The 57671-nt window shown below is 60.0% G+C and carries 41 protein-coding genes and 2 riboswitches (1 of these 43 running past the window's edge); of the genes, 16 read left to right on the top strand and 25 right to left on the bottom strand.

The window, feature by feature from the left end:
- The 3 genes in view from ACP7BN_RS20580 to ACP7BN_RS20570 are tightly spaced (at most 51 nt apart) and all read right to left on the bottom strand, a layout consistent with a single transcriptional unit that may run on beyond the window.
- Nucleotides 1-550: the 5' portion of an amino acid ABC transporter permease gene (locus ACP7BN_RS20580; RefSeq protein ID WP_426205850.1), read on the bottom strand. Its footprint begins 113 nt before the window's first position; 550 of the gene's 663 nt are visible here — the first part of the coding sequence; the start codon lies at nucleotides 548-550; its stop codon lies off the left edge, out of view.
- A gap of 9 nt (nucleotides 551-559) precedes the next feature.
- Entirely contained in the window at nucleotides 560-1222 is a 663-nt protein-coding gene (locus ACP7BN_RS20575; protein WP_426205849.1) for an amino acid ABC transporter permease, read from the bottom strand.
- Between the two features lie 51 nt (nucleotides 1223-1273).
- The gene (locus ACP7BN_RS20570) at nucleotides 1274-2122 is read right to left on the bottom strand and encodes a transporter substrate-binding domain-containing protein (RefSeq protein WP_426205848.1); all 849 of its coding nucleotides are present in this window, start codon (nucleotides 2120-2122) and stop codon (nucleotides 1274-1276) included.
- A gap of 409 nt (nucleotides 2123-2531) precedes the next feature.
- Between ACP7BN_RS20570 and ACP7BN_RS20565 the strand changes: the two genes are divergently transcribed.
- Together ACP7BN_RS20565 and ACP7BN_RS20560 are read left to right on the top strand one after the other, a co-directional pair.
- Nucleotides 2532-2930 (top strand): hypothetical protein, encoded by a 399-nt coding sequence (locus tag ACP7BN_RS20565; protein ID WP_426205847.1) that lies wholly within the window; start codon nucleotides 2532-2534, stop codon nucleotides 2928-2930.
- Between the two features lie 96 nt (nucleotides 2931-3026).
- Nucleotides 3027-3458, top strand: coding sequence for a thioredoxin family protein (locus ACP7BN_RS20560; protein ID WP_426205846.1), 432 nt, complete (start codon nucleotides 3027-3029; stop codon nucleotides 3456-3458).
- A 134-nt stretch (nucleotides 3459-3592) separates the two neighbouring features.
- Here the strand turns inward: ACP7BN_RS20560 and ACP7BN_RS20555 are convergent, their stop codons facing one another.
- From ACP7BN_RS20555 to cobW, 6 genes are all read right to left on the bottom strand, one after another.
- Nucleotides 3593-5152 carry a TerC family protein gene (locus ACP7BN_RS20555; protein ID WP_426205845.1) on the bottom strand — a complete coding sequence of 520 codons (1560 nt, stop codon included), beginning with the start codon at nucleotides 5150-5152 and terminating at the stop codon, nucleotides 3593-3595.
- A 290-nt stretch (nucleotides 5153-5442) separates the two neighbouring features.
- Complete coding sequence (locus ACP7BN_RS20550) at nucleotides 5443-7089, bottom strand: phospholipase D-like domain-containing protein (RefSeq protein WP_426205844.1); 1647 nt, start codon at nucleotides 7087-7089, stop codon at nucleotides 5443-5445.
- A gap of 49 nt (nucleotides 7090-7138) precedes the next feature.
- Nucleotides 7139-7813: a vWA domain-containing protein gene (locus ACP7BN_RS20545; protein ID WP_426205931.1), complete on the bottom strand. Its 675-nt coding sequence runs from the start codon at nucleotides 7811-7813 to the stop codon at nucleotides 7139-7141.
- On the bottom strand, nucleotides 7795-8796 hold the full coding sequence (locus tag ACP7BN_RS20540; RefSeq protein ID WP_426205843.1) for an ATP-binding protein: 1002 nt from the start codon (nucleotides 8794-8796) through the stop codon (nucleotides 7795-7797). Before ACP7BN_RS20540 ends, ACP7BN_RS20545 begins: the two co-directional genes overlap by 19 nt.
- A gap of 253 nt (nucleotides 8797-9049) precedes the next feature.
- Nucleotides 9050-12811, bottom strand: a complete 3762-nt coding sequence (cobN, locus tag ACP7BN_RS20535) for a cobaltochelatase subunit CobN (protein ID WP_426205842.1) — start codon at nucleotides 12809-12811, stop codon at nucleotides 9050-9052.
- A 3-nt stretch (nucleotides 12812-12814) separates the two neighbouring features.
- Nucleotides 12815-13888 carry a cobalamin biosynthesis protein CobW gene (gene cobW, locus ACP7BN_RS20530; RefSeq protein WP_420649147.1) on the bottom strand — a complete coding sequence of 358 codons (1074 nt, stop codon included), beginning with the start codon at nucleotides 13886-13888 and terminating at the stop codon, nucleotides 12815-12817.
- A gap of 100 nt (nucleotides 13889-13988) precedes the next feature.
- Nucleotides 13989-14201, bottom strand: a riboswitch (cobalamin riboswitch).
- A gap of 839 nt (nucleotides 14202-15040) precedes the next feature.
- Nucleotides 15041-15261, top strand: a riboswitch (cobalamin riboswitch).
- Nucleotides 15262-15382: 121 nt separating this feature from the next.
- On the opposite strand from cobW, the gene ACP7BN_RS20525 reads away from it, so the two are divergent.
- The 4 genes from ACP7BN_RS20525 to cobM all read left to right on the top strand — a co-directional run bounded on the left by ACP7BN_RS20525 (nucleotide 15383) and on the right by cobM (nucleotide 17541).
- A complete protein-coding gene (locus ACP7BN_RS20525) occupies nucleotides 15383-15580 on the top strand; it encodes a CbtB domain-containing protein (protein ID WP_420649148.1) in 198 nt (65 codons plus the stop codon).
- 11 nt (nucleotides 15581-15591) lie between these two features.
- On the top strand, nucleotides 15592-16293 hold the full coding sequence (locus ACP7BN_RS20520) for a CbtA family protein (RefSeq protein ID WP_426205841.1): 702 nt from the start codon (nucleotides 15592-15594) through the stop codon (nucleotides 16291-16293).
- Nucleotides 16290-16703, top strand: a complete 414-nt coding sequence (locus ACP7BN_RS20515; RefSeq protein WP_420649150.1) for a cobalamin biosynthesis protein — start codon at nucleotides 16290-16292, stop codon at nucleotides 16701-16703. The genes ACP7BN_RS20520 and ACP7BN_RS20515 overlap by 4 nt, the downstream gene beginning before the upstream one ends.
- A gap of 91 nt (nucleotides 16704-16794) precedes the next feature.
- A complete protein-coding gene (cobM, locus tag ACP7BN_RS20510) occupies nucleotides 16795-17541 on the top strand; it encodes a precorrin-4 C(11)-methyltransferase (RefSeq protein ID WP_426205840.1) in 747 nt (248 codons plus the stop codon).
- 170 nt (nucleotides 17542-17711) lie between these two features.
- Here cobM and nfuA read toward each other — a convergent pair whose 3' ends face one another.
- The 3 genes from nfuA to ACP7BN_RS20495 form a co-directional block, all read right to left on the bottom strand.
- Nucleotides 17712-18296: a Fe-S biogenesis protein NfuA gene (gene nfuA / locus ACP7BN_RS20505; protein WP_420649152.1), complete on the bottom strand. Its 585-nt coding sequence runs from the start codon at nucleotides 18294-18296 to the stop codon at nucleotides 17712-17714.
- Nucleotides 18297-18385: 89 nt separating this feature from the next.
- On the bottom strand, nucleotides 18386-19387 hold the full coding sequence (locus ACP7BN_RS20500; RefSeq protein ID WP_426205839.1) for an acyltransferase family protein: 1002 nt from the start codon (nucleotides 19385-19387) through the stop codon (nucleotides 18386-18388).
- A gap of 125 nt (nucleotides 19388-19512) precedes the next feature.
- Nucleotides 19513-21807 carry a fatty acid cis/trans isomerase gene (locus tag ACP7BN_RS20495; RefSeq protein ID WP_426205838.1) on the bottom strand — a complete coding sequence of 765 codons (2295 nt, stop codon included), beginning with the start codon at nucleotides 21805-21807 and terminating at the stop codon, nucleotides 19513-19515.
- Between the two features lie 157 nt (nucleotides 21808-21964).
- On the opposite strand from ACP7BN_RS20495, the gene metH reads away from it, so the two are divergent.
- On the top strand, nucleotides 21965-25675 hold the full coding sequence (metH, locus tag ACP7BN_RS20490; protein WP_426205837.1) for a methionine synthase: 3711 nt from the start codon (nucleotides 21965-21967) through the stop codon (nucleotides 25673-25675).
- A 691-nt stretch (nucleotides 25676-26366) separates the two neighbouring features.
- Complete coding sequence (locus ACP7BN_RS20485; RefSeq protein ID WP_420649156.1) at nucleotides 26367-26585, top strand: DUF2970 domain-containing protein; 219 nt, start codon at nucleotides 26367-26369, stop codon at nucleotides 26583-26585.
- On the opposite strand, the gene ACP7BN_RS20480 is transcribed toward ACP7BN_RS20485, so the two are convergent.
- Complete coding sequence (locus ACP7BN_RS20480; protein ID WP_426205836.1) at nucleotides 26582-27655, bottom strand: ABC transporter substrate-binding protein; 1074 nt, start codon at nucleotides 27653-27655, stop codon at nucleotides 26582-26584. The two genes, ACP7BN_RS20485 and ACP7BN_RS20480, sit on opposite strands and share 4 nt — an antisense overlap.
- Nucleotides 27656-28180: 525 nt before the next feature.
- On the opposite strand from ACP7BN_RS20480, the gene ACP7BN_RS20475 reads away from it, so the two are divergent.
- Both ACP7BN_RS20475 and ACP7BN_RS20470 read left to right on the top strand, forming a co-directional pair.
- Nucleotides 28181-29839, top strand: coding sequence for a nitrite/sulfite reductase (locus tag ACP7BN_RS20475; RefSeq protein ID WP_426205835.1), 1659 nt, complete (start codon nucleotides 28181-28183; stop codon nucleotides 29837-29839).
- The gene (locus ACP7BN_RS20470) at nucleotides 29823-30317 is read left to right on the top strand and encodes a DUF934 domain-containing protein (protein ID WP_420649159.1); all 495 of its coding nucleotides are present in this window, start codon (nucleotides 29823-29825) and stop codon (nucleotides 30315-30317) included. Before ACP7BN_RS20475 ends, ACP7BN_RS20470 begins: the two co-directional genes overlap by 17 nt.
- A gap of 42 nt (nucleotides 30318-30359) precedes the next feature.
- Here ACP7BN_RS20470 and ACP7BN_RS20465 read toward each other — a convergent pair whose 3' ends face one another.
- Both ACP7BN_RS20465 and sohB read right to left on the bottom strand, forming a co-directional pair.
- Nucleotides 30360-35144, bottom strand: coding sequence for a dermonecrotic toxin domain-containing protein (locus tag ACP7BN_RS20465; RefSeq protein WP_426205834.1), 4785 nt, complete (start codon nucleotides 35142-35144; stop codon nucleotides 30360-30362).
- Nucleotides 35145-35432: 288 nt separating this feature from the next.
- Nucleotides 35433-36455 (bottom strand): protease SohB, encoded by a 1023-nt coding sequence (gene sohB, locus ACP7BN_RS20460; RefSeq protein ID WP_426205833.1) that lies wholly within the window; start codon nucleotides 36453-36455, stop codon nucleotides 35433-35435.
- Nucleotides 36456-36661: 206 nt separating this feature from the next.
- On the opposite strand from sohB, the gene ACP7BN_RS20455 reads away from it, so the two are divergent.
- Together ACP7BN_RS20455 and ACP7BN_RS20450 are read left to right on the top strand one after the other, a co-directional pair.
- Nucleotides 36662-37372 (top strand): histidine phosphatase family protein, encoded by a 711-nt coding sequence (locus ACP7BN_RS20455; protein ID WP_420649162.1) that lies wholly within the window; start codon nucleotides 36662-36664, stop codon nucleotides 37370-37372.
- Between the two features lie 64 nt (nucleotides 37373-37436).
- Nucleotides 37437-37751 (top strand): SCP2 sterol-binding domain-containing protein, encoded by a 315-nt coding sequence (locus tag ACP7BN_RS20450; protein ID WP_426205832.1) that lies wholly within the window; start codon nucleotides 37437-37439, stop codon nucleotides 37749-37751.
- 94 nt (nucleotides 37752-37845) lie between these two features.
- On the opposite strand, the gene ACP7BN_RS20445 is transcribed toward ACP7BN_RS20450, so the two are convergent.
- The 10 genes from ACP7BN_RS20445 to ACP7BN_RS20400 form a co-directional block, all read right to left on the bottom strand.
- Nucleotides 37846-39420: an ABC transporter ATP-binding protein gene (locus ACP7BN_RS20445; protein ID WP_426205831.1), complete on the bottom strand. Its 1575-nt coding sequence runs from the start codon at nucleotides 39418-39420 to the stop codon at nucleotides 37846-37848.
- Nucleotides 39421-39434: 14 nt separating this feature from the next.
- Nucleotides 39435-40457, bottom strand: coding sequence for an ABC transporter permease (locus ACP7BN_RS20440; RefSeq protein WP_426205830.1), 1023 nt, complete (start codon nucleotides 40455-40457; stop codon nucleotides 39435-39437).
- Nucleotides 40457-41521, bottom strand: coding sequence for a microcin C ABC transporter permease YejB (locus tag ACP7BN_RS20435; RefSeq protein ID WP_426205829.1), 1065 nt, complete (start codon nucleotides 41519-41521; stop codon nucleotides 40457-40459). Before ACP7BN_RS20435 ends, ACP7BN_RS20440 begins: the two co-directional genes overlap by 1 nt.
- The gene (locus tag ACP7BN_RS20430) at nucleotides 41508-43349 is read right to left on the bottom strand and encodes an extracellular solute-binding protein (RefSeq protein WP_426205828.1); all 1842 of its coding nucleotides are present in this window, start codon (nucleotides 43347-43349) and stop codon (nucleotides 41508-41510) included. The genes ACP7BN_RS20435 and ACP7BN_RS20430 overlap by 14 nt, the downstream gene beginning before the upstream one ends.
- A gap of 224 nt (nucleotides 43350-43573) precedes the next feature.
- Complete coding sequence (locus tag ACP7BN_RS20425; protein WP_426205827.1) at nucleotides 43574-46228, bottom strand: TonB-dependent receptor; 2655 nt, start codon at nucleotides 46226-46228, stop codon at nucleotides 43574-43576.
- Between the two features lie 117 nt (nucleotides 46229-46345).
- Nucleotides 46346-46849, bottom strand: a complete 504-nt coding sequence (locus ACP7BN_RS20420) for an RES family NAD+ phosphorylase (RefSeq protein ID WP_426205826.1) — start codon at nucleotides 46847-46849, stop codon at nucleotides 46346-46348.
- On the bottom strand, nucleotides 46846-47553 hold the full coding sequence (locus tag ACP7BN_RS20415; RefSeq protein ID WP_426205825.1) for an antitoxin Xre/MbcA/ParS toxin-binding domain-containing protein: 708 nt from the start codon (nucleotides 47551-47553) through the stop codon (nucleotides 46846-46848). Before ACP7BN_RS20415 ends, ACP7BN_RS20420 begins: the two co-directional genes overlap by 4 nt.
- 38 nt (nucleotides 47554-47591) lie before the next feature.
- Complete coding sequence (locus ACP7BN_RS20410) at nucleotides 47592-50513, bottom strand: TonB-dependent receptor domain-containing protein (protein WP_426205824.1); 2922 nt, start codon at nucleotides 50511-50513, stop codon at nucleotides 47592-47594.
- Between the two features lie 91 nt (nucleotides 50514-50604).
- A complete protein-coding gene (locus ACP7BN_RS20405; RefSeq protein WP_426205823.1) occupies nucleotides 50605-51552 on the bottom strand; it encodes a FecR domain-containing protein in 948 nt (315 codons plus the stop codon).
- Nucleotides 51549-52058, bottom strand: coding sequence for a sigma-70 family RNA polymerase sigma factor (locus ACP7BN_RS20400; protein ID WP_426205822.1), 510 nt, complete (start codon nucleotides 52056-52058; stop codon nucleotides 51549-51551). Before ACP7BN_RS20400 ends, ACP7BN_RS20405 begins: the two co-directional genes overlap by 4 nt.
- Before the next feature lie 295 nt (nucleotides 52059-52353).
- On the opposite strand from ACP7BN_RS20400, the gene ACP7BN_RS20395 reads away from it, so the two are divergent.
- From ACP7BN_RS20395 to ACP7BN_RS20380, 4 genes are all read left to right on the top strand, one after another.
- Nucleotides 52354-54072 (top strand): hydrogenase maturation protein, encoded by a 1719-nt coding sequence (locus tag ACP7BN_RS20395; RefSeq protein WP_426205821.1) that lies wholly within the window; start codon nucleotides 52354-52356, stop codon nucleotides 54070-54072.
- 254 nt (nucleotides 54073-54326) lie between these two features.
- Nucleotides 54327-55190, top strand: a complete 864-nt coding sequence (locus tag ACP7BN_RS20390) for a LysR family transcriptional regulator (RefSeq protein WP_426205820.1) — start codon at nucleotides 54327-54329, stop codon at nucleotides 55188-55190.
- A 111-nt stretch (nucleotides 55191-55301) separates the two neighbouring features.
- The gene (locus tag ACP7BN_RS20385) at nucleotides 55302-56447 is read left to right on the top strand and encodes a sterol desaturase/SRPBCC family protein (RefSeq protein WP_426205819.1); all 1146 of its coding nucleotides are present in this window, start codon (nucleotides 55302-55304) and stop codon (nucleotides 56445-56447) included.
- Nucleotides 56444-57520, top strand: a complete 1077-nt coding sequence (locus ACP7BN_RS20380) for an SMP-30/gluconolactonase/LRE family protein (protein ID WP_426205818.1) — start codon at nucleotides 56444-56446, stop codon at nucleotides 57518-57520. The genes ACP7BN_RS20385 and ACP7BN_RS20380 overlap by 4 nt, the downstream gene beginning before the upstream one ends.
- Nucleotides 57521-57671: the final 151 nt, after the last annotated feature.

Raw genomic sequence — 57671 nt, 5'->3', positions numbered from 1 at the left:
GGGCGATGATTTGCTGAGTGCTGAGCAGCAACTCGGCCACGCCGATCACCGAGAGCAAGGTCGAAGCCTTGACGATTTCCGTGGAGGAGTTGACCCAGGTCGGCAGGATCTGCCGCAGCGCTTGCGGCAACAGCACGTAACCGAGGGATTGATAAAACGTCAGGCCGATGGCCTTGCCCGCTTCCATCTGCCCGCGCGGCAACGCCTGCAATGCACCGCGCACAATTTCCGCGACGTGCGAGCCGCAGAACAGCGTCAGCCCCAATGCACCCGCCTGAAATGCGCTGATCTGCCATCCGAGTGCCGGCGCCATATAGAAGCAGGCCAGCACCAGTACAAACACCGGCGTGCCGCGAATCAGATCGACGTACAGCCGAAACGGCGCGCGCATCCAGAACTTGCCGTAAGTCAGCACCAGACCGGCGAATACGCCAAGCACGGTGCCGAACAAAATCGCCAGCGCCGACACTTGCACGCTGGTCAAAAAGCCCTGCCACAGGGTTTCGCGGGCAATCCACAACTCGTTTAACCAACTGGGAGATGGGTACATTTCGGCCTCCTATCGGCGGATCGCCAGACGCTGCTCGAGATAGCGCAGCAGCATGGCGATGAGGTAACAGGCCGCGACATACAACGCCGTGGTGACCATCCAGGTTTCAATCACCCGGTAGCTCTCGACGTTGATCTTGCGCGCGTAATAGGTCAGCTCCGGCACCGCAATCGCGGCGGCCAGCGAGGTGTCCTTGAACAGTGAAATGAAGTTGTTCGACAGCGCTGGCAATACGTTGCGCAGCATCACCGGCACGGTCACGTAAGCTTTGACCTGCCATTCGCCGAGGCCGATGGCCAAGCCCGCTTCGCGCTGGCCTCTGGGAATACTCAACAAGCCACCACGGAACACCTCGGTCAGGTACGCCCCGGCATACAGCGAGAGCGTGATGATGAACGAGGGAATCTTGTCCAGGCGGATTCCGAGGCTGGGCAGCGCAAAGTAGATCAACAGAATCAACACCAGAATCGGCGTGTTACGGATCACCGTCACATACACCGAGGCCAGCACCCGCAAGGCGCGATGCTTCGAGAGCAAGGCAAACGCCATCAGCAGGCCGATCACGCAGCCGATGGCGATCGACACCAGTGCCAGTTGCAGGCCCAGACCGAGCCCCGCCAGCAAGGTGTCGAAATCGCGCCACACGGCGGCAAAGTTCAACTGATAGTTCATGGTCGGCAGTACCTTGAGCGGGGCACATCAGAGCGCCCCACTCTCACGGGATCATTTGAATTCGACTGGGAAACCGATGGCGGGCGATGACAGATCCACACCGAACCACTGCTTGAACGAGGCCGCGTAAGTCGGGAATTCCACGCCGGTCATGGCTTCATGCAGCGCCGTGTTGACGAAGTTCAGCCAATCCTGATCGCCGCGTTCGACGGCGCAAGCGTAGGTCTGCGGGCTCCAGGCATACGTCGGGCTGCGATAGCGGCCGGGGTTCTGCACCATCAGGTATTTGACCGAAGACTGATCGGTGGCGGCGGCATCGGCGCGGCCGGAATTCACCGCCTGATACATCAGGTCGACGCTTTCGTACTGATCGACCTTGGCCTTGGGCAGCGCCTGATGCACCAGTTCTTCGGCGTACACGTTTTGCAGCACGGCGACGGTCACGCCGTCACCGCCGGCCTGCAGGTCTTCGATTTCCTTGTACTTGCTGTTGTTCGGCAGCAGCAGGCCGACGCCTTCGCGGTAATACGGCAGCGTGAATGCCACTTGCTGCGCACGGCTGGCGGTGACGGTGATGAACTGGCAGCTCATGTCGACCTTGTCGGTCAGCAGATTGGGAATCCGCGCATCGGACGACTGCACCACGAACTCGACCTTGCTCGGGTCGTTGAACAAACCTTTGGCCACCATCCTGGCGATGTCGATATCAAAACCCTGCAACTTGCCGTCCGCGCCTTGGAAGTGCCAAGGGGCGTTGGTGCTGCCGGTGCCCACAATCAATTTGCCACGGGCCAGCACTGTATCGAGCTTGCCCTCTGCCGCTTGGGCCGCGCCCATGAAAGCGGACGAAGCCGCGAGAACAAACGCACACGTTTTGAACAAGGAAAGTCGGCGATGCATGGCAAGCACTCCAGGATGATGTTTATTCCGCTATACCGGAACACGGTTTGTCACAACGGAATAGACAGCAGAAAGTGTGCCACAGGCTTGCCGGGAAATCTTGCGAAAGGGGAAAAATCAGATAATTCAGTTAGTTGATAGCTGCCGGAATCTGCACTCCGCTGCTTATCGCTGGCGGGCATCGCTACCGAACCCTACGTAGTGGGAAGTAACGCCACGTTCAGGTGCATCGCATCGGAACCAAGCAATCAGTTGATCTGCGGCGGGAGGCAGTGACCGCTCATCGGATTACCTGCTTGACCTGTCAGATCTGACAGTTGTCAATCCAAAGGATTGAATCGCCTAATTGCACTGCCCCCAAAAGGGCTGCACACACCTCTAACCAGCGATTCCAATAAGGATATTTGTAATGGTCAATCTTGTTCAAAACGGCGATTTCGCGCAGCAAGACGAATACTGGAAAACCAGTAATCCACAAGACGTGAGTTATCCAGGCGAGCATTGTGAAATCGCCCCTCCGAGCTCGATCAGTCAGGACGTTTTAATCGATAACGCTACGAATCTCATGCTGTCAGCACGAATGAAAACAGATCAGGGTTTCGCCGGTAGTGTCTCACTTCAGCCGCATCCCACCGGCCCTGTTACAAACCTGGATGTCGGTGGCAGTCAGGCGTGGACTATTAAGTTCGCAGCCATCACAGTCCCGGCCGGGACGATCAAGGTCACCGTCAAGCTTGAAGCAAACGATGGTGCGTTCGGCACGAAGGGCGCTTACTTCAGTGATGTGGCGCTAGTTCAACTGCCTTGATGCGCCGCTGAGCTGCGACAAGCGAGCGATCACTGGGTCGCTCGCTTTATTAAACGTGAATGCCTCGCGGACATATTTCCGAGGAAAGAGTTTGCAATGAACTCGATAGCCCCTTACTCAGCGCTTCCCCCTACATACCGCAAAGCGTTGAAAACCTGGCGTCCGGTGATCTTCTACTTCGCCAACGAACACTGCCCCGCCTGCGAATGGGCCGGGCCGATTTTCAAGCAGATCGCCGAGCCGTACCGGCACCGCGCCGATATCTACATGCTCGATACCAGCCAATCGCCGCGCCATCCGCTGGTGACCGGCACGCCAACGGTACTGTTCTGCAAGGACGGCAGGTTGGTGAAGAAACTCAAGGGTATTGGTACGCCAGAGACCCTGGCCGCGGACGTTGCCCGGCACATTGGCAGGACCAAGGCGCCGACAGTGCGGCGCAAACCGCGGCATGATTTGAGTTGGCTTCATCAAGCGCTGCGTGACCTTTGCACCATTTCTCGTGCGCGAAGGTCTGCGCGCGCCTGAAAGATTGCCATCGCTGGCAGGCCAGCTCCCACAGTGTCTGGCGGTGAGCACAAATTTTGTGAACAACCGAAATCCCTGTGGGAGCTGGCTTGCCAGCGATTAGGGCCGCACGGGCACAACGTACTCCCGGCGCCTTACGCCGCCTCACGCACCAACAACACGCGCGTAACCCGCCGCTCTTCCACCGCGACCACGGTCATGCGCCAGCCATCGTGTTGCAGTCGATCGCCAATCATCGGCAAGCGATCCAGCAGGCTCATGACCAACCCGGCGAGGGTCTGATAATCCTCAGTCGGTTCCGCGCCGAACCCGGTGTGCTGACGGATGCGCGTCAAGTTCAACGCGCCGCTGACCATGTACCCGCCCTGCTCCGCGACCACGTCCGGGCCGGCGATTTCGCTGGCGTCCGGCAGTTCACCGGCAATCGATTCGAGAATGTCGGTCATGGTCAACACGCCGACGAAGTCGCCGAATTCGTTGACCACGAACGCGATATGCGTCGATGCCGCGCGCATCTGTTCCAGCGCATTAAGGATCGAGTAGCTGTCGAGCAGGTTCAGGGGTTTGCGCGCCAGGTGTTCAAGGTTCGGCTCGTGGCCGGCCAGATACTCCTTGAGCAGTTCCTTTTTATGCACGAAGCCCAACGGTTCATCCACCGCACCGTTGCGAATCAGCGGCAAGCGCGAGTAGGACGAATGCATCAACCGTGTGCGAATCGCATCGGCGTCATCGGCCAGATCGATGTAATCAACATCCGCACGCACGGTCATCAAGGTGCGGATCGGGCGCTCGGCCAGTTGCAGTACGCCGCTGATCATCACCCGCTCGCGGCGGTCAAACAGTTGCGCAGCAGGCTTCTCGCCGTCGTCCAGCAAATCGGAAATTTCCTCGCCGACTTCTTCTTCGGCCATTTTGCGCCCGCCCAACAAGCTCAGCACCGCATGCGCCGTACGCTCACGCATCGGCCGCAAGCCCTGCATCGAACGTTTGCGCCGAGCGCGGGCGATCTGGTTGAACACCTCGATCAGGATCGAGAAACCGATGGCCGCATACAGATAGCCTTTCGGAATGTGGAAGCCCAGGCCTTCGGCGGTCAGGGCGAAACCGATCATCATCAGGAAGCCCAGACACAGCATGATCACCGTCGGGTGCGCGTTGACGAAGCGCGTCAGCGGCTTGCTGGCGACGATCATCACACCGATGGAAACCACCACGGCGATCATCATCACCGACAGCTCATCGACCATGCCCACGGCGGTAATCACCGCGTCCAGCGAGAACACCGCATCCAGCACCACGATCTGCGCAACGATTGGCCAGAACAGCGCATAAGCAGCGTTGGTCGAGCGCTGGCCGATATTACCTTCCAGTCGTTCGTGCAACTCCATGGTCGCCTTGAACAACAGGAACACACCACCGAACAGCATGATCAGGTCACGGCCGGAGAAGCTCTTGTCAAACACCTCGAACAGCGGCTGCGTCAGGGTGACCAACCACGAAATACTCGCCAGCAAGCCCAGACGCATGATCAACGCCAGCGACAGGCCGATGATCCGCGCACGATCGCGCTGATGCGGCGGCAGTTTGTCCGCGAGAATTGCGATGAACACCAGGTTGTCGATACCCAGCACCAGTTCCAGCACGATCAATGTCGCCAGGCCCAGCCAGGCCGTGGGATCCGCTAACCATTCCATATTTTGTCTCGATCTCTCTCAGTGAATTCAGGCTGCCGGACACGGCAAAGCGCGGCGCGAAAGCTCGAAGGCTGCGCCATCAACCATAGACGGGTGTCGGAAAACTGGATGCTGCGAGTGCGTCAAGACCGCGCCGTGGCGCGAGGGGAATGGACAACTGGGAGGCTCCAAAACGGTGTTCATGCAAATCCTGAAAGAAAAATGGCCTTGGAGCGTACAGGCTGTAGTGACTTTCCCCACAGTCTGAAATCATTTCAAAATCTGTATTTCCTTTGGAAGCTCCAGGGTATTCAACGCCCTGCAAATCGCAATCGAGACAACTTCCGTAAATCCCCTTCGGTGAAATAATCGTTCGTCCAACGATCATCCAGCGCTAATGGACTCACCTGTTTCAAAGCAAGTTTCTTCGCGAAATAGCGAAAGCGGTAATGCTCATAGAACCTCAGCAATTCCAGGCCATAGCGATCCGCCAGATCGGTGTCGCCGCGAATGATCAGGTAGTTCTCGTCATTGCCGTTGCTGGCCGAGGCGCTGAGGTTGTGGCTGCCGCTGATGATGGTCGGCGCGTCTGTGGTGAAGTCGGTGACTACCGCTTTGGTATGCACCAGCAGATTGCCCTTCTGGCCTTTCATGTTCTCGCGCAGCCAGCCTTCGAGGCCGGTGTTGAGCAATGCAGTGGCAGCGAATTCGGCAGTGCGATCAGCGTGAAAACCGGTGATGCGGCTGACGGTGTTTTGCAGGCCGTAGCGCAGGATGTCGTCGTGGGGTTGGCCGAGCAAGGCGTTGAGGATCGCGTCGGGCAAACTGAATGCTGTGACGAACAGCAAGTCTTTTTTCGCTGCTTCGATGATCTCGACGAATTCACGCAAATCACCGCCGCCCGTGCGTGGCGAGAAGCCGACAAACAACGGCTGCGCCGGGTCCATCGGGTTGCTGGCGGTGATCCAGTCGCGGGTGGCGCCGATGTCATCCGGTTTGGCCCAGATCTGTTCGAAGGTTTGCAGGTAGCTGGCGCCGACCGCAGCGTCATCCAGCACATGCACCACGTTGGCCTGGCGATAAACTCCGTTGGCGGTGAAGTTGGTGCTGCCGCACAGCACCGCTTGCGGCTGGCGCTGACCCTCGGCGTCAAACCGACTGAGGACGATGAATTTGTTATGGAAGATGTTGTGCGTCACGCGCCCGCGCTTGCTCGCTGCGGGTAACTTCGCGAGGCTGGCCTCGTTGATCAAGGTGTCTTCGTCATCCGGTCTGGCGTGATACAGCACGCGCACCTGCACTCCGCGCTCGAACGCTGCATTCACCGTATCGACGATGGCTTGCAACTGATACTCGTAGATCGCGATGTCCAGCGCCCACTGGCCGTCGACGGCTCGTCCAATAAAATCTTGAAGCCGCCCGAGCAAACCGTTTTCCAGCCATTGGCGGGCGGCGTCGGGCCAGGCTTCGATGGGCATGTTTCGGTTGGCACTGATCTGCGCATCGAGTTCTGGAAACTTGCGCTGGAACGCCTGACTGGCCGCCACCGCGCGGTTGAAGATCACGCTTTGGTTGAGCGGCTGACCGTCGTCCGAAGTCACGGTCAGTTCCAGCGATTCACCCAGTTGCGGCGCATCCGGCGTGCCGTAGGCCAGGTGCACGCGATAGTGAATGGTCATCCCCGGATTGACCGCGTAATCGGCCCAGCGGAATTTTTGCAGCGGCGCCAGATCGCTCGGCGTCGCGTGAAACTGTGGGAAAGTGTGGGCCTTGCCGGGAAACGTCAGGCTGTTGAACAGAAACAGCCACGGCTTGGCGCCTTGCTGCTTCTCGATCGCGAATCCGAGCAAGCCTTGGCGCCGAGATTCGGCAAGGTCCATGGCCAGCAGCACGCCGTTGGTACCGGCGTAGGCTTTGACGCGAAAATCATCCTGAGGATTGGTGACCGTTACGCGCATGCTTCACTCCTTGTGAATGGGCTTGGCGCAGCATAGACCTCAAATGGATCTACAAGTCGTCGATGTGCCGGTAATCGGCAGCCAACGCATGCGCGAGTTGCTGCGCGCGGCCCAGCCGAATCGGCCCGCGTTCGATATCGATCAATAGTCCCGGACAGGCCAGCGCCGGCAGCGCTGGCAGATCTTTCAAGCGTCCATCCGTTACCACCAGCAAGCGCTGCTGCTCGGCGGGAAAGCGCTTGCGCCGCAGCGTCAGCCATTGCTCGGCCTGACTCAATGCCGCGAGCAATGGCGTACCGCCTCCGGCGCCTAATCCATCGAGCCACAGGCTTAAACCTTTGCTGGCTTTGAGGCCCTGTACCTGCCATTTCGGCGTCGCGCCGCTGGCGGTCAACAGTGCAAGGCGCGCGCGTTGCCGGTAAGCGTCGTCGAACAGTTGCGCGAGCAATCCCTTGGCATCGCTCAAGGCTTGGTGCCTGCGAGTCGAGGCCGAGGCATCGACGATCACCAGCCACAATTCATGCGGCGTGCGCGTGCGCAACTGGAACAGCAGATCCGCACGCACTTTCGGCCGCCCATTGAGCAAGGTGCCGGGCCAATTCACTGAACCGCTGCGAGCGGTATGACGCTTGCCTTGTCGGCCGTTATCCAGGCGCCCGGCACGGGGTCTGGCATTCGCCCCCGCATCGGATCGGGGACGAATGCCTAAGGCTTTTTTGGCCAGCTCGGCACTTCGCGGCGAGCGCCGGTGGCCAGTGCCGGAGCGGGCATTTCACCCCATTGGCCCTGGCCTTCGCTGGGGTTGCTCTGGGCGTTGGACGGGGATTGCGCAGGTGGTTGCGCACTGGACGTTTGTTGCTCACGACGACGGTGACGCAGAGCGAATTCGGCGACAGCATCGATGTCTTGCTCGGCAATCACCTCGGCCCCGCGCAATGCCGCATGCGCCCGGGCGGCACGCAGCCACACCAGATCGGCGCGTAACCCATCGACGCCAGCAGCGAAGCAACGCTCGGTGATTGCCGACAACGCCTGATCATCCAGAGGAATGCTTGCCAACGCGTTACGAGCGTTTTCGCAACGTTCGCGCAAGGCTTGTTGTTCGGCTTCCCACTGCGTGCAGAAGGCCTGCGGATCGCTATCAAAATCGAGTCGACGCCGGATGATCTGGCCACGTTCGCTCGGCACAGTGTGGCCGCTGAGCGCCACGTTCAGGCCAAAGCGATCGAGCAGTTGCGGCCGCAACTCGCCCTCTTCCGGGTTCATGGTGCCGATCAGTACAAACTTCGCCGAATGCCGATGGGAGATGCCATCGCGCTCGATCAGATTGGTGCCGCTGGCGGCGACGTCGAGTAGCAGATCGACCAGATGATCCGGCAGCAGATTCACTTCATCGACGTACAGCACGCCGCCGTCGGCCTTGGCCAGCACACCGGGGGAAAACTGCGCACGACCTTCGCTCAGGGCCGCGTCGAGGTCGAGGGTACCGACTAGCCGTTCTTCGGTGGCACCCAGTGGCAAGGTGACGAATTGGCCGCTGGCGAGTAAGTCCGCGAGGCCTCGGGCCAGCGTGGATTTGGCCATGCCGCGTGGACCTTCAATGAGTACGCCGCCGATTTTCGGGTCGATGGCGGTGAGGTACAGAGCGAGTTTCAAGTCATCGGCGCCGACCACGGCGGAGAGTGGGAAATGTGGGGTTTCGGTCATTTGCGGGTTCTCTTTCGTGGTCGGTGGTGGTCTAGAGTTTTGTGGGGTGTCAGGGGGGCTGCCCTCACCCTAGCCCTCTCCCAGAGGGAGAGGGGATCGATTGGGGGATATTGACGCTTTACGTCGACCTGAGCGACTTGCTGTGAATCCATAATCGGCTGGATCGTTCAGGTCGATGTACCTTTTGGAACAACTCGGTCGGCCCCCTCTCCCTTCGGGAGAGGGCTGGGGTGAGGGTCCGCTGGTAAAACCCTCATCCATCCTCTTCTATATCCAACAGCAGATTTTCCAGCGCCTCTTTATAGGCCCCCGGTTCCTGCCACATCCCGCGCTGCTGCGCCTCCAGCATCCGCTCAGTCATATCGCGCAACGCATGCGGATTATGCTCCCGCACAAACTCGCGGGTCGCCGGGTCGAGCAAATACGCGTCCGCCAACAACGCGTATTGATGATCATCGATCAACTGCGTCGTAGCGTCGAACGCGAACAGGTTATCCACGGTCGCCGCCAACTCGAACGCGCCTTTGTAGCCGTGGCGCTTGACCCCGTCGATCCACTTCGGATTCGCCGCCCGCGAGCGGATCACCCGGTTCAGTTCTTCTTTCAAGGTGCGAATTTTCGGCAGATCCGGCTGGCTATGGTCGCCGTGATAACTCGCAGCTGCTTCACCGCGCAGGGTTTCCACCGCTGCAAGCATGCCGCCCTGGAACTGGTAGTAATCGTTGGAATCGAGCAGGTCGTGTTCGCGGTTGTCCTGATTTTGCAACACAGCTTGCACCTGGCTCAGGCGCTGGACGAACTGTTCGCGGGCGGCGGTGCCTTCGTCGGAGCCGCCGTAAGCGTAGGCGCCCCAGTTCAAGTAAACCTCGGCCAGATCTTCGCGGCTCTGCCACAGGCGCCCGTCGATGGCGCCCTGCACACCTGCGCCATAGGCACCGGGTTTGGCACCGAAAATGCGCCAGCCGGCCTGACGTCGCGCGGCTTCTTCGTCCAATCCTGACTGCTGGAGCGCTACACGCTCGGCACGTACTTTGGCGGCCAACGGATTGAGGTCGTCCGGTTCGTCCAGTTCGGCGACCGCTTGTACGGCGGCGTCGAACAGGCGGATCAGGTTGGCGAAGGCATCGCGGAAGAATCCCGAAACCCGCAGCGTGACATCGACGCGCGGGCGGTCGAGCAGGCTCAGCGGCAGGATCTCGAAATCGTCCACACGCTGGCTGCCGGTGGCCCACACCGGGCGCACGCCCATCAGCGCCATGGCCTGCGCGATGTCGTCGCCACCGGTGCGCATGGTCGCCGTGCCCCACACCGAGAGGCCGAGCTGGCGCAGGTGATCGCCGTGGTCCTGCAAGTGCCGCTCAAGAATCAGCGTCGCCGACTGGAAGCCGATGCGCCACGCGGTGGTGGTCGGTAGATTGCGTACGTCCACCGAATAGAAATTGCGTCCGGTCGGCAGCACGTCGAGGCGACCGCGACTCGGCGCGCCGCTCGGGCCGGCGGGGACGAAACGACCGCTGAGTGCGTCAAGCAGGCCGCGCATTTCGGCGGGGCCGCAGGCGTCGAGGCGTGGAGCAACAACTTCGCGCAGGCTATCGATGATTGCGCGAACGTCGGCCCACCACGCATCCTGTGGGAGCGGCGGTGTCTGCTCGATCAATTGCGCGGCGAACAATTCCAGACGTTCGCGGGTATCGCCTGCGGTGCGCCAGAGTTCTTCGCTGACCGCTTGCAACAGCGGAGGCCGCGGCCCAACCCAAGGCTCAGCCAACGCATAATCCAACGGATCAAAACCCAGCTCAAAACCCTTGGCCAACGCACGCAACAAACTCGACTGCGCGCCCTTGCCGTCGCCACGCGGAATGCGCAGCAGCGCCAACAACGTGTCGATACGCAACCGCCCACTCGGCGATTCACCAAAGATGTGCAAGCCATCGCGAATTTGCGATTCCTTCAGATCACATAAATACGTGTCCAGACGCGGCAACCAGATCGCCGCATCGGAGTCACTGTCGAGGCCATCATCCAGTTGCAACTCACGGTCGATCTGCGTCTCGCGCACCAGTTGCAGAATGTCGCGTTGCAATTCGCGGGCGCGGCGTGGATCGAGCAGTTGCGCTTCGTAATATTCGTCGGCCAACAGTTCCAGATTGCGCAGCGGGCCGTAGGTTTCGGCGCGGGTCAGCGGCGGCATCAAGTGATCGATGATCACCGCCTGAGTCCGGCGTTTGGCCTGGGCGCCCTCGCCCGGATCGTTGACGATAAATGGATAGATGTTCGGCAGCGGCCCGAGCAATGCGTCCGGCCAACAGTTCTCCGACAGGCCGACGCCCTTGCCCGGTAGCCATTCGAGGTTGCCGTGCTTGCCGACGTGGATCACACCGTGTGCGCCGTAGGTCTGGCGCAACCAGAAATAGAACGCCAGATAGGCGTGCGGCGGCACCAGATCAGGGTCGTGATACACCGCGCTCGGGTCGACCTGATACCCACGTGCCGGTTGAATGCCGACGAAGGTCAGGCCGAAGCGCAAACCGGCGATCATCATCCGTCCATCGCGACACATCGGATCGGTTTGCGGCGTGCCCCAGCGTTCCAGCACCGCCGCGCGATTGGCTTCGGGCAGGGCGTTGAACATTGTCAGGTAGTCATCCATCGCCAGACTTTGCTGGCATGGACGCTGATCGAGAGTATCGAGGTCATTACTGACGCCGCCGAGCAATTGCTGAATCAACTCAGTGCCGCTGCCCGGCAACTCGCTCGGCAGCGGATAGCCCTCAGCCTGCAAAGCACGAAGAATATTCAGCGCGGCTGCCGGGGTGTCGAGCCCGACGCCGTTGCCAATCCGCCCATCACGAGTCGGGTAGTTGGCGAGGATCAAAGCGATGCGTTTTTCTGCGTTCGGCACGCGTGCCAGATCGATCCAGCGCCGCGCCAGTTGCGCGACGAAATCCATACGTTCGGGTTGCGCGCGGTAGCAGACCACATCCGATTGACTGCGCTCGCTGCGCCAGGCCAGATCCTTGAAGCTGATCGGCCGGCTGATAATGCGCCCGTCCAGCTCCGGCAAGGCAATGTGCATCGCCAGATCACGCGGGCCGAGGCCTTGCTCGCTGGCGCGCCAGCCGGGCTCGTTGTCCTGCGCACAGATCGCCTGAATCACCGGAATGTTGCGACGAAACGGCCGCAGATGCGGCGCTTCCGGGCTGGACTGGGCGAACCCGGTGGTGTTCAAAATCACCCCGGCCTCGACTTCATCCAGCCAGTCCTCGACCACCGACAGGCAGCCAGGCTCTTTCAGACTGGCGACGGCAATCGGCAGCGGATTAAGCCCCGCTGCCTGCAAGTGCTGGCAGAACACATCAATGAACGCCGTGTTCGCCGCCTGCAAATGCGAGCGATAAAACAACACCGCCGCGACCGGTTGCTCCGGCAACCAATCGGCTTGCCAGTCACTCAGTGCGGCGGTGCTTTTATGTGGGTGGTAAATCGCCGTGCGCGGCAGGGTTTGTGGCTCGCCCCACGGGTAATCGCGGTCGAGCCAAAGGTTGGCCATACACCGGAAGAAATCCAGCGCATTGCCCATGCCGCCCTGACGCAAGAATTGCCAGAGCCGGTCACGATCCTCGGCATTAACGGTGCTCAGATCGCTGAGTTCCGGATCGGGCCGGTCATCGCCCGGCACCAGAATCACCTGCACGCCGCGCTCGGACAGTTCGACCAGACGCTCGACGCCGTAACGCCAATAACCAATCCCGCCGTGCAGCGAAATCAGAATGACTTTGGCGTGACGCAATACTTCGTCGACATACAGATCGACCGAGGCGTGATTCTGCACCTGCATCGGATTGGCCAGGCGCACGCTCGGGTAATCTTCCGGCAGTTGCTGCGCGGCTTCGGCGAGCAGCGCCAGGCTGGAATCGCCGCTGCACAGGATCACCAGTTCGGCGGGAGTTTGTCCGAGGTCGGCAATGTTGTCATCCGAGACGAATCCGCCGGGCTGGGTCCTGAGCAGGTGCATGGCTTAAACGCTGAGTGCGGCGCGCAATTGCGCTTCGAGTTGTGCGGCGTCGAGTTCCTGACCGATCAACACCAGACGCGTAACCCGCGCTTCATCGGCACCCCACTGACGGTCGAAGTGCTTGTCGAAACGCGTGCCCACACCCTGAATCAGCAGGCGCATCGGCTTGTTCGGGATCGCAGCGAAACCTTTCACGCGCAGGATGCCGTGCTTGACCACCAGTTGCGTCAACGCGTCGAGCAGCAGGCTTTCGTCGGCTTGCGGCAGTTCGATGGAGATCGAATCGAAGGCGTCGTGATCGTGGTCATCGTGGTCGTCATCGCCTTCACCGTGGTGATGGTCGTGATGGCTGTGGCGGCTGTCGATGTGTTCTTCGGAACCGGCGCCGAGGCCGATCAACACGTCGAGTGGCACGCGACCACTGCTGGCTTCGATGATCTTCACCGCAGGCGGCAGTTCTTCGGCGACTTCCAGGCGCACGCGAGCGAGGTCTTCCGGGTTGATCAGGTCGCACTTGTTAAGGATGACGAGGTCGGCGCTGGCCAGTTGGTCGGCGAACAATTCGTGCAGCGGCGATTCGTGATCGAGGTTCGGATCGAGTTTGCGCTGGGCATCGACCTGATCCGGAAACGCGGCGAAGGTGCCGGCAGCCACAGCCGGGCTGTCGACCACGGTAATCACCGCATCCACCGTGCAGGCGCTGCGGATTTCCGGCCACTGGAAGGCTTGTACCAGTGGTTTGGGCAGGGCCAGGCCCGAGGTTTCAATGAGGATGTGGTCGAGGTCGCCGCGACGCGCAACCAGTTCGCGCATCACCGGGAAGAATTCTTCCTGAACCGTGCAGCACAGGCAGCCATTGGCCAGTTCATAGACGCGGCCGACCGCTTCTTCCTCGGAACAGCCGATGGTGCATTGCTTGAGGATTTCACCGTCGATGCCCAGCTCGCCAAACTCGTTGACGATCACCGCGATACGGCGGCCCTGCGCGTTGTCGAGCATGTGCCGCAGCAAGGTGGTTTTGCCCGATCCGAGGAAACCGGTAACGATGGTGACGGGGAGTTTGGCCAGTGTTTTCATCGGATGCCCTTTGGCAAGGTGGCGGGCATACGGGACGAGAACCGGCAGCGTGCGTGCGTGCCTGGAGAGTTCGCCACCGGATCACCCCGCCCGGTTTTAATTGAGAATCTGTGTCGAGGCAGGTCTCCTGGCTGACGGTGTTCAGGCACTGGGCCTGGCATTCGCTGCGCCTTCCCGCTGGCTCTGTCGGCAGAGTTGGCAGTGGCGTGGCAGCGAACAGCACCGTTCACAGTTGCGGGGGCAGCCGCGGCTTGGACCGCGTTCCCTTCTTAGCTTCGGCGTGGGCCGAAGAACCTCGAAGGGGCAAGGCTACGCATGGGTTGGTTGTGGGTCAATGGGCGTTGCTTTTTGGTCTTGTGAGCATATCCGTTGCTGCGGTGATGGCTTCTTAGGGTTCCGCCCTTACGGCGGGTCACCTTTTTCAAACGCCAAAAAGGTAACCCAAAAGGCTTCTCCCTGACGTACGGCACCTCGCTTAGGCTCAGTGTTCCCTCGCTACGGCGCCCATCAGGGGCATCGCCTCCGGTTTGCTGCGCTGCACCTCCTCTCGATGAATGCGGCTGCGCCGCACGGCGCTGCGCGCCTACCCCTGATGGACGCCTACGCTCGGCCTGCCGATGGGGCTGAGATCAAAATCAAAATCTAAAGCCAGATCAAAAGATCGCAGCCTTCGGCAGCTACAGGGGGTGTGGACATCCGCAAGAGATTGGTCGGCTGTCAGGCCGCCATCGCTGGCAAGCCAGCTCCCACAGTAGTGATTCTCGTACGCCGCATGCGGCGAAGCCGCCCCACTCAACGATGAGCGTTAGCTCGAGTAAAGCTTTTGATATCGAGCGCCCGTCGGCAGGCTGAGTGGAGGGATTGATCCGGGGGTGGGAGCGTAGCGACCGTTTGGCGCAGCCAAACACATCGAGAGGAGGTGCAGCGCAGCAAACCGGAGGCGATGCCCCCGGAACAATCCCGGAACGAAGGAACCCGAGCCACAGCGAGGGCCGAACGTCAGGGCAAAGCCTTTTGGGTTACCTTTTCGCTGGGCCGGCATCCCGGCGTTTGGAAAAGGTGACCCGCCGTAAGGGCGGACCCCTAATCCGCCATCACCAAAAAAACGGATCTGCCCCCATCCAATTGACTAAAATCCCCCCCTCATGCTCTCCTACACACCTTGTTACGGGTGCCCTTCACAGGGTGAAACGGGAAACCGGTGAATCATGTGCTTTACTCCAAAGCCATGTCAGTCCGGTGCTGCCCCCGCAACGGTAAGCGAGCGAAGCGTCAGATCCACTGTGCCATCGGCATGGGAAGGTGACGCTTGCAGGTCGGCCAACTGCCAACCCCTCGTGAGCCCGGAGACCGGCCCGCAACACACAGTGCGCATTTTGCGCCACTGAACATAACAACCCGCGGTGGGCGGGCGCTGTTTGAACCTCTGCGTGCCCGGCTCGCAGGGGTTTTCACGCGCTCTGTCACCCCGCTGACATTCCAGAGGGACGCGTCATGTCGATCATCAGCAGCAGCGGCAGCACTGACAAGAGTTTCGCCAGCACCAACACCTTGAGCCAACGCCTGACGGCCGCGATCTTCGCGTCGATCCTCGGTGCGTGCCTGGTCTACTTCGCCGGTTTTTCGCACATCGAAGCGGTGCACAACGCCGCGCACGATACCCGCCACAGCGCCGCGTTCCCGTGCCACTGAGACCTGACGACATGATCAAGCGTATTGCGCAAACCGCAGGTTTCACCGGTCTGCTGGCCGCCCTGCTCCTCACCCTGCTGCAAAGCTTCTGGGTTTCGCCGCTAATTTTGCAGGCCGAGACTTTCGAGAAGTCCGAAACTGTGACTGAGGTTCACGAACACGCCGCCGGCACCGCCGCGCACACCCACGATGGCGAAGCCTGGGAGCCGGCTGACGGCTGGCAGCGCGTGGTTTCGACCACTGGCGGCAATCTGGTGGTTGCAGTCGGTTTCGCGCTGATGCTCGCCGGTCTGTACACCCTGCGTGCGCCGACCAAAACTTCGCAGGGCTTGCTCTGGGGTCTGGCCGGTTACGCGACTTTCGTGCTGGCGCCGACCATGGGCCTGCCACCTGAATTGCCGGGCACTGCGGCGGCAGATCTGGCTTCGCGGCAGATGTGGTGGATCGGCACCGCGGCGTCCACCGCTGTCGGTCTATCGCTGATCGCGTTCAGCCGTCCCTGGTTGATGAAGGTTCTTGGCGTGGCGATCCTCGCAGTGCCACACGTGATCGGCGCGCCGCAACCGGAAGTGCATTCGATGCTCGCCCCGGAAGCACTGGAAGCACAGTTCAAAATCGCCTCGCAACTGACCAACGTCGCGTTCTGGCTGGCTCTGGGCCTGATCAGCGCCTGGTTGTTCCGGCGCAAGAGCCAAGGTCAATACCACGCATGACCGAAACTCGCGCAGCGCCGACCTTCGTGGTCGGCCTCGGCTGCCAGCGCGGCTGCCCGGCCAGTACGCTGCGCGCGTTGCTTGACCAGGCCTTGCAGGCCCATCGCATCGAACTCGACGCAGTCAAAGCCTTGGCCAGCATCGACCTGAAACGCGATGAACCTGGCCTTCAAGAACTGGCGGCACAACTGGCGCTGCCGCTGTTGTATTTCAGCAGCGAGGAACTTGCAAGTTATCAGCAACGCTTGAGTCACCATTCGCAAATCGCTTTTGAACGCACCGGCTGCTACGGCGTGGCGGAAAGTGCCGCTTTGGCGCTCGCCGAACAGCTAATCAGCGCCCCGGCAAAACTGCTGATTTCCCGGCAAAAATACGCGCAGGCAACACTGGCATTGGCTGGCGCAGCGTAAATTCCCGATAATCCATGCTTTCGATCATGAGCAATCTTCATCTGAAGACTGCTTGTGCAGCGTCTCTCCGCCCTATTCACAGGATTCAACGATGACCGTCTACTTCATCGGCGCTGGCCCCGGCGACCCGGAATTGATCACCGTCAAGGGCCAGCGGCTGATCCGCAATTGCCCGGTGATCATCTATGCCGGTTCGCTGGTGCCCGAAGCGGTGCTTGAAGGGCATCAGGCTGAAACGGTGGTCAACAGCGCGGAGCTGCATCTGGAGCAGATCATTGATCTGATCAAGATTGCGCATGCCAAGGGCCAGGACGTGGCGCGGGTCCATTCGGGTGATCCGAGTCTGTATGGCGCGATTGGTGAGCAGATTCGCTACTTGCGCGAGTTATCGATCCCGTTCGAGATCGTTCCCGGGGTGACAGCCACGGCGGCTTGCGCGGCGTTATTGGGCGCTGAGTTGACCTTGCCGGATGTTTCGCAGAGCGTGATTCTGACGCGCTATGCGGACAAGACTGCCATGCCGGCGGGTGAAGAGTTGGCCAGCCTGGCGCAGCATGGCGCGACCATGGCGATTCATCTTGGGGTCAATCATCTGGAGAAGATCCTGGTTGAATTGCTCCCGCATTACGGCGCTGACTGCCCGATTGCGGTGATTCACCGGGCGACTTGGCCGGATCAGGATTGGGTGGTGGGAACGCTGGACGATATCGCCGGGAAAGTAGCAGCCAAAGGGTTTCGACGTACGGCGCTGATTCTGGTCGGTCGCGTGTTGGGCAGCGATCATTTCAGCGAGTCGTCGCTATATCGTGCCGGGCATGCCCATCTTTACAGACCTTGAAAACAACTGTGGCGAGGGAGCTTGCTCCCGCTGGATCGCGAAGCGATCCCAAATTCAGACGGCGCATTCATCACGGGAAAATGCATCGCCTGGATTGTGACTGCTTCGCAGTCAAGCGGGAGCAAGCTCCCTCGCCACAGCACCGTTTTTTTATGGTCGCAGCGAACGCCTTAGTAGTAGGCGTTTTCTTTCTGCGTGTGGTCAGTCACGTCACGTACGCCTTTGAGCTCCGGAATACGCTCAAGCAAGGTGCGCTCGATACCTTCCTTCAAGGTGACGTCAGCCTGGCCGCAGCCCTGGCAACCGCCACCGAACTGCAACACGGCGATGCCGTCTTCGACCACATCGATCAGGCTGACCTGACCGCCGTGGCTGGCCAGCCCCGGATTGATCTCGGTTTGCAGGTAGTAGTTGATGCGCTCGTTGACCGGACTGTCGGCGTTGACCATCGGGACTTTGGCGTTTGGCGCCTTGATGGTCAGTTGGCCGCCCATGCGGTCGGTGGCGTAATCGACAACCGCGTCGTCGAGAAACGCTTCACTGAAGTTGTCGATGTAGGCGGTGAAGCTTTTCAGCCCCAGCGCGGTGTCTTCAGGTTTTTCTTCGCCCGGCTTGCAATAGGCAATGCAGGTTTCGGCGTACTGGGTGCCAGGCTGGGTGATGAAGACGCGGATGCCGATGCCTGGGGTGTTCTGCTTGGAGAGCAGATCGGCCAGGTAATCGTGGGCGGCGTCAGTAATGGTAATAGCGGTCATGGAAACTCCTCGCAGGCTTGGGCGGAGTTTACGCCAATCGGCGCGCGGCACAAAGTCCTAGTATTTACGTAGGAATAGTTCGCAATCGCCTAAGTCACTGATTTGTCGTCGACTCGGGCTTTAAGCCACTGATAGCTGCGTTTTTCCACCCATTCATAGCTCAACCACGAACCGACACCAATCGCCAGCGCACACACAACGAACATCAAATATGGGTTGATCGCATAACGGCTGGCAAGAAATCCGCCGGCCGACAATACCAGCACATGCATCAGGTACACCGAATACGAGCAATCACCGAGCAGTTTGAGTACCCGATTGCCTTCGACGTAACGCTCCAGCGCAATACACGCCATGACCAACACCGCGCTCGGCACGCCCCAATTGAATAATCTCGGCGCTGGTGGCAGCTGATAAATCGCGATCAACGCTGCGCCAATCCCGATCAACGGCAACCACAGCCCCGCGCCAATCCAGCCCCGGCGATAAAGCATACCGATACCGATCCCGAGCAAGAATTCATAAACGATGTCCGAGCGATAAAACTCGCTGACCCAGCCAAACCCGGTCCACGCCTGACACACCGCAAACAACAGCGCCGCCACCACCAACAGCCGCACCTGCAAGCGAAACAACAGCGCCCAGGCAAACAGCACGTAAAAGAGCATTTCGTAATTCAGTGTCCAGCCGACATTCAGGGTCGGATAAATCCCGTAGCCCCCCGGATTCTCGGTCGGAATAAATAGCAACGACGCCAGCACGTGACTCCAGTCCACCGACTGATCCGGCAACAGCGGCTGGGCGACCACCACCAGCAGCGCCATCAGCAGCGTGTACAGCCAATACGCCGGGACGATGCGAAACAGTCGATACAACAGAAAACGCGCCGGCGGCAGCGCTTTGCCTTCGGTCGACAGAAAAATCACCAGCCCGCTGATGACAAAGAAGATATCGACGCCCACCGCGCCTTTGTCGATGAACAACTGGCCGATCGGCCCACGCGCATTGAAGTCGAAGAAAATCTGCATGAAGTGATGGCAAACCACGGTCCAGGCCGCGAGCGCACGCAGGGCTTGCACTGAAATCAACATCGATTGCCCTCCCGTCCACTCCTCGAAAATCACCAAAAATCCAATGTAGGAGCTAGCCTGCTAGCTCCCACAGGGGGGATTTGCGGTGTTGCCTGGACGTGGGACAGCGGGCCTCGTGCAAAAGATCAAAGATTCTCGTAGCGGTTCATGTCCAGCACACCCTCTTCCACCGGCTCGGTTTCGTGGATGTACTGACTCAAGTCGTGGAAGTAAAACCAGAATTGTGGATGACTGCGGCGAATCCCCCAGCGCTCGACGATGCGTTCGAACTGCGCCTGATCACGAACGCTTTCCATGGCATCGACAAACGCCGGCACCTGATCCGCCGGGATGTTGAAAATGAAATTCGGATAACTGCTGAGCACCCCCGGATAGATCGTCAAGGTGTCCAGCCCCGGTTGATAGCGCAGCGATTCGCCGAGCAAAAACGCCACGTTGCTGTGCGCGCGGTTGCGCATCAGGCTGTACACCTCGCGTTTGCCGCTGTGGGTTTCGATGCGCAGCATGCTTGCTTCCGGCAGTTGATCGATGACCTTGAGGCCAGCGGCCGGACGCGAAGTCAGACGGCTCAGCGCCTGCTCGGCGTTTTGCAGTGCCGGATCGATATTCGGCCGCGAGCAGTAGGCGTTTGCGCAACGGTTGATCGGGTCGGGCCGCGCATTCAGGTCGCCATAACGGTTCAGCAACTGCAGGGCGAAATCACGTTTCGGGTCGTTTTCGTTGAGTTTCAGACCGGTCGGTTTGTCGTCGTCGATGGCTTCGTAATCCAGCCACATCTTGAACTGACCGCCACTTTGGTACCAATCGTTGAGGTAGTCATCGCGCGAATCGGCAGGCATCAGCCGCAGGAAATTCTGCTCGGCGCCATTGCGGATCAAGTCGAAATACAAGCGGGTTTGCGCCTGATGCGAGACATTGCCGAACACGTCGAAATTGACCGCCAACTGGTAATAGGTGCGCTCAAGCAGCGGGTAATCAAACAGCCACATCGTCTGCGGTACGTCGCCGATCAGACCTTTGGTCACCGAAGCGCTGTCGAAGTGACGGAAGACGCTCAGCAGCGCGTTGTCGTTTCCAGCCCACAACGTCGACCACCCCGGAGCTGGCAGATCAGCGTAACTATCGCGGCGCAAGGCTTCGTATTCGTTGCGCTTGTCACGGTAGTCGCGCCACAGGCCGAGAACGCTGCCAACATCGTCGTTCTGACCCGGCATCGCCAGCAACGGCGTGGCTTGGCCGCGATAGTTGGGGTCAGTGATGTACAGATCATGCTCGGGCGCCTGGAACAGCGCCCAGAAATTGTCGCGGATCACATCGGTTGCGATCTGCCCGCGACACACCGGCCCGCGAATAAAGGTGCGCACGAAGTATTCGGCGTTATCGAGCATGAACTGATAACGCGCCTGCGCCGGAATCGCCTCAAACGTGGCAAAGGGATTGGCCCGGCTCTGCGGCCCGTAACCCGGCAAGGCGTTGACCTGCCATTTGCCGCTGTAGAACAGACTCTTGACCCGCGCCATCTTCGCCGCGCTGAGCGGATAGGTGATGTGGGTTTTGTGCACGATCACGCCCTGCACCGGCCACAAGCGGTAGTAAACCTGCGTGCCGGGATCGTCGTTCGGACGGCGGGTGGCGATCAGATCAATCGGCTGACCGCTCGGCGTGCGCGAGCGCACCCACTGAAAGTAATGCCCCGGCTCGCCGTCCTTGAAGTAGATATGGGCCAGATACAAGTGCTCGAACAACCAGCGTCCGACCAGACTTTCCCGCGCACCGGGGCGGTTCAGCAGATTTTCCCATTGCACGATCTGCAGTGCTTCCTGTGCGCTCGGCGCCAGGCCTTGTTCATCGATCGGCGCACCCGAGGCGAGCCAGCGTTGCAGGGTCTGGTATTGCTGATCGGTCAGACCGGTGACCGCCAGCGGCATGCCCTCCTTCGGATGAGCGCCCGCATAACCCTCGAACTCGCCCGGCATTGCACAGGTATTGGCGCGATTGAGTCCCAGCACGATCTCTGGCGGGAGTTTGGCATTGGGCTGCAACGGGCTGTTGTGACCAAGTTCCAACATGCGCGCCATCAGGTTTGCCTGGCTGCCCTGAGCATCGAGCACCGAATAGAAGCCCTTCTGTTGCCAGGCACGCTTGCCGAAAGCGTCATAGAACAGTCGGGTGGTCGGCGCCGCTTGCGTGCGCTCACCGTCGTAGACCGGCAGCTTGCTCGCACCGCGCGCCACACCTTCGCCGCTGCCCAGATTGAGCTGGCAGGCAGAGTCGTAGCACGCATGGCAGGCCACGCACTTCTCGGTGAAGATCGGTTGAATATCGCGGGTGTAGGAAATCGCAGACGAGCTAGCCAGATCTTGCGCCGCAGCGCCCCAGCTCAATAACAGCAATGCAATGCTGATGATGCGGTGCGACATGTGGCGGGTCCGGTGTTGAGAAAAAAAGTTCGCGATTCTACCGTTATGACGCTCGTACCAACATGAACGATATTCATGCAAACCAGCCACATACTCCAAAAGCGCACAGGTTTGTTATGATCCCGGCCCTTCGTCATGGTCTTTTCGAGTAGTCCCAATGTCCGATCGCAGCGTCCGTCTTCAAGCTCTCAAGCAAGCTCTCAAAGAGCGCATCCTGATTCTGGACGGCGGCATGGGCACGATGATCCAGAGCTATAAGCTCGAAGAGCAGGATTATCGCGGCAAACGCTTCGCCGACTGGCCGAGCGACGTCAAGGGCAACAACGACCTGCTGGTGATCACTCGTCCGGACGTGATCGGCGGTATCGAAAAAGCCTATCTGGATGCCGGCGCCGACATCCTTGAAACCAACACCTTCAACGCCACGCGGATTTCCATGGCCGATTACGGCATGGAAGAGCTGGCCTACGAACTGAACGTAGAAGGCGCACGCCTGGCGCGCAAGGTTGCCGACGCCAAGACCGCCGAGAACCCGGACAAGCCGCGCTTCGTCGCCGGCGTGCTCGGCCCGACCAGCCGCACCTGCTCGCTGTCGCCGGACGTCAACAACCCCGGCTACCGCAACGTCACTTTTGATGAGCTGGTGGAGAACTACACCGAGGCCACCAAAGGCCTGATCGAGGGCGGCGCCGACCTGATCCTGATCGAAACCATTTTCGACACCCTCAACGCCAAAGCCGCGATCTTCGCCGTGCAAGGTGTGTTCGAGGAAGTCGGTTTCGAACTGCCGATCATGATCTCCGGCACCATCACCGACGCCTCAGGCCGCACGCTGTCGGGCCAGACCACCGAAGCATTCTGGAACTCGGTGGCGCACGCCAAGCCGATTTCCGTTGGCCTGAACTGCGCACTCGGCGCCCGTGAGCTGCGTCCGTATCTGGAAGAGCTGTCGGACAAGGCCGGCACTCACGTTTCCGCGCACCCGAACGCCGGCCTGCCGAACGAATTCGGCGAGTACGACGAACTGCCGTCGGAAACCGCCAAAGTTATCGAAGAATTCGCCCAGAGCGGATTCCTCAACATCGTCGGCGGCTGCTGCGGCACCACGCCGGGCCACATCGAAGCCATCGCCAAAGCGGTGGCCGGTTACGCGCCACGGCAGATTCCCGACATCCCCAAGGCCTGCCGCCTGGCCGGTCTGGAGCCGTTCACCATCGATCGCAGCTCGCTGTTCGTCAACGTCGGCGAGCGCACCAACATCACCGGCTCGGCGAAATTCGCCCGTTTGATCCGTGAAGACAACTACACCGAAGCGCTGGAAGTCGCCCTGCAACAGGTCGAGGCCGGCGCGCAGGTGATCGACATCAACATGGACGAAGGGATGCTCGATTCGAAGAAGGCCATGGTGACCTTCCTCAATCTGATTGCCGGTGAACCGGACATCTCCCGCGTACCGATCATGATCGACTCCTCGAAATGGGAAGTGATCGAAGCCGGCCTGAAATGCATTCAGGGCAAGGGCATCGTCAACTCGATCAGCATGAAAGAAGGCGTCGAGCAATTCATCCACCACGCCAAACTGTGCAAGCGCTACGGCGCCGCAGTCGTGGTCATGGCGTTCGACGAAGCCGGCCAGGCCGACACCGAAGCGCGCAAGAAAGAAATCTGCAAACGCTCTTACGACATCCTGGTCAACGACGTCGGCTTTCCGCCGGAAGACATCATCTTCGACCCGAACATCTTCGCCGTGGCCACCGGCATCGAAGAACACAACAACTACGCCGTGGACTTCATCAACGCCTGCGCCTACATCCGCGATGAACTGCCGTATGCGCTGACGTCGGGCGGCGTGTCCAACGTGTCGTTCTCGTTCCGTGGCAACAACCCGGTGCGTGAGGCGATTCACTCGGTGTTCCTGCTGTATGCGATCCGCAATGGCCTGACCATGGGCATCGTCAACGCCGGTCAGCTGGAGATCTACGATCAGATCCCGACCGAGCTGCGCGACGCTGTCGAAGACGTGGTGCTCAACCGCACGCCGAACGGCACCGACGCCCTCCTCGCCATCGCCGACAAGTACAAGGGTGACGGCAGCGTCAAGGAAGCCGAGACCGAAGAATGGCGTGGCTGGGAGGTCAACAAGCGTCTGGAGCATGCGCTGGTCAAAGGCATCACCACGCACATCGTTGAAGACACCGAAGAATCGCGCCAGTCGTTCAGCCGCCCGATCGAGGTGATCGAAGGCCCGCTGATGTCCGGCATGAACATCGTTGGCGACCTGTTCGGCGCCGGCAAAATGTTCCTGCCGCAAGTGGTGAAATCCGCCCGCGTGATGAAGCAGGCCGTGGCGCACTTGATCCCGTTCATCGAACTGGAAAAAGGCGACAAGCCGGAAGCCAAGGGCAAGATTCTCATGGCCACCGTCAAAGGTGACGTGCACGACATTGGCAAGAACATTGTCGGCGTGGTGCTGGGTTGCAACGGCTATGACATCGTCGACCTCGGCGTGATGGTCCCGGCGGAAAAGATTCTGCAGGTCGCCAAAGAACAGAAGTGCGACATCATCGGCCTCTCTGGTTTGATCACCCCGTCGCTGGATGAAATGGTTCACGTAGCTCGCGAGATGCAGCGTCAGGACTTCCACCTGCCCCTGATGATCGGCGGCGCGACCACTTCCAAAGCGCACACGGCGGTGAAGATCGAACCGAAGTACAGCAACGACGCCGTGGTTTACGTGACCGACGCCTCGCGCGCGGTGGGCGTGGCCACCCAGTTGCTGTCCAAGGAGCTCAAGGCCGGTTTCGTCGAGCGCACCCGTGCCGAATACGTCGAAGTACGTGAGCGCACCGCCAACCGCAGCGCGCGCACCGAGCGCCTGAGCTATCCAGCGGCGATTGCCAAGAAGCCGCAGTTCGACTGGGCGAATTACACGCCGGTCAAACCGACCTTCACTGGCGCGCGCGTGCTGGACAATATCGATCTCAAGGTGCTGGCCGAGTACATCGACTGGACGCCGTTTTTCATCTCGTGGGATCTGGCTGGCAAGTTCCCGCGCATCCTTGAAGACGAAGTGGTCGGTGAAGCCGCCACTGCGCTGTACGCTGATGCCCAGGAAATGCTGGCCAAACTGATCGACGAAAAACTGATCAGCGCCCGCGCAGTGTTCGGTTTCTGGCCGGCCAATCAGGTGCATGACGACGACATCGAACTGTATGGCGATGACGGCAAGCCATTGGCCAAACTGCATCACCTGCGTCAGCAGATCATCAAGACCGACGGCAAACCGAATTTCTCGCTGGCCGACTTCGTCGCGCCGAAGGACAGCGAAATCACCGACTACGTCGGCGGCTTCATCACCACCGCCGGCATTGGCGCCGAAGAAGTCGCCAAGGCTTATCAGGACGCTGGCGACGATTACAACTCGATCATGGTCAAGGCCCTCGCCGACCGTTTGGCCGAAGCCTGCGCCGAATGGCTGCACCAGCAAGTGCGTAAAGAACACTGGGGTTACGCCAAGGACGAAGTGCTCGACAACGACGCGCTGATCAAAGAGCAATACAGCGGCATCCGCCCTGCTCCGGGTTATCCGGCCTGCCCGGATCACACCGAGAAAGCTGCGTTGTTTGCGCTGCTCGATCCTGAAGCAGAGGAAATGCGTGCCGGTCGTAGCGGCGTGTTCCTCACCGAGCACTACGCAATGTTCCCGGCGGCGGCAGTCAGCGGCTGGTACTTCGCGCATCCGCAGGCGCAGTACTTTGCGGTAGGCAAGGTCGACAAGGATCAGGTCGCGAGCTACACATCGCGCAAAGGTCAGGAGTTGAGCGTGACTGAACGCTGGTTGGCGCCGAATCTCGGCTACGACAACTAATCCAGCTCAGCGTATTTCCCTGTGGGAGCTGGCTTGCCAGCGATGGCGTCGGGCCAGTCATCATTTGTGTAGCGAGTGACGGCCTCATCGCTGGCAAGCCAGCTCCCACAGGTTTGATATCCACCCGAGAACCGCACTTCGCTTCTAACCACTCAACCCGATGAGCGTTAGCTCGAATGCAGCTCTTGATCTCAAGCGCCCGTCGGCAGGCTGAGTGGAGGGATTGATCAGGGGGGGGAGCGCAGCGACCGTTTGGCGCAGCCAAACACATCGAGAGGAGGTGCAGCGCAGCAAACCGGAGGCGATGCCCCCGGATCAATCCCGGAGCGAAGGAACCCGAGCCACAGCGAGGGCCGAACGTCAGGGTAAAGCCTTTTGGGTTACCTTTTTGGCGTTTGAAAAAGGTGACCCGCCGTCAGGGCGGAACCCTAGGAAGCCGTTACCGCAGCAACGGATATGGACTCAGTCAAAAACAGGTTTGGGGGCTTCCCCCCAAACATAGAATCTCCCACAAGGTTTGTGTCGTTCACATAATCTGAATCCTGCACAGCCTCCTGTGGGAGCTGGCCTGCCAGCGATGGCGTCGGGTCAGTCAACATCTTGGGTGAGCAGGCTCACTCCTGCGGGGGTTTTGCAGTGTTCTTCAGAAGGTTGGCTATGCTTGTCTGACACACACGCAGACGAGGGATTTATGGACGATCCAGTCGACAACAAACCGCCGACCTTCTGGCAGATGCTGCACAGCGTGATGGCTGCGGCGTTCGGGGTGCAGAGCGGCAAAAACCGGGCAAGGGACTTCACTCACGGCAAACCCAGCCACTTTCTGTTACTTGGGATCGGCTTCACGGCGGTGTTCGCCTTGACGCTGTTCGGCATCGTCAAACTGGTGGTTCATCTGGCAGGCGTTTAGCGCATCAGGGTTTGCAGGTTGAACGGGTAGCGATAAGACGCTGGTCGGCCCTTCGCCGACAGCTTTTTAAAGTGCACGCCGTAATCCGGCGAGGCGCCCATGGTCAGCATTTGTCGCGCCTGGGTTTTGTCGATCAGTTGCAGCAGTGGGATCTGCCGGTTGCGGCCGCCGTATTTGTTCAAATCGACGCCCATCTGCGCATCATGCAACTCCACCAGCGCCCAACCGCCCAAAGTGAAATGCCCGCCAACCAATACGCTCAAGCGCCCGTCGACCAATGCCTGCAGCGCCGCGGGCGAAGTGTTGACCGCGCTGAACAGCAGGTCCTTACCCGGTACTTTGCCGATTTCAGAGAACGCGCGCATCGCGCCGAACGCCATCTCGTCGTTGGCCGACCACACCAGTGACGCTTTCGGATACCGCACGCGCAGCAACTTCGCCTGTTCATAGGCGCGGTCCTGAGTCCAGCCGCTGTAAACCAGTTGGCGCAAACGCACTTGCGGATGTTCGGCGAGTGCGCGCTGCATGCCATTTTCGCGCAGTTGCGCCGACGGGGTGATTTTCAGGCCGGAAAAGGCCAGCAGATCGATGCGCTCACCCGGTGCTACCGGCGGATGCAGACGGATCAACTCCTTCATCATCAGGTAACCGCCCTCCTCGTCGTTGGGCAGCAAACTGCCGACGAGGTCTGCACGCTCGCCAACCAGCGCTTGCTGATTGGCAGTGAGTGCCGCATTGACCATAAACAGCTTCACGCCGCTGTCGGTGGCCATGCGCAGGATCTGCGGCGCCACGTATTGCTCATTGACGAACACCAGATAATCCGGACGCTTCGGGCCTTGAAGTGCCAGGCGCGCCTGGGCCAGGGTCAGTTCGGGTTGGCGTTGCGAATAGAGGATTTGCAGATCAATCCCCAGATCCCGGGCGGCGGATTGCATGAATAGCGAATAGCTGACCCAGAAGGCTTCCTGAGTTGAACCCGGATTGAGGAACAGCACCGACTCCGCCCGCGCGCAGGTTGCGAAAACCGCGCCGAACATCAGCAGACTGAGGTGCAAGATTTTGAACATGAATCATCCGGGCCCAAGGAAAAATGGCCGCGCAGTATAGCCCTCGAGAACCCGGCCATTCACGCTTGTTCCCGCTTTTTGTCCGACAATCTTCGGAGGCGGGCCCGGACGGGTCGTTTTACTGGTGACTGACCCAGAATACGGCGGTTCCCACGACCAGAATGATCAGGAACAAAATCGCCCAGGCATCAACGCTGCTATCGCTTTTCCTTGCTTTGGTCGGATTGCTCATTGCATCGCCTCTTATCGGTTTTATCGGTGATTGCAGTAACACTCGAGCACAGTTAAGACGATGATTGTCCGCACTACAAATGTGGATTAGTTAATAACTGTTCTCGTTAGGCGATTTGGTTCTTTCCATATACTCAAACATCACTTTTGCGCATAACTGCAAACGGGTATATTGCCCCGGCTCCGTTGGGAGTGCGCGGCCGTGCGCGCAGAATTGCAGAGGCACTTTCGGACTCCGGCAAAACGAAAACGCAGCGCCCTTCCGAGTGACCCAAGCCTGAGAACAGGACTTATATGTACGTATACGACGAGTACGATCAGCGGATCATCGAGGACCGCGTCAAGCAGTTCCGTGATCAGACCCGACGCTATCTGGCAGGCGAGCTGAGCGAAGAAGAATTCCGCCCCCTGCGCCTGCAGAATGGCCTGTACATTCAACGTTTCGCGCCGATGTTGCGCGTCGCTGTGCCTTACGGCCAACTGAGCTCGCGTCAGTTGCGCATGATGGGCAAAATTGCCCGCGACTACGACAAGGGCTACGCGCACATCAGTACCCGCCAGAACGTGCAGTTCAACTGGCCGGCGCTGGAAGACATCCCGGACATCCTTGCCGAACTGGCCACCGTGCAGATGCACGCGATCCAGACCAGCGGTAACTGCCTGCGCAACGTCACCACCGACCAGTTCGCCGGTGTCGCGTTCGATGAAGTCATCGACCCGCGTCCATGGTGCGAGATCGTCCGTCAGTGGACCACGTTCCACCCGGAATTCGCCTACCTGCCACGTAAATTCAAGATCGCCGTCAACGGTTCGACCTCCGACCGTGCAGCCATCGAAGTCCACGACATCGGCCTTGAGCCGGTACACAACGCCGCTGGCGAACTGGGCTTCCGTGTACTGGTCGGTGGCGGCCTCGGTCGTACCCCGGTAATCGGCGCGTTCATCAACGAATTCCTGCCGTGGCAAGATCTGTTGAGCTACCTCGACGCCATCCTGCGTGTGTATAACCGCTATGGCCGTCGCGACAACAAATACAAGGCGCGGATCAAGATCCTCGTCAAGGCGCTGACGCCTGAAGTGTTCGCACAGAAAGTCGATGCCGAAATGCAACACCTGCGCGGCGGCCAGACCACCCTGACCGAAGCCGAAGTACATCGCGTCGCCAAGCACTTCGTCGACCCGGATTACAAGGCGCTGAGCAATCAAGACGCCGAACTGGCGGCACTCGACAAGGAGCATCCGGGTTTCGCTCGCTGGCGCGCACGCAACACCCTGGCGCACAAGAAGCCGGGTTACGTTGCCGTAACCTTGTCGCTGAAGCCGACCGGCGTAGCGCCGGGCGACATCACTGACAAGCAGCTCGACGCCGTGGCCGATCTGGCCGACCGTTACAGCTTCGGTCAAATGCGCACTTCGCACGAACAGAACATCATTCTTGCCGACGTCGAACAGAGCCAGTTGTTCACCCTGTGGGGCGAGCTGCGTGAAGGTGGTTTCGCCACGCCGAACATCGGCCTGCTGACCGACATCATCTGCTGCCCTGGCGGTGATTTCTGCTCGCTGGCCAACGCCAAATCGATCCCGATTGCCGAATCGATCCAGCGCCGTTTCGACGACCTGGATTACCTGTTCGACATCGGTGAACTCGACCTGAACATCTCCGGTTGCATGAACGCCTGCGGTCACCACCACGTCGGCCACATCGGCATCCTCGGGGTGGACAAGAAAGGTGAAGAGTTCTATCAGGTTTCGCTCGGCGGCAGCGCCAGCCGTGACGCGAGCCTGGGCAAGATCCTCGGCCCGTCTTTCGCTCAGGACGCCATGCCTGACGTGATCTCGAAGCTGATCGATGTCTACGTTGAGCAACGTACCGAAGACGAGCGCTTCATCGACACCTACCAGCGTATTGGCATCGACCTCTTCAAGGAACGCGTCTATGCAGCGAATCATTAAGAACAACGAAGTCGTCGACGAAACCTGGCACTTGCTGCCCAAGGATTTCAACATCGACGAGATCAGCAACTGCGACGACCTGATCGTGCCATTGCAGCTGTGGCGCGAACACAGCCGTATGCTCAAGGCCCGTGATGGCGGCCTGGGTGTGTGGCTGGACGCCGATGAAGAAGCCGAAGAAATCGGTGAAGACGCCAACGAGTTTCAGGTCATTGCCCTGAACTTCCCGGCCTTCACCGACGGTCGCAACTACTCCAACGCCCGTCTGCTGCGTGACCGTTATGGTTTCAAAGGCGAACTGCGGGCGATTGGTGATGTGTTGCGTGACCAGTTGTTTTACCTGCGCCGCTGCGGTTTCGATGCCTTCGCCTTGCGCGCGGACAAAGACCCGTATGACGCCCTTGAGAGCCTCAAGGATTTTTCGGTGACCTATCAGGCCGCCACTGACGAACCGCTGCCGCTGTTCCGTCGCCGTTGATCGAACGCCCCGGGCCCGTATCGACGGACTCGGGGCGTAGACTCACCCTTCTCTTACTTCCAATCGGTTAGGCCTCGGAGTGACTGGCAAGGTCAGCCCCGGATGGCGGTTCAACGCCGCGATGGTCAACTGCTTGCGCAGCTCCTGGCTCTCATTCCTGAAGTTGTCGAAAATCGTCGTCATTTGCTGCGTAGCGGATTCGCGCGACAGCTCGACCTGAGCGTCCAGCCGCGCGAAAGACTGGGCGCTGCGATCGAGGATTTCGGCAAATGCTTCACGGCGTGTAGTAAACAGATATTCGGCCCAGAATTCCTGCCGACTGATCGAATCGTTCAGTTGCGAAGTCTGCTCGGCCTTGACCACTTCCAGATAGGCGCTGTCGATCTGCGCGTCGGAGACCTCGGCATCCAGCTGTACATTCAGCTCGTGGGGTTGCGCCGGCAGTTGCAGTCGCTGCGCCAGCCTGACGCGGTAGATCAGACTGATATCCAGTGCCTGGTGAAAGCTCAGCGATTCTGTCCGCGCGCGCCGTGCCGTTTCCAGCAAGGCTTGCTTATCCACCTGTTGCAATCGGAACAGCCCACGCAGCAGACGGATCAGATCGCCTTCCAGCGACTGCGTTCCGGTGCGGGCAGCCGCCATTGCCCGAGCGCACAGCACCCTGACCTCCAGATCGCTGAACAGCGCGGGCGCATTGACGGCACTGACCCGGCCAATCCTGGCCATGCGAAACAGCGCGCGGCGCAGGCTGTCGTCGTCACAGGCCGCCTCCAGAACGTTCCAGACCCTTTCGACCAGTTGTGTACGGGTTCGTGTGTAATCGGCAGTGCCCCGCAATTGCATCAATACTTCAAAAAATGCCCTTGAGTCCGGATCGTCCGACAACGATGTCAATACTTCCTGTGCCCGGGCGAGCCGCACGGTGGGCAAGCCACTGACCCAACCGGTACCTGTTCGGTCGGCGGCCATTCGCGCGGTGGCGAGGTATTCGGTGGTGATGACGCCCAGGCTGATGCCCTGCGCTTGCTGATAAGCCGCGATTGCTCGCAGGCTGGCCTCGGACAAAGGGTTGCCATCGATACTGGTGCCGCGATTGAGCACCGTGCGGGACTTGAACACGGAATCGGGTATTTCCACGATCTTGTTGTTGCGCAGATCCAGGGTTTCCAGATGGCTAAGCCCGGCAAGGTCCGCGGGCCACTCGGTGATACCGGTTTCGCGCAAATCGAGATGGCGCAAATTGCTCATTGCGGCGACAGCCGGGGCGTGCCCCAACGTCGTATTCAAACTGAGGTTGAGCATATGCAGATGCGTCTTGGCGCCGAGTTCTTGCATGGATCGCTCGGTCAGGCGGATCCGGTTGTTACTTAGATCCAGTCCCGTCAGGCCAGGCATGTCCGCAATGGCCTGCGGAATGCGTGTCAGCGCGTTGCCTGACAGATTCAACACGCGCAGACGAGTGAAATTGCGCAGAAAGGTATTCAATCCGGCGCTGGCGCCAATTCCGCTCAACTGCAGTACGTCAACGTGAGCGAAATCGGCAATCAGTACCGGCAGATCCCCCAAGGGCAGCGTATCAAGAGCCAAAGTGTATGAAAGGTGATCCGAATGCGCCGAACTGCGGGTCTCCTTGCGCCACGCGCTCAATATCGTTCGCGCCGCACGGGCCTTGCTGTGGAGCGGCACCTTGAGTCGATTACCATCGTCCTCGTGGTACCAGGTATCGCGATGCACCCAGCGCTCGAGGGTTTCGACCAGTGTCCGGTATTCCTGGCGCATGCGCTCAAGTGTCCTGATAACCAGCACTTCGTCAGTGCCCAGTGTCGAGACAAAGCGTTCGATTTGCTCGGCTGAATGCGCCGGATAGAGTTCCTTCGCGCGCCGTATCTGTGCCGACGATTTACGCGCTGCAGCATCCGGCCCCGGCGTTCCCTGCACAATGGGTCGTTCGACCTGACGATCCGCCAGGCCCATCGGCGAGCGGTAGCCCGCGCGCGCGGCCGACACGCCCAGCACCTTGGCAAATGCATCGCGTCGCTGTAACGCCAGCGCCGTGATTTTCTGGCGCAGCCCCGCGCCATCGGCGTCCGCATCAACGCCGATGGCTTTGCGAGCATGCTTGGGAAGGCTTTGCCATAGCGCCTGGAAAAATTTAGCACGCGTGCGGGCCGGCTGACTCGATACAACGGTGTTCTGCGTGTCGAGGCCCTGATAACGCTCGGCGTAGGCTTCGATGACAATCTTGTACGCGGCGTCACTCGGCCCGACAGTGGCGCGTTGATCGGCATACACTCCCCAATCCAGAATTTCGGTATATACATCCCCGGGCCACCCCGGCAAATGCGTCAACGTGTCGAGCACCAGCATGTCCGGATCGCGACCGCTGGCGGCGTCCAGATACAGTCCTTCGTATGCGCGATTGAGCCGCTGGATCTGTTGATAGCGTCGCGCCTCTTCGGCCAGGCGCAGCGGGACTTTGTCAGACTCCAGTTGCTCCCACTCACGCACATCGGCATGTTGCACCAGTTCGTCGGCGACACTGGCGGACAGCCCCGGAAACGCTTTGGTGATCGGCTCGCTGCGAAAAAATGCTGACACATCGACTCGCCGATACAGGCGCTCCATCAACGCCATGCGCATGCGCGGTGCCAACCCGGCGATGTGCTTGCCCATCAGCGTGGTCTGGTTTTTCAGCTCCACGGTGGCCGCGCCCAGCAAGCGCGTGCGCTCCGCCTCGTTGAGCGCAGTCAACAGCGCTGGGTAGAACTGGCCTTTGCGCAACGTATCCTGTTTGATTTCCACTCGCCGATGAGCTTTGCCCTCGCCATAGCGCGCGACCTCTTCACCGCCGATGTCAGTCACAATGATCGCCAAGTCCGCAGGCCAGCGCCCTGCTCCCGTCAGCAGGTACAACTGCAAGTCGGCATCGGCCAGTGGCGCGGACAATGGCGTGACCATTTGTTCCATGAAGGCTGACACGTCAGCGTCGGCACGGAAGCGTCTGACTGAGTCGGTCAATATCGCCATGGGTTTGCCGCGGTCGACGAACTGTTGCCGCATGGCCGTCTCGTCGATGCCGCTGGACGCGATGATCTGCAAAGCCCGCGTGTCCGAAACCATGTCTTCGCGGTAACCCAGGCGGCGGAACAGCGCAAGCGCACTCCAATTGTGTGGCAGTTCGGAGTCGTGACGCCAGGCGCCTGCACCGTTGGTCTCAAGTTGCGGGGCATAACGCTCTTGTGACTGCGGATTGCGCACCTCCCATAATCCGCTACCGTCGATTTCACGCACGGCATACGCGTCCGGGCCCAAAGGCAGATAGCGCTTGTCGCCACGCCAGACCAGTCCCTGATCGTTAGCGGCCAGACCGCTCGGCAATGCTTCCCGCAAGCGGTATGGCGCCATATCCGGATTCCACAATCGGTGCGAGTGCGCATCAAACGGCACACGTCTGAGTCCCTGTACGAAGCTCGACGAACGCACGATCTTATAAGCCTTGCCCGCAGCAACACTGCCCGCGGCAAAGCCTGCCATCAGGATCAGATTCTCAAGGGTGTCGAACAGGCAATCGGTTGCATGCTCCTGATCGCCATGGGCCCAACTATTGATGCCTTCGAACACCTTGCCGAGCAACTGCAGCCCGGCAACCGCACACATGACCAGCCCGAGCACAGGCAGGAAGGACGCAAAGAACAACACCGTGTTCAGTCCAATGCTTTTGTACGTTTCCAGCCTGGCCAGGCGGGTTTTTTCGTCCTCGTCGTCAGTCGGCACCACCAACAATCGACTGTCGGCAATCACCTGCGCTGCGCGCTGCTGGAAGATCGCCAGAAACAGGTCGAGCCTGGCGTCACCGTCGAGATCGACGCCTGTCAGCGGCACGTAGTTTGATGTGACAGGAAAGGGACTTATATTGTTGCTTAACAGACGTAGCTCCAACTCCGCAAGGAAGCTCGAGCGATCCTGCAGATTGATGAAACCCATGAAAAAACTGCGGAAATTGAAGTCTCGCAGGCGCCGGCTCAACTCAAGTTCGAACTTCACGAACGACGGGTATTCCTTCAATGGGTGCTCCGGATCATCCGGCACATACACGACGCAACGATAATCCTCGTCGGCATGTTCGCTCACCGGACCGATGAACATAGGCCCTTTGAGTCTCACCCCCAATAACTCAAGACTCTGGTAACCGAGAGTATTACTGCCAAGCATGATCGAGGGCGCTTTGTCCTTTACCGACTCAAGCATCTGGTAAACATCGGCAGTTATATGTCCGCGCATGTAAGCAATATGCCGATCGACTTCAAACTGGTCTCTGCAACTGGCTACAGACACTTCCTGCAAACTCGCGGCTTGATTGTCACTGCCAAAAAACGCCTGCACGTGGTTTTGATACTGCTTGCCCAGATCGAGATACCGGCAGAGCCTGGCGAACTCATGGGGTTGCATCGACAGAACCTGATTGGATCGCCCGGTCACGCGTTCAGGAATATAAAGCAAGGAGCTCTCGTGATAGTTACCGGACAAAGTTTCCGCCAGCTCGAAGTTTTCGCAGGCTGCCGTCAACAGATCCCGATCAATTGGCAATACCAGCTTTTTGCGCAGCCCCAACAGGCTGGAAGTAGAGCGCACATGCTGAAAGATTACTCCCTCGACCTCGAACGGTGCCCCCAGCTTGTCAGCCATGGCCTTGGCCAGCAGGGGCTTGCAAAAGCTTTCCGGAGATTTCAGCTTGTTGAATTGTTCAAGCGCGGCATGGCGGGATTTGTAACTGGACTTAAGGCTCTCATACAGACTTTCGCGAACGGCGTCCGATGATTCAACCACCCAGGCAGGAATCTGTTTTTTAAACAATTCAAAAAAAACGCCCTGCTGTGCGGGCGTCATCTCTGACAATTTCGACTTACTGTTTTTAACGTCCATGTTCAACAACCTTGTTCTGAAAGGAGCATTCAGAATAAAGTTGAAACAGCATTCAATACATCGCCATTAGTTGATAGGTTTGCAGCAAATCCAGCAACAATGCGAATCTTTAATATATGTATATACCGCACAGCTCGCCGGGCAATATGAATTACGCTCGTGTGGCTGTAACCACCCGAGCGTATTCAGCGATTACCAGAAGCGTTGTTGAGTCAGACGACTCCACCAGCTCAGTAGAACGCGATCCACCGAACCGCTGGCGGCCATGCCGATGCGTTCTTGCAGGCTTTTGCGCTCGGCGTAGTGCAGGTGATAGAGCTCGGAGTGTCTGGCGCGATCAGCCAGGTATTCATCACTGGTCTTGAGTTCATCGACCAGTTGGTTTTCCAGCGCGGCGATGCCCAGCCAGATTTCGCCAGTCGCCACTTCATCGATGGCCAATTGCGGGCGATAACGCGCTACGAAGTTCTTGAACAGCCGATGGGTGATGTCCAGATCTTCCTGGAACTTCTCACGGCCCTTCTCGGTGTTTTCGCCAAACACGGTCAGGGTGCGTTTGTATTCACCGGCGGTCAGCACTTCGAAATCGATGTCGTGCTTTTTCAACAGGCGGTTGATGTTGGGTAGCTGCGCGACCACACCGATCGACCCGAGAATGGCAAACGGCGCGCTGATGATCTTGTCGCCGATGCACGCCATCATGTAGCCACCGCTGGCCGCGACCTTGTCGATGCAGACTGTGAGCGGGACACCGGCATCGCGGATGCGCGCCAGTTGCGACGAGGCCAAGCCATAGCTGTGGACCATGCCGCCGCCGCTTTCCAGACGCAGTACCACTTCGTCTTTTGGTGTCGCGAGGGTCAACAGCGCGGTAATTTCGTGGCGCAGGCTTTCGGTGGCCGAAGCCTTGATATCGCCGTCGAAATCCAGCACGAATACCCGCGGCTTGGCCTCGGGCTTCTTTTTCTGCTTCTTCTCGGATTTGGCCTGGCCCTTGCGCAACGCCTTGAGTTGGTCTTTGTCGAGCAAGGTCTGCTCCAGTCGCTCACGCAGGCCTTTATAGAAATCATTGAGCTTGCTGACCTGCAACTGGCCGGCCGCTTTGCGCCGCCCCTTGCTGCGCAATGCGGCAAAACTGGCGAGCACTATCAGAATCGCGACCACCAGCGTGACGGTCTTGGCCAGAAAACTGGCGTATTCAACAAAAAAATCCACAGGGACTCCTTCAAGCAATGCGCCGCTTTCAAACGCGCGCGGGAATTAGTTCCAGCATACCCATGCACCGGCCCATCGGCCAGCCGTGAAACCTCTCGCAACAAGGCTGCAAGCGGCCATTCAAACAAGCGTATGTTTTTTCATTGACAGCTCACCCTCATCCTCATAACCTCGCCAAACCTTCAACGTACCGGGATGACGCGGACGTGGGCAGCATCTATTTGATTCGACATGGCCAGGCCTCCTTTGGTGCAGACGACTATGATGTCTTGTCGCCGACCGGTGTGCGCCAGGCAGAAATCCTCGGCCGGCACCTCGCCGAGCTGGGTATTTGCTTCGATCGCTGCCTGTCCGGCGACCTGCGCCGCCAGCAGCACACGGCCACCAGCGCGCTTGAACAGTTCACTGCTGCCGGCCTATCGGTTCCCGAGTTGGAAATCGATTCTGCTTTCAACGAATTTGATGCGGACGCTGTGATCCGCGCCCTGCTTCCGGCGATGCTCGAAGATGAGCCCGAAGCACTCGACATCCTGCGCAACGCCGCACAGAACCGTGGCGAGTTCCAGCGTATCTTCGCGCTGATCATCGAACGCTGGCTGGCCGGCACCTATGACACACCGGGACTGGAGAGCTGGCTGGGTTTCGTCGAACGGGTTCAGGCCGGGCTGCAACGGATTCTCGAGCAAGCCGACAACACCCGGAAAATCGCGGTGTTCACCTCCGGCGGCACCATCACCGCCCTGCTCCATCTGATTACGCAAATGCCTGCACGCCAGGCCTTTGAGTTGAACTGGCAAATCGTCAACACCTCGCTCAACCAGCTGAAGTTTCGCGGTCGCGAGGTGGCTCTGGCTTCCTTCAACAGTCATACACACCTGCAACTGTTGAAGGCCCCGGAACTCATCACTTTTCGTTGAGTCCGGAATATTTGTGACCCTGCTGCAATCACCCAGCTCCTATTACCCAAGAAAGGATTGAACCATGACCTCCGTAGCTGATGCCGTACAAGCAATGAAAGCCAAGTTCAACCCAGCCGCTGCTGCCGGTCTGGATCTGGTCTTCGGTTTCCGCATCGACGACACCAAGAACTTCTCGCTGATCGTCAAAGACAGCACCTGCGAACTGCAGGAAGGCGAAAACCCGGACGCCCAGGTCACTCTGGTGATGGACGGCGAAACCCTGCAAGGCATCGTCGACGGTTCGACCGACGGCATGCAGGCATTCATGGGCGGCAAACTGCGCGCTGAAGGCGACATGATGCTGGCAATGAAACTGTCCGAGCTGTTCCCTGCGTAATCCCGCAACTGCGCGATTGCGCGGCCTGTCGGATTACCAACGAATCCCGCCCATGTGGCGGGATTTGTGCGTCTGGGATTCGAGAAACGGCGTTTTAGCTGGCAAACGCTGCTGCCAGCAACTCCTGGGTATAGGGATGCCGGGCCGAGCGAAACAGTTCGGCAGTTTCCCCGCGCTCCAGCACCTCGCCATCCTTCATCACGATCAGGTCATGGGCCAGCGCCCGCACCACTGCCAGATCATGGCTGATGAACAGATACGTCAGCCCATGCTCCTCCTGCAAGCGCCGCAGCAGCGTGACGATCTGCTTTTGCACGGTGCGATCCAGCGCTGAGGTCGGTTCATCCAGCAGGATCAGATCCGGCTTGAGCACCAACGCCCGCGCGATGGCGATCCGTTGTCGCTGCCCGCCCGAAAACTCGTGCGGATAGCGATGACGCGTGGCCGGGTCGAGGCCGACTTCGCGCAGTACGTCGATCACCGCGTGCTCGCGCTCGGCGGCATTCAAATCACTGTGAACTTGCAAACCTTCAGCGATGATCTGCTCCACAGACAAACGCGGACTGAGGCTGCCGAACGGGTCCTGAAACACCACTTGCAGGCGTTTGCGCAGCGGTCGCAACTGCTTGCCGCTCAAATGTTCGAGCGCTTGGCCCTGAAAACGAATGCTGCCCTCGGCATCGATCAACCGCAAAATCGCCTGCCCCAAAGTGGATTTGCCCGAACCTGATTCGCCGACAATCCCCAGGGTTTTGCCGCGTTGCAGATTCAGCCCGATCGCATTCACCGCGTGCAGATACGACTTGGGCCGCAGCCAGCCGCCACCGAGGCGAAAGCGCACATTGAGATCACGCACTTCCAGCAGATTCTCCGCCGCCCCCCGACACAGCGGCGCGCCACCCGGCTCTGCATTGAGCAACTCGATGCTGTAGGGATCCTGCGGTGCGCGGAACAACTGCTCGCACGAGGCCTGTTCGACGATCAATCCACCGCGCATCACCGCCACCCGTTGCGCGATGGTGCGCACCAGATTCAGGTCGTGGCTGATGATCAACAACGCCATCCCCAAACGTTGTTGCAGATCTTTGAGCAGCAACAGGATCTTGCGCTGCACGGTCACATCCAGCGCGGTGGTCGGTTCATCGGCGATCAGCAATTGCGGCTCGCAGGCCAGCGCCATAGCGATCATCACCCGTTGCCGTTGGCCGCCGGAGAGCTGATGCGGATAGGCCTTCAAGCGTTCACTCGGGCGCTGAATGCCGACCAGTTCCAGCAACTGCAGAATGCGCTTGCGCGCCGCGACGCCAGCCAAGCCCTTGTGCAGCGCCAACGTTTCCCCAATCTGGCGTTCAATCGTGTGCAACGGATTGAGCGAACTCATCGGCTCCTGAAAAATCATCGCGATGCGGTTACCGCGCAATTGCCGCAGATAGCGTTCATGTACGCCGAGCAGTTCCTCGCCGGCATAGCGAATGCTGCCGTCGACCTGCGTGATTGCCGGGTCGAGCAGTTGCAGGATGCTGTGCGCGGTGACTGATTTGCCGGAGCCGGATTCGCCGACCAACGCCAGGCACTCGCCCGGCCGAATGTCGAGGTCGACGCCGTGCACCACTGCTTGTCCTTTGAACGCCACCCGCAGGTCGCGTATTTCGATCAGGTTTTCGTTCATATCAAGTCCTCGGATCAAGATCGCGGGTCAAACGCGTCACGGCAGGCTTCGCCAATAAACACCAGCAGCGAAAGAATCAGCGCGAGGGCAAAAAACGCCGTCAGACCCAGCCACGGCGCTTGCAGATTGTTCTTGCCCTGGCCGATCAATTCGCCCAGCGAAGCGCTGCCGGCGGGCATGCCGAAACCGAGAAAATCCAGCGCCGACAGGGTGGCGATCGCCCCGGTGAGGATGAACGGCAGATACGTCAGGGTCGCGCTCATCGCGTTGGGCAGGATATGCCGCAGCATCACTTGCGCATCGCCCACACCGAGGGCGCGCGCGGCTTTGACGTATTCCAGCCCGCGACTGCGCAGGAACTCGGCACGCACCACGTCGACCAGGCTCAACCAGGAAAACAGCGCCATGATCCCCAGTAGCCACCAGAAATTCGGCTCGACAAAACCCGACAGGATGATCAGCAGATACAGCACCGGCAGCCCCGACCAGACCTCCAGCAAACGCTGGCCGATCAGATCAATCCAGCCGCCGTGGTAACCCTGCAACGCACCCGCCGCGATGCCGATCAGCGCACTCACCGCCGTCAGCGCCAACGCGAACAACAGCGAAACCCGCGTGCCGAAAATCACCCGCGCCAATACATCGCGCGCCTGATCGTCGGTGCCCAGCCAGTTGTCGCCGGTGGGTGGGCTGGGTGCAGGTTCAGTCAGGTCGTAGTTGACCGTGTCGAAGCCGAACGGGATCGGCGCAAACCACATGCGCCCGCCCTGCCCTTCGATCAATTCACGCACCTGGACGCTGCGGTAATCCGGCTGAAACGGGAATTCACCGCCGAAGTCCCGCTCGGTGTAGCGTTTGAGCACCGGGAAATACCAGTCGCCCTGATAGCTCACCAGCAGCGGTTTGTCATTGGCGACCAGTTCGCCACCGAGGCTCAGGCCGAACAGCGCCAGAAACAGCCACAACGACCACCAGCCGCGCCGATGTGCCTTGAACCGTGCCCAGCGCCGCTGGCCGATGGGAGATAAGCTCAGCATCAGGCAGTCCTCGCGGTGAAGTCGATGCGCGGGTCGACCAGCGTGTAACACAGGTCGCCGAGCAGTTTTATCAGCAGTCCGAACAGGGTGAAGATGAACAGCGAGCCGAACACCACCGGGTAATCGCGCGATACCGCCGCCTCGTAACTCAAGAGTCCGAGGCCATCGAGCGAGAAGATCACTTCGATCAGCAGCGAGCCGCCGAAGAACACCGTGACCAACGCTTGCGGCAATCCGGCGACCACCAGCAGCATCGCGTTGCGGAAAACGTGGCCGTACAGAACCTGTTTTTCAGTCAGGCCCTTGGCCCGCGCGGTAACTACATACAGCCGCGAGATTTCATTGAGAAAGCTGTTTTTAGTGAGAATCGTCAGGGTCGCAAAACCACCGATCACCAGTGCGCTGACCGGCAGCACCAGATGCCAGAAGTAATCGGCAACCTTGCCCCACAGCGTCAGCTCGGCGAAGTTGTCCGAGACCAGCCCGCGCACCGGAAACCAGTCCAGCGACGTGCCGCCGGCAAACACCACGATCAGCAGCAACGCGAAAAGAAATCCTGGCATCGCATAGCCAATGATGATCGCCGCGCTGCTCCAGACATCGAACGCCGACCCGTTATGCACGGCTTTGCGGATGCCCAGCGGGATCGACACCAGATAGGTAATCAGCGTCGCCCATAAACCCAGTGACAGAGTGACTGGCAGCTTCTGCCAGATCAGTTCGGTGACACTGGCACCACGGAAGAAGCTCTTGCCGAAATCCAGCTGCGCGTAACTTTTCAGCATCAGCCACAGGCGTTCGCTGGCGGATTTGTCGAAGCCATATTGGCGCTCGATATCGGCCAGTAGTTTCGGGTCCAGGCCTCGCGTGGCACGCGACTCGCCGCCAACGGTTTCGACGTGGCTGGCACCGACTGCGCCACCGACACCGATGCCCTGCAAACGCGCAATCGCCTGCTCCACCGGGCCACCCGGCGCCGCTTGAACAATCACAAAATTCAACAGCAGAATCGCCAGCAAAGTCGGCACGATCAGCAGCAGACGCCGCAGGCTATAACCCCACATGGGCGGACTCCTTTTGCTGTTGTTTGGCGGTCAACGCCGTCGGGCTGACTTCCCACCAAGTGTCGAGGCCGGCGTCGTACAACGGCGCAATCGGCGGACGGCCGAAACGGTTCCACCACACCGTGGAAATTCCCGGCGGGTAATAGTTGGGAACCCAGTAGTAGCCCCACTGCAACACTCGATCCAGCGCGTGCGCGTGGCGCAACAGACTCTCGCGGCTGTCGGCCTGCGCCAACCCTTCGAGCAACGCATCCACCGCCGGATCGCGCAACACCATGTAGTTGTTCGAGCCGGGGTCATCGGCGCCGTCCGAGCCGTAGTAATTGAACATCTCGCGCCCCGGCGCCTGACTCACCGGATAACCGGCGACGATCATGTCGTAGTCGCGATTGCGCACGCGGTTGGTGTATTGCGCGGTATCGACCTGGCGGATATCGAAGCCGATGCCGATCTGCGCCAGATTGCGTTTGAACGGCAGCAGCAGGCGCTCGAAACCTTTCTGGCCGTTGAGGAAGGTGAAGTGCAGCGGCTCGCCTGCAGCATTCACTAGTTGATCGCCATCGGGTTTCCAACCCGCAGCTGCCAGCAGTTTCAGCGCTTGCCTCTGCTGGGCGCGGACGTTGCCGCTGCCGTCGGTGCGCGGGGCCTGGAACACCTGAGTGAAAACTTCATCAGGAATTTTGCCGCGCAACGGTTCGAGGATTTTCAGCTCTTCGGCGTCCGGCAACTCGGTGGCGGCCAATTCGCTGTGCGAGAAAAAGCTGCGCTGGCGCAGGTACATGCTGCGCATCATCTGCCGGTTGCTCCATTCGAAATCCCAGAGCATGGCGATCGCCTGGCGCACACGGCGATCCTGAAACTGTGGTTTTTGCAGGTTGAAGACAAACCCCTGCGCACCTTGGGCGGCGCCGGGAGCCAGATGTTCACGGAGCAGTTTGCCCTGCTCCAGCGCCGCCCCGGCGTAGCCGATCATGTAACTGGTCGCAGAGAATTCGCGGTTGTAATCGAAGCCACCGGACTTGAGCACCTGGCGTGACACGTCGGTGTCGGCGAAGAACTCCACGCTCAATTGATCGAAGTTGTACAGGCCTCGGGTGATCGGCAAGTCCTTGGCCCACCAGTCCTTGACCCGTTCGAATTTCACGCTGCGCCCGGCATCCACCGCGCTGACCCGATATGGGCCGCTGCCCGGCGGGATTTCAAAGCCGCCGCCGTCAGCGAAGTTACGCGTGCGCCACCAGTGCTCGGGCAACACCGGCAGCACTGCCAGATCCAGCGGCAAGGTGCGGCTGTCGTTGTTCTTGAACACGAAGCGCACTTGAGTCGGCGACTCGACCTGCACTTCGGCAACATCGCGAAACTGCTGGCGGTATTTGAGGCTGCCCTGAGTGGTGAGCAACTCGAAGGTGTAGCGCACGTCCTCTGCGGTGATCGCTGTACCGTCATCGAAGCGTGCCTTGGGGTTGAGGTAGAAACGCAGCCAGTGTCGCTGCGGATCAAGTTGAATTTGCTGCGCCACCAGACCGTAAACGCTGAACGGTTCGTCCTTGCTGCGGTAGGCCAGCGGCGCGTAGAGCCAGCCGTCGATATCGGCGACGCCGGTGCCTTTGTCAACGTAAGGAATCAGGTGATCGAACGGTCCGCTTTCCAGGGACGAGCGACGCAGGGTGCCGCCCTTGGGTGCGTTGGGGTTGGCGTAGGCCAAATGCTGGAAGTCCGGGGCGTATTTCGGGGTTTCGCCGTAGACCGTGAGTGCGTGTTGCGGTGCAGCCAGGGTCAACGGGCATGCGCAGGCAATGACGGTGAAGAGTATGAGTCTGGAGAGCATTGGCAGATCCTTGTCACGAGGTGCTACAACCGGCCTCATCGCTGGCAAGCCAGCTCCCACAGGATTTGTGTACGCCACAAGACCTGTGGGAGCTGGCTTGCCAGCGATTAGGCCAGTACAAACACCAAACCATCTGCCTACCTGTGATGTGCAACAGGCCGGCAATTTTTATAGGGCAGGCTTTAGAACGATGAGTAGTTAAAACCCGCCCCGACCAATCAATCTCAGAACTTGTAATTGACCCGCGTGTACAGCGTCCGCCCAAACGGGTCGGCGTACTTCGGGTCGTAGCCGCTCTGGAAGGTGTAGGTCTGGTTGCTGAACGGTGGCTCGCGGTCGAACAGATTCTTCACGCCGAGTGTCACGCCCAGGGTTTTGCGCCAGGTGTAGGTGCCGGCCAGGTCCCAGACGTTGTAGGAGCCGACGTAGTTGTTGGTGTCGCGATCCGAGTCGTGATATCCGCTGGTGTAGCGATTGGTCAGGCTGGCGCCGTACGCGCCGTAGGTCCAGCTACCGGTCAGGCTGTGGCGCCAGCGAGCAACGGCGCCGGCCGAGGAAAAGTCGCCGCCACGGAAGTCACCAAGCTTGTCGATGTAGTCGCCCTTTTGCTGTTGCTGATAGTCATAGCGAGTCACGTAAGTGCCTTGCAGACCGATGCCGAAATCGCCGAATGAAGTGCTTGGCAGGCGATAGTCGAAGCTGACGTCGACGCCGTTGGTCTTGATCTTGCCGAGGTTGGCCAAGCCCGTGACCACGTGATCGATCGAGCCATCAGGCTTGCGGATCAGGCGCTCCGGGTACAGTTCCGGATTCTCGAAAACAGCCGATTCGGGGAATTCGGCGATCTGGTTGGCAATGTCGATCCACCAGAAATCCAGGCCCGCCGTCAGGCGATTGAACGGCTGATAGACGAAACCGAGGGTGACGTTGCGCGCGGTTTCCGGGCTCAGATCAGTATTGCCGCCGCTGCTGCGGTTGAACTGCTGCGCGCAGTCGCGGTTGGCAATTCCGCCGTTGCCCGGATTGCCACCGGCACACAGGCGCGGGTCGTTGTAGTTGGCATTGGTGAACGAGGTGAAAGTCGGGTTGTACAGTTCATACAACGACGGTGCGCGGAAGCCTTCGCTGTAAGCGCCACGTACCACCAACTCCTTGAACGGCTGGAAGCGGAACGAGTATTTCGGGTTGGTCGTGCTGCCAAAGTCGCTGTATTTATCGTGACGCACGGCGGCGGACAGTTCGAGGCTGTCGAGCACCGGCACGTTGACCTCGGCGTACTCAGCCGAGACGCTGCGATCCCCCGCCACACTGCCATTCGGGTCAACGCCCAAACTCTGCACATCACCGGCAAACGCAGCGAAGTCCTGATGGAAGTCTTCCTTGCGGTATTCGCCGCCCAGCGCCAATGCCGAAGGGCCGGCGCCGAACCAGTCGCCAATCTCGCGGCTGACGCGGCCGTCGATGGCTTTGACTCGACCCACTGCTGTGGCGTAGTCGCCATCCACCGCATTCGCGGCGAGCAAAGCGGAACCGGCCGGGGTCTGCGGGCCGAATGGGTTGATCACACCGTTGGCGATGCCCTGGCTGATCGCGCGGTCGTTGACGTAACCGCTGCTGATCGCGTTGGTGACTTTGTTCTGGTTATACGAAGCGCCGACGTTGTAATCCCAGCCAACCAGGCTGCCGTCGAAACTCAGCAGCAGGCGCTGGCTGGTGTTGTCGTCTTCATGTTGACGGGCACCGACAGTGGTTTCGCGCCAGTTGACGTCGACCGGTTGCGTCGGATCGAGGGCGAAGCCGCTTGGACCGGGGGTGATACCGTTGCCGGGATAGAACGCGGTGCCGGGGTTGACCTGATTGCCCATCAGGGTGCCGGGACCGATCTGCGTGCGATTTTCGTTACGTGCCCAGAAGTAATCGAGGCTGACGTTGTGATCGTCCGAAAGCTTACCGGTGGCTTTGGCGAAGGCTGAAGTCTTCTCGGTTTCCGGCACCAGATCGAGATAATTCCACAGGCTCTGACGGCAGATGCCGTTGCGCGACTGTAATCCCGGGGCGTTGCAACCAGAACCGGCGAGCGGGTTGGTGGCGTTGCTGCCCTGGCTCCAGTTGGCCGGCGAAGCAGTACCGGAGGTGTAATCGAGGCCACGACTCGGTTGGTAGTTGTAGGTGTGGCCGCGATCATCGGCGGCCAGCCGATTCTGCTTGTCGTAACTGACCACGCCAAACACGTTGAAGCGATCGTCCTGCAAATCACCAAAGCCCCAGCTACCGCTGAAATTGCGGCTTTCTCCGCCACCGGAATGGGTCGGCGTGTCGTAGTTGGTGCTGATCTGACCTTCGGTGAGGCTGGTCTTGGTGATGAAGTTGATCACCCCGCCAATCGCGTCAGTGCCGTACAACGCCGAAGCGCCGTCACGCAGCACTTCGACCCGGTCGATGGCGGCGAACGGAATGGTGTTCAGATCGACGCCCGAGCCGTTGATCGCGTTAGTGGCGTTGTTGCTCAAGCGCCGACCGTTAAGCAGCACCAGGGTTTTGTTCGGACCGATGCCGCGCAAATCCGCGTACGACGCCCCGCCACTGCTCGATCCCACCGAACGACCAGAGCCGACCGATGACTGGTTGGCAGAGATACGACTGACCAGTTCTTCAGTGGTACTCACACCCTGCTGGCGCAACTCTTCTACCCGCAGAATAGTAACTGGCACCGCTGTCTCGGCATCAACCCGGCGGATTGCTGTGCCGGTGACTTCAACCCGTTGCAACTGGGTGGTCGGCTCGGTTGCAGTGCTCTCGGCGGCCATCGCCGACAAGGTGTTGATCGCCAGCAGCAAGGCCAGGCTCAAAGGGGATTTGACGGGTGAAAATCGAATCATGAACAGCCATCCCTGCGTTTTGGTTTATGCAGGGATGTGTGATGACGGATCGGGTTTTATAGGGTGCCAGTTAGACCGTTGGGTGATGAGGTTATGCAAAAAGGCGTTCGGTAACACTCAGACCAATTCCATGTCCCTCAGCAACCGCGTATCCAGCCCGAATCGCTCCTGCGAGACCATTTTGAACTGCCCCTGCGCCAAGTCGCAGCTCACCAGTAAATTCCATGAGTGCCGAGTGGCTGCCGATGGAATCAGCACAAACGGGTGTTCGGCGAGCAAGGCGTCGGCGAAGTCTTGCTGGTTGCGCGAAGCCTTTGCCGGACTGAGCCAATAAGGGTTCGGCACCTCTTCCGGTTGCACAATCCTGACGACTGCCTCGCTGGTCACCTCAAAGCACGTCAGCACATGGGGCATTTTATCCAGCTCATCAAAACTCTCATGAGCCGCCACTTCCAGAATGGCCGTGGATGGATCAACCGACGCATACACGACGCGCCGACCGGGCCGGTTCCATCGGCCGCCCCTGAGTTCTGAACCGATACCGCTGTCCCACGTACACCGATAAATCTCAGGATCCAGGCGCCATGCATACCAGCGGTCGTCCCAAGGTAACGGGTTCATTGATAGACCCCGTATTTCATTCGGTGCAGGTATGAATCGACCGACTCGTAGCCTAACGAGCTTTCAATCAATTCCACCGGCCTGTAACCGTTCAGCCATTTGGTGGCCTTGTTCAACCACTCCTCGGCGCGCGCCTGATCGTGGAACACCTCGGTAGCGGACTCCAGCGCGTGCGCATATTGAAAGGCGATCATGCTCTGTTGGCGGCTCAGGCGCGTAGGCTCGCCGCTGTTAAGCAAACGCCGCACGGTTCTGACGGACTTGCCGGTGATGAGCTGCACAAGCTCGCTCTCCCGATAAAGCTCAGACGTTGAAATCATGTTGACCACGTCGCGCAGATCGAAACCTTCCCGCGTGTAGCGGATGATGTACATGGTGTCTCGATCCCATTCCCGGCCGTGCAGCAACACCTCCACAGGTTTGCCTTCGACCTTTTTCAGCCCCGACAGCCGGGGCGCTCTTGTTTGCGGCATCGCGATACCCTCCGTTGGGCATCTGGCGCGATTGACGCGCCAGGAATCACGAGGGGGATAAAAAGCAGGTTCATTCTCGAGATGTGGGATTCGCATAATCCATCCATTGTCTGATTTGCGAGCGATCAAGCCGCTCGGCGACTTCATGTCACAGACGATGCTATAGACAGCGTTTCCGACAGCCAACCTGAAAAAGTCGTCGGAAATATCGGCGCTTTTACGCAAAACCATCTGTTTTCCGTAGGACGCCTCTTAACGGTTTCATTCGCTCAACTGCCGAAGTGATAACTCACATCCAGCCACCACTGCCGGCCGTAGGGGTCATAGTTGCCGGTCGGGTAATACGGCCAGCCCGCCGAGTCATCGTGCTTGATCTGATTGAGCACATTGTTCACGGTCAACCCGACGCTTGCCCGATCGTTGAGCTTGTAGCGCGCGCTGGCATTGAACACCGTCCACGGCGACAGACGCCCATCGCCCGCGCCGTTGGTGACCGAACCATAACGAATGCCCATCAAGGTCGCCGTGGCCTTCTGGTAATCCCAGGTCAGGCTGGCGTTGACCTTGCTGCGCCAGTCGTAGTTGGTACGCGAGGTACGCCAGTCCTGAGTCGGCGCTTCTTCGGATTCCTTGTAGAAATGCGAGAGCACCAGGGTGTAGCCCAGCGTCGAACTGAACGCGCCGTACTGGCCGGCGCCCCAGCGAATGTTGCTCTTGAAATCGAGGCCGCTGACCCGCTCGCTGGCAGCGTTGATCGCGTTGACCCGCACGCGCTGCAACTGATTCGGGTCGATGGCCGCGTTGCCCGCATTACGGTCGACGCGCGCGAGGGTCGATTGGCAGTTGGCCGAAGTAATGTCCTGGGTGCCATTGCGGCACTCGTTCTCTTGCTGCAACAGACGATTTTCATCGACGGTGGTCAGCAGGTCGTCAATCTCGACCCGCCAGAAATCCGTGGAGAAATCGAAGTTGCGTGACGGCGACCAGACGAAACCATAGGTCCAGGATTTGCCGCGTTCGGACTCCAGATTGGCCGTGCCGCTTTGCGTGTAGTCGACGCGACTCCGATCACAGGCACCCTCCACCCCCTGACTGCAACCGTAGTAGTCGATTTGCGCCGGGTAGTAGCCGTTGCTGTCGGACTGATAGATGTAGTTCAGATCCGGCGCACGGAAACTGGTGCCGTAACTGCCGCGCAACAACAGGCTGGTGAGCGGGCGCCATTCGAGGCCGAGGTTGTAGGTTTTCTGCTGCTCGGTGCGGCCGCTGAATTTGTACTGATCCCAGCGTCCCGCTGCAGTCGCCAACACAGTGTCAGTCACCGGGATGCTGAACTCTCCGCCCGCCGCATAACGCTTGCGCGAGCCGCCGGAGCTTCGCGCCGGACTCAAGCCATAGAAGGTGCCGTCATTGAGACCGTCGTCCGGGTCGATGCGGTATTCCTGTTTTCCCGCTTCAAGCACGCCGGCGAATCCGACCGGGCCGGCCGGTAGATCAAACAATTCGCCGTTGACCGAGGCGTTATAGCTGGTCGAGACCGATTTGCTGGTCTGGGTTTGATTGCCGCGAAACTGCTGCCATTCCTGCGGCGTCAACGGTCGGTCAAGCCGCGAGGCGTCCGGGGCGAACACCGGATAGCCACCGCGGGTGCCGAGTTGCGGGCCGAGGTAGAAATCCTCAATCGAGGACAAAGGCGTATAGCGCGTGGTGCGCACGCTCTTGTACTCCGAGCGGTTGGTTGCCAGCTCGTAGTTCCAACCGGTGTCAGCGATCTTGTCCGAAAGCCCCAAAGTGCCAGTCCACGACGTATCGCGCCACTTGCTGTTATTGCTGGTGCGCCCGCCGATTTCTTCTTCGCCGAACCGCCGGTACCAGCGCTCCAGATTACCGCTGTTCTGATTGATGAAATCCGGCGAGGTGAAGGTCGGGCCACGGGTGTTGTTCTGAATGTGATCGAGGCCATACATCAGGTCGGCGAACACTTGGCCGCTGTCGCTGAAATGCCAGGTGCCTCGGCTGTAGCCGTCGTAGTTTTCCTTTTGCGTCTGCACCGTCCAATAATCGTTGTACATCTGATCGGTGCGGCAGCGACCGCCGCTGCTGATCAATTTATTGTCGAAGGTGCCCTGATAGGCGCCGCAGCCGGGACCTAGGTAGCGGCTATTGCTCAGATCGCGTCGATAGCCGACATCCGCCAACGGGCCGCTTTGCATGAAGCCACGATCATCGGCCCAGATCGGGTCGCGGTTGGTCAGCTCAAGTCCGAACAAGCCGTCGAAATCGCCCCAACTGCCGCCGCCACTGATCTGCAAGCGCTGATTGTCGCCGCCGCCGCGCTCGCTGGTGCCGCCCTTGAGGTTGACGTCGACGCCAGTGATTTTGTCCTTGAGGATGATGTTGACCACCCCGGCAATCGCATCCGAACCGTAGATGGCCGAGGCGCCGCTGCTGAGCACTTCGATGCGCTCGATGATTGCCGAGGGAATGTTCGCCAGATTGGTGAAGTTGACCTTGCCGTCATATGGCGTCGGGTAATCCGCGACGCGCCGGCCGTTGATCAGCACCAGTGTGTGATTGGGGCCGAGGCCGCGCAGGTTGAGGGCACTGGCTGCCGGTTGCCAAGTGTTGCCGTAGTCTTCGCCCTGGGTCATGCCGGTATTTTGCGTCTGCGTGGCGAGCGCGTCGTAGACATTCTTGTAGCCGCGCGCCTGCATTTCTTCTTGGGTAATGACGGTGACCGGGGTCGCGCCGTCGCTTTGCGCGCGGGCGATGCGCGAACCCGTGACGGTGACTTTTTCCATGCGGTAATCGGCGCTGGTGACCGGTGCCACAACGGTGGCTTTGGCCGGAACAACGGTCGGCGCCTCGGCTTCCCTGACACTCAACCCCTGAGCACTTTGCTCGACTTGCAGGCCGCTGCCGAGCAAGGCTTTTTCCACCGCCTGGCGACTGCCCAACGCCCCGTGCACCGTGCTGCTGCGTTTGCCTTGCACCAGATTCTGGCTGAAGGAGATCGGCACACCGGACTGACGCGAGATCTCCAGCAGCACCTCGTCGAGTGCGCCGCTGGCGATGTCGAAGCTGTACACCTGAGCAATGGTTTCCTGCGCGAGCACAGGCATAGAAACTACTCCCATGACCAGTGCGGCAGCGAGTGTCAGTCCAGGTAATGGTTGTTTGAATGAGAACATCGAGGGGCTTCCCTGTTGAAGGCGTCTGCAGGGAATGAGCAGCGGGCCGGCGCTTTTTATAGAGCGAGCAATAGTCCGAGTAGTTATGAATCTATAACCGTGCTTCGATGCTGACCCAGTACGGATTGTGGAAGGTCACGCGGATCGGCAGCGAGCGCTCCAGCAACTGCAAAGTGCGGTCACTGTCGTCCAGCGGATACAGGCCGCTGAGGCGCAGTCCGGCGACATCCGGGCTTACATGGATGATGCCGCGCCGGTAGCTGCGCAGGCTGTCGATGACTTCGCTCAACGGGCGGTCACGCACTTCCAGTCGCCCTTGCACCCAGGCACTGTCCTGACCTTTGCTGCGCTCCAGCGCGAGAATGTGCTGCCCGTCGAACACCAGGCTTTCGCCCGCTTCCACCACTTGCCGCGCGCCGCTGGCGGTGACGACTTCGACTTGCGAATGCAGCATCACCAAACGCGTGGAATCCTCCCCGCGCTGCACCAGAAATCGGGTGCCGAGTGCGCGCATCCGCCCGTGCCCGGTTTCAACCACAAACGGCCGGCTCAGATTCTTCGCCACATCGACCAGCAGTTCGCCGCTGCGCAACTCCAGCAAGCGCTCGATGTTGTCGAAGCGCGGCACCACGCGGCTGCGCGCATTCAGGGTCACGGTGCTGCCGTCCTCCAGCGCAAATTCACGGCGCTCGCCGGTGCCGGTCGCGAGCTCACCCGCCTCAGGCAGCCAGCCGTAACGCCGCCCCAGCAGACCGGTGAGCACGGTAATCCCGAGCACGCTCAAACTGCCACTGATAAACCGGCGGCGACTCGAAGGTGCGTTGAGGCTGTGCAGCAGACTGTCGCGGGATACACCGCGCAGGTTCGACTGCCGCAGCAGGTTCAACCCGCCACCCATCTGTTCAATGATCTGCTGATGACGAGGATCGGCCGCACGCCAGGCGTCGAACGCCGCACGCTCCTGCAGGCTGACATCGCCCGATTGCAACAGCGCCATCCATTGCGCCGCCTCATCGATCAGCGTTTCATCGGGCCTCATGCCTGCATTGCCTGATAACAGCGCTTGAACGCTTCGACCATGTATTGCTGCACGCGGCTGGTGGACACGCCGAGCCGTTCGCCGATTTCGCTGTAGGTCAGGCCATCGAGTTGATGATAGAGAAACGCCGCTTTGGCCTTCGCCGACAAGCCGTTGAGCAAGCGATCCACCGCCAGCAACGCTTCGATGACCAGTGCGCGTTCCTCCGGTGACGGATGCACCGGTTCCGGCGCCAGTGCCAGACTTTGCAGATAGGCGCGCTCCAGATCCTGCCGACGCCAGCCTTCGTAGACCAGACGCCGCGCAATAGTGGTCAGCAACGCCCGTGGCTCGCGAATGGCCAGCGGATCGGGCAACGCCAAGACCCTGAGAAAGGTTTCCGAAGCAATGTCCTGCGCACTGTGCGGGCAACCGAGGGTACGGCTGACCGCAGCGCACAACCATCGGTAGTCCTTTTGGAACATCTGCCCGATGACCTGGTAATGCGGGTTATGACTGCCACCCATGCCCTGCTCCCTGAAACGGGCTCCACCCGCTGCGAAAATCCATGGTACTGCCGGGATCGTCCGGCAAAGTCAGAGGGCGACTGTGCAATACCCATGCAGACATTTGAAGTAATAAAAAATCAGGATAAGCAAACTTTTGAGAATAATGCACCTCGTCGCCGGGGAAACATGGACTGACACAACGTTGACTTCGATCACTGGCGCGCCCGGCGCCACTCTCTAACCTTGCGCTTCCATCGAATGCCACGGACGGCTCATCGGAGCCTGCGGCGGACCCACTCAAGGAAGAGCAAACATGCGACCACTCAACATTATTCTGCTGGCCTCGGCGTTCAACGGCCTGACCCAACGCGCCTGGCTGGAACTGCGCCAGGCCGGACACTCGCCGAGCGTGGTGCTGTTCACCGACGAAGCCTCGGTGTGCGAACAGATTGAACACAGCGGCGCCGATCTGGTGATCTGCCCGTTCCTCAAGGACCGCGTGCCGCATGCGTTGTGGAGCAACACCCAGCGTCCGGTGGTGATCATCCACCCGGGCATCGTCGGTGATCGTGGCGCGAGCGCACTGGACTGGGCGATCACCCGCGAACTGCCAAGCTGGGGTGTCACGGCTCTGCAAGCCGTGGAAGAAATGGACGCTGGCCCGGTTTGGGCGACCTGCGAATTCAATCTGCCGTCGGGCCTGCGTAAATCCGAGCTGTACAACGGTCGGGTCAGTGATGCGGCGATGCGGTGCATCCGTGAGGTCGTGGAAAAGTTTATCGACGACTTCGTGCCGGTGGCGCTCGATTACACCGATCCAAAAGTGCGCGGACGTTTGCAGGCGAACATGAAGCAGGATGACCGCAGCTTCAGCTGGCACGACTGCTCGCGCTTCATCAAACGTTGCATCGATGCGGCGGATGGTCAGCCGGGAGTGCTGGCGAGTCTCGCGGGCGGGCAGTATTACCTGTACGACGCGCATCTTGATCAGCGCACCGGCATGCCTGGCGAAATTCTCGCGGTGCATGACGATGCAGTGCTGGTGGCGACCGGGGATCACAGCCTGTGGATCGGCTCACTGCGGCGCAAACCGCAACCCGGCGAAGAAACTTTCAAGCAACCGGCGCGGCATGTGTTGGCCGGGCATTTGTGTGGCGTGCCGGTGTTGGACTGGTCGATCGCCAGTCAGCCGTTCAGCGACGAGGCGTATCAACCGATCCGCTATCGCGAATCCGGCAAGGTCGGTGAGTTGACCTTCGAGTTCTACAACGGCGCCATGAGCACCGAGCAATGCCGGCGCATGGTTGACGCGCTGCGCTGGGCCAAATCCCGCGACACCCAGGTGCTGCTGATCCAGGGCGGGCGTGGCAGCTTTTCCAACGGCGTACATCTGAATGTGATTCAAGCGGCGCAGGATCCGGGTGCTGAAGCCTGGGCGAATATTCAGGCGATTGACGACGTGTGCGCAGAGCTGCTGAGTGCGCGGCAACTGGTGGTCAGTGGTGTGACCGGCAATGCCGGCGCTGGCGGCGTGATGCTCGCGCTGGCCGCGGACATCGTGCTGGCCCGGGCCGATATCGTGCTCAACCCGCACTACAAGAGCATGGGCTTGTACGGTTCGGAATACTGGACCTACAGCCTGCCACGCGCGGTCGGCCCGGTGATGGCCGAGCAGTTGACCCATGCGTGTCTGCCGGTGAGCGCCAGTCAGGCGCAACTGCTGGGCATGGTTCAGGAAATCGGCCCGCGTTGCCCGGATGAGTTTGCCTTGTGGCTGCTGCAACGGGCGAATGGGGTGTTGACTGACCCGACGTATGCGCCGGTGCGCGAGCGCAAGACGCGGGTCGATCAGGCGTCGATCGAGCAATGCAGGGAAGCCGAGCTGCAAGAGATGCAGGAGGACATGCTGTACAACCGCAATCAATTCGCCGAGAAGTGCCGGCACTTTGTTTACAAGCGCAAGGTGTGCGGGACACCCGCGCGGTTGGTGGAGGATTGGGCGCGGGTGGATGTGACCGAGTTGGCCAGTTAATCGGCGGTGGCAGTTTTTCCCCTCACCCTAGCCCTCCCGAAACGTCGGACCGCCCAAGGGAGAGGGAACCGACCGTGGTGTCTTGCGCCATACATCGACTTGAGAAAACCAATCGATTATGGATTCAGAGCAGAGCGCTCAAGTCGGTGTAAATATTCAATATCCCCGGATCGGTCCCCTCTCCCCCTGGGAGAGGGCTAGGGTGAGGGTGCTTTTGCCCTACAATGCCCAACCCCCAGACACCGGCCCGCCCCATGGACATCGACCTCGCCCGCACCTTCCTCGAAATCGTCCGCCACGGCAGCCTTGCCGCCGCCGCTGAAAAGCTCTTCGTTACCCAGACCGCGATCACCGCGCGGGTGCAGAAACTCGAAAGCCAGTTAGGCAGCACGCTGTTCGTGCGCAATCGTGCCGGCGCGCGTCTGACGCCCAACGGCGAAGCGTTCGTGGTCTACGCCACTCAGTTGGTACAGACCTGGGAAGCCGCACGCCGTGATCTGCCGCTGCCCGAGGGCTACGACAACGTGCTGCACATCGGCGGCGAAGTCAGTCTGTGCAACCCGTTGATGCTCAGTTGGGCCGCCGAACTGCGCGAAAAAATCCCCAGCCACGCCCTGCGCATGGAAGTGCGCGACGGCGAAAACCTGCTGCGTCAGCTCGAACTCGGCGTACTCGATGCAGCGCTGGTGTATCAGCCGGAATACTGGCCGGGCCTGCAGGTCGAGCAAGTGCTGGAAGAGAAACTGATTCTGGTTCGAACCCCGAATCGCCCCGATCCCTACGTGTACATCGACTGGGGCCCGGACTTCCGTCGTCAGCACGACGCCGCAATGCCGGAAAAAGCCAAGGCAGCCTTGAGCTTCAACCTCGGCCCGCTGGCCCTGCAATACATTCTGGAGAACGGCGGCAGCGGTTATTTCCGCACCCGTGTCGTGCGCACTTATCTGGAAAGCGGCGCGCTGGAAACTGTCACCAAAGCCCCGGAATTCGGCTACCCGACCTACCTCGTCTACTCCCGCGACCGTGATTCGGCGACCTTGCAACAGGCGTTCGATCTGCTGCGCGAGGTGATCAAGACCGATGACGACTGGTCGCAGCGCTGGAATCCGCTGAGCTGATCCGGTCGCCACAAACCGGAGCATGGCACTACTGACCTCAAGGTTGGTCCTGCACAAATGAGCGGATCGGCTACTCTGCCGGGATAACAACAATCTCCGCAGGTGAGCGCAGTGAGGCAGACCACCGAGGCATTTCGCAGCCGCTACCGCGCGGCGATCCATCCGCGCTACAACCCGTGGCTGCACGGCGTGTTCGTGCTGCTGTTCGGGGCGCTGGCGATTGGCGGGTTCTGGAGCAGCGTGCAGCAAGTGCGGGCGCTGGAATGGCTGACTGTGCCGCTGACTCTGCTGTTGTTCAACTTCGGCGTGTACGTGGTGCATCGCCATCTCGGCCATCACAAGAAGACCTTCGCCAAGCTGTTCTATGCGCGCCACGCCGGCGACCATCACAGCTTCTTCACCCCCGGCCACATGACCTACGACAGTGCGCGCGACTGGCGGGTGATTCTGTTCCCGGCGTGGCTGATCGTGCTGCACACACTGGTCATCACCCTGCCGCTGTGGTGGCTGCTCGCGCAGGTCAATGCCAATGTCGCCGGGCTGTTCGGCGGCTGTATGGTGCTTGGCTACCTGACTTACGAGGTGTTTCACGCCTGTGAGCATCTGCCGCCGCAAAACCCGCTGACGCGCCTGCCGTGGATTCGCCAGATGCGTCGTTTGCACGAGCTGCATCACCGGCGCGAGTGCATGCAGGAGCGCAACTTCAATATTGTTTTCCCGCTGATGGACTACCTGTTCGGCACCCTGTATTGGGAACCGGAACCCGCCCCCCTGAACCTGTCGAGACCCCCCATGACGCGCATGCAGCACCAGATCGACATCGCCGGCGAGCCGACCGCCGTGCTCGCTTACGCCGCCAGCGTCAATTGCTGGCCGCAGTGGCATCCGTCGTCATTGAAGATCGATGGCCCCGCCGGCCCGCTGCATGCCGGCGCACGTTTTGCAGAGGACATCCGTGCCGGTGGCCGCGACGGGCATTTGTGCTGGGAAGTCAGCGAATATCTGCCTGGCCGCCGCTGGTGCGCGCGGGCCAGAGGCGATCATGGCTTGTCGCTGCAGCTGACTTACGAATGTTCGGCCGAGGCCGACGGCACGCGCTTCGTGCGCACGCTGGATTATCAATTCGACGGACTGGCCATGCGCATTGCCAATCGACTGCTGCTGAAAACGCGCATTGAGCGCGAATCCAGCGCGTCGATGCTGGCCTTGCGCGAGATGGCGGCGCAGCACCTGGCAGTAGCGAGCGTCAGCGCATGAAACTACGCCATGGAGTGGTGCTGCTGATCGTACTGATTCTGGGATTTTTGCTGTTAATGCCGACCAAGGTCGAGCCCGTGGCCTGGACGCCGCAACCGGCGCCGTCACTGACCGATGGCATTTATGCCGAAAATCAACTGCTCAAGGCTGCGACCAAGGTCGGCCCCAGCGATATCGAAGGCCCGGAAGCGCTGCTGCTGGAAGGCGATTTGCTGATCACCGGCTTGCATGACGGCCGGGTGCTGCAAACCAGCCTTGACGGCACACAACGCAAAGTGCTGGCCGACACTGGCGGGCGACCTCTGGGCATGGCCCGGCATCCCAACGGTTTGCTGGTGATCGCCGACGGGGTCAAGGGGTTGCTGTCGCTCGACGCCCAAGGCCAGGTCATCGCTTTGACCAAAGAAGCCGATGGCGTGCCGTTTGGTTTCACCGACGATGTGGCCATCGACAAGCCCGGGCATTACGCCTACTTCAGCGATGCATCGAGCCGTTGGGGTTACGGGCATGACGGCGAGGCTATCATCGAGCATGGCGGCGACGGGCGACTGCTGCGCTACGACTTTCAGACCGGCAAAACCAAGGTCTTGCTGGACAAGCTGGAGTTCGCCAACGGCGTGACCCTCGGCCCCGAGGACGCTTATGTGCTGGTCAACGAAACTGGCGCCTACCGCATCAGCCGCTATTGGCTGACCGGGCCGAAAGCCGGCACACACGATCTGTTCATCGACAACCTGCCGGGGCTGCCGGACAACCTTGCGTTCAATGGTCGAGACCGGTTTTGGGTAGCACTGTATACGCCGCGTAACGCGTTGCTGGATCGCACGGCCGGGCATCCGTTCGTACGCAAGATGATCGTGCGGGCGATGGCCGTGTTGCCGAAACCGCTGGAAAAGCGCGGGTTTGTCTTGGGGCTGGATTTGCAGGGCAAGGTGATTGCCAATCTGCAGGATGCTGGCGAGGGCAATTATTCGCCGATCACGACTGTTCGTGAGTATGGCGACTGGTTGTATCTGGGGTCTTTGAAGGCTACGCATCTGGCGCGGGTGCCGTTGGATGGTGCCCTGAAGTGAACCCGGTGATTCTGTGTTGAGTTGACTGGAGTCATCGCGGCATTGGTATCTACACATCTCCCGATCCTGGTCTATAAAGGGACGGCATGGATATCAAATGACTGGGCTAGATGCCCGCCTGATAAAACGATACGACGAGTTAGTCATGGGA

It is taken from the genome of Pseudomonas sp. TWP3-1 (assembly GCF_049896625.1).
GTDB lineage: Bacteria > Pseudomonadota > Gammaproteobacteria > Pseudomonadales > Pseudomonadaceae > Aquipseudomonas.
Note: the sequence above shows the minus strand (reverse complement) of the source record. Positions and strands in the feature narration are given on the sequence as shown.

Excerpts from the sequence above, each read along its gene's own strand:
- ACP7BN_RS20420 (WP_426205826.1), bottom strand. The coding sequence starts at position 46,849 with ATGAACCCGTTACCTTGGGACGACCGCTGGTATGCATGGCGCCTGGAT.
- cobN (WP_426205842.1), bottom strand. The coding sequence starts at position 12,811 with ATGCACCTGCTCAGGACCCAGCCCGGCGGATTCGTCTCGGATGACAAC.
- metH (WP_426205837.1), top strand. The coding sequence starts at position 21,965 with ATGTCCGATCGCAGCGTCCGTCTTCAAGCTCTCAAGCAAGCTCTCAAA.
- ACP7BN_RS20470 (WP_420649159.1), top strand. The coding sequence starts at position 29,823 with ATGCAGCGAATCATTAAGAACAACGAAGTCGTCGACGAAACCTGGCAC.
- ACP7BN_RS20425 (WP_426205827.1), bottom strand. The coding sequence starts at position 46,228 with ATGATTCGATTTTCACCCGTCAAATCCCCTTTGAGCCTGGCCTTGCTG.
- ACP7BN_RS20500 (WP_426205839.1), bottom strand. The coding sequence starts at position 19,387 with ATGTTGATTTCAGTGCAAGCCCTGCGTGCGCTCGCGGCCTGGACCGTG.
- ACP7BN_RS20495 (WP_426205838.1), bottom strand. The coding sequence starts at position 21,807 with ATGTCGCACCGCATCATCAGCATTGCATTGCTGTTATTGAGCTGGGGC.
- ACP7BN_RS20440 (WP_426205830.1), bottom strand. The coding sequence starts at position 40,457 with ATGCTGAGCTTATCTCCCATCGGCCAGCGGCGCTGGGCACGGTTCAAG.
- ACP7BN_RS20515 (WP_420649150.1), top strand. The coding sequence starts at position 16,290 with ATGACCGAAACTCGCGCAGCGCCGACCTTCGTGGTCGGCCTCGGCTGC.
- nfuA (WP_420649152.1), bottom strand. The coding sequence starts at position 18,296 with ATGACCGCTATTACCATTACTGACGCCGCCCACGATTACCTGGCCGAT.
- ACP7BN_RS20555 (WP_426205845.1), bottom strand. The coding sequence starts at position 5,152 with ATGGAATGGTTAGCGGATCCCACGGCCTGGCTGGGCCTGGCGACATTG.
- ACP7BN_RS20485 (WP_420649156.1), top strand. The coding sequence starts at position 26,367 with ATGGACGATCCAGTCGACAACAAACCGCCGACCTTCTGGCAGATGCTG.
- ACP7BN_RS20565 (WP_426205847.1), top strand. The coding sequence starts at position 2,532 with ATGGTCAATCTTGTTCAAAACGGCGATTTCGCGCAGCAAGACGAATAC.
- ACP7BN_RS20525 (WP_420649148.1), top strand. The coding sequence starts at position 15,383 with ATGTCGATCATCAGCAGCAGCGGCAGCACTGACAAGAGTTTCGCCAGC.
- ACP7BN_RS20475 (WP_426205835.1), top strand. The coding sequence starts at position 28,181 with ATGTACGTATACGACGAGTACGATCAGCGGATCATCGAGGACCGCGTC.
- ACP7BN_RS20410 (WP_426205824.1), bottom strand. The coding sequence starts at position 50,513 with ATGTTCTCATTCAAACAACCATTACCTGGACTGACACTCGCTGCCGCA.
- ACP7BN_RS20380 (WP_426205818.1), top strand. The coding sequence starts at position 56,444 with ATGAAACTACGCCATGGAGTGGTGCTGCTGATCGTACTGATTCTGGGA.
- ACP7BN_RS20390 (WP_426205820.1), top strand. The coding sequence starts at position 54,327 with ATGGACATCGACCTCGCCCGCACCTTCCTCGAAATCGTCCGCCACGGC.
- ACP7BN_RS20415 (WP_426205825.1), bottom strand. The coding sequence starts at position 47,553 with ATGGTTTTGCGTAAAAGCGCCGATATTTCCGACGACTTTTTCAGGTTG.
- ACP7BN_RS20435 (WP_426205829.1), bottom strand. The coding sequence starts at position 41,521 with ATGTGGGGTTATAGCCTGCGGCGTCTGCTGCTGATCGTGCCGACTTTG.
- ACP7BN_RS20450 (WP_426205832.1), top strand. The coding sequence starts at position 37,437 with ATGACCTCCGTAGCTGATGCCGTACAAGCAATGAAAGCCAAGTTCAAC.
- ACP7BN_RS20550 (WP_426205844.1), bottom strand. The coding sequence starts at position 7,089 with ATGCGCGTAACGGTCACCAATCCTCAGGATGATTTTCGCGTCAAAGCC.
- ACP7BN_RS20445 (WP_426205831.1), bottom strand. The coding sequence starts at position 39,420 with ATGAACGAAAACCTGATCGAAATACGCGACCTGCGGGTGGCGTTCAAA.
- cobW (WP_420649147.1), bottom strand. The coding sequence starts at position 13,888 with ATGAAAACACTGGCCAAACTCCCCGTCACCATCGTTACCGGTTTCCTC.
- ACP7BN_RS20405 (WP_426205823.1), bottom strand. The coding sequence starts at position 51,552 with ATGAGGCCCGATGAAACGCTGATCGATGAGGCGGCGCAATGGATGGCG.
- ACP7BN_RS20520 (WP_426205841.1), top strand. The coding sequence starts at position 15,592 with ATGATCAAGCGTATTGCGCAAACCGCAGGTTTCACCGGTCTGCTGGCC.
- ACP7BN_RS20400 (WP_426205822.1), bottom strand. The coding sequence starts at position 52,058 with ATGGGTGGCAGTCATAACCCGCATTACCAGGTCATCGGGCAGATGTTC.
- ACP7BN_RS20575 (WP_426205849.1), bottom strand. The coding sequence starts at position 1,222 with ATGAACTATCAGTTGAACTTTGCCGCCGTGTGGCGCGATTTCGACACC.
- cobM (WP_426205840.1), top strand. The coding sequence starts at position 16,795 with ATGACCGTCTACTTCATCGGCGCTGGCCCCGGCGACCCGGAATTGATC.
- ACP7BN_RS20570 (WP_426205848.1), bottom strand. The coding sequence starts at position 2,122 with ATGCATCGCCGACTTTCCTTGTTCAAAACGTGTGCGTTTGTTCTCGCG.
- ACP7BN_RS20540 (WP_426205843.1), bottom strand. The coding sequence starts at position 8,796 with ATGACCGAAACCCCACATTTCCCACTCTCCGCCGTGGTCGGCGCCGAT.
- ACP7BN_RS20395 (WP_426205821.1), top strand. The coding sequence starts at position 52,354 with ATGCGACCACTCAACATTATTCTGCTGGCCTCGGCGTTCAACGGCCTG.
- ACP7BN_RS20560 (WP_426205846.1), top strand. The coding sequence starts at position 3,027 with ATGAACTCGATAGCCCCTTACTCAGCGCTTCCCCCTACATACCGCAAA.
- ACP7BN_RS20480 (WP_426205836.1), bottom strand. The coding sequence starts at position 27,655 with ATGTTCAAAATCTTGCACCTCAGTCTGCTGATGTTCGGCGCGGTTTTC.
- ACP7BN_RS20430 (WP_426205828.1), bottom strand. The coding sequence starts at position 43,349 with ATGCTCTCCAGACTCATACTCTTCACCGTCATTGCCTGCGCATGCCCG.